Here is a 57,671-nt window from a genome sequence, read left to right on the forward strand (position 1 = left end):
ATATCCTGGCTGTTGATGGATAGCTCCTTCCTAAGGATTTTTAACAGCCTTTTGTCAACATTGTCCTCAATCTCCAGGCGGATGGCCTCGCCCCACTGGCGTTTCTTAAGCTGCTTCTGGATTTCCTCCAGAAGGTCCACCGCCTCTTCCTCGTCAATGGTCAGATCCGCATTCCTCATGATACGGAACGGGTGGGAAACCACGATATCATAGTTCAGGAACAGGGATGGCATGTTCCGCTCAATTATCTCTTCCAGAAGAATGACCACGCGCTGTTCCACGCCATCTTCCACCACTTCCCTTGGAAGTTCCACTATCCTTGGAATGACGGACGGCACCTGCACCATGGCAAACTCCAGCTCGTCATCTGTCCCGTCCGTTTTTTTCTTTCTCAGAAGCGCGGCAATGTTCAGCGTCTTATTTCGGATTAAGGGAAATGGCCTGGAAGAGTCAAATGCCATGGGCGTCAGCACGGGATAAACATTTTTCTTAAAATATTCATCTGCAAATGCAGCTTCCTTTTCCGTCAGGTCCTCATGTTCTATGATGACCCTGAGCCCGTTTGCCTTAAGGGCGGGCAGGAGGGACCGGTTATAGGTGGAATACTGCATTTCTACCAGCTGATGTGTCTTCTCACTTATTTTATCCAGCTGCTCCTGGGGCGTCAGTCCTGCAATGTCGGGCTTGGTGTATTTTGCATGCACCATGTCCTTTAAGGAGGCAACGCGCACCATGTAAAATTCATCCAGGTTTGAGGCCGTGATGCTTAAGAATTTGAGGCGTTCAAAAAGAGGAAGGCTTTTGTCCCTTGCCTCGCTCAGCACCCGGTAGTTAAATTCAAGCCAGCTCAGTTCACGGTTAACATAATTATTAGGGTCAGCCGCAAAATCCACGGTAGGTTCTGCAGGCTTTTCATTTACAGTCTTCACAGTCTTTGCTTTTTCAATCCTCAGCGCCTCCGTCTTTGGATTCTCCACCTTAAGCTTTACGGCCTTTGTGCCTTCTGCCTTTGAAGCTTCTGCCTTAACCTTCTCTGCCTTTAAAACTTCTGCCTTTGCCTTAGAGGTTTCGGCCTTGGCCTTCACAGCCTGCTTGGACACCTCTTTGGCTGTCTCTTTTACAGTCTGTTTTGCAGACTGCTGCTTTCCAACCGGATCTGCCATGATTACACCCTCCTCTTCTGCTTTAACACAGGTCTTACACCAAATATCTCTTCAAAGAAATCCGCCTTCTGCTCAAAGGAGGCTGTCTCCAATGCCATGTTGCCCTGATATCCTGTTGTGATGATCAGCTCATTGTCCCTGACCGCCATACGACAGTCCGCCAGTTTTCCGCGGTGGCTTCTGTCCATGGAATTGGCCAGGCGCAGGATGGCGGTCAGCTTTGCGATAAGGATGGTGATTGCGTTGCGGCTGTAACCCGGCATATCCTCCTGGTGGATCTGGGTCTCCAGCTGGACCTTGTCATAGTCGAAGTCCCTTATGTTGTACCGGACCACATTGGCAATGATTTCCCTCTCCAGATGGCTGAGACCAATGATTTCCGTGGACATGATGATGTTGTAGGAGCATTCGTTGGAGTTCTTGATGCTGATGAATTTGCCGCAGGCGTGAAGAAGCACGGATATCTGCAAAAGCAGTCTTTCCCTGGCTCCAAGCCCATGATATTTCTTCATGCTGTCAAAAATTCCCAGGGCATATTGTTCCAGCACCTGGTTGTGGCTGGTGTGGCACTTATAACGCTTGGCCATGTTCCTGGACGCGGCCAGGATATCGTTCTCAAAGTTATGGCTGAACCTGACCAGCTTGTTGGCCTGGGCATATTCAGCAGCAATGCCGTCGCACAGGCGGATTCCCGGCACCCAGAACATATCTGCCCCGGTCAGTTCCAGGATGCGTTTATACACCACCACGCTTGGAAGGAGCAGGGAGGCATATTCGCTGTTCACACCGAATTTCTCCTCAATCTGATCCGTGGTCATCTGGCACAGCCGCTCATAAAACCGGTTCATGGCAGCCGCGTCAATCCGGTCCCCGTACGCCTTCAGGTCCATGCGGTTGATGATATAGAGGATGTTCTCCCCGATTCCGATAAGGTTGTTGATTTCCCGGTCCTTCAGATACATCTTGCGGAAGGTGAAAAGCTCATTGTCCACAATCTCCTCAATGTGCTCCCGGTGCTCTGCCACGGTTGCCGGGATGTTGGCCAGAAGGCCGCGCACACGCAGGGTGCCAAGAGGAAGGTTCTGAGTGGTCACCAGAGAATCCTTGTCAAACAGGGACAGCTGGGCGCTGCCGAAACCAACGTCCACAATGGCAGTCCCTTTTTGTATGATTTTATTAAACTCACCGGCCTTGGCAGCAATGGCCTTATAGCTGATAAAACGCTGCTCTGAGTTGCTGATGATGCGCACGGTAAGCCCTGTCCTCACCCGGATCTGGTCCAGGATGATCTGGTTGTTGCGGGCTTCCCTCATGGCGCTGGTGGCATAGGCCCTGTAGTCCTTGACCCTGTATGCCTTCATGATCTGGGCAAACTCCCCCAGGACCTGACACATCTCCTCCACAAGGCCATAGCTGATTTTGCCCCCGCTGTACGTATCCTTGCCAAGGGCAATTACGTGGCGGATATGATCCACACGCCGGATTCCCGTTTTATATGACATCTCATAGATGCCCATTTCCAGCTCGAATGAGCCCACGTCAATTGCCGCAAATGTCCGAATAGCCACCTTTATCACTCCTTTTGACCGCTATTATAAACGTGTCGTCAAACTTTTACATGTATACCATGTAAAACCCCTGTAAAATCCATGTAAAACCCGCCATGGCCTGCTATCTCCGCCCGAGAAGATGGGTGATGAACTGGGCCGCGGTACGGCCTGACAGGCCGCCGTGGCTCAGTTCCCACTTATTGGCCTCTGCATAAAGCTCCTGTTCCGGCATATCAAGATGATAGCGGTCTGCCAATGCCTTTACGATTGTCTCAAATTCCCTCTTGTCCGGGGACCCAAAGTATATGGTCACGCCAAAACGGGATGCCAGGGACAGTTTCTCCTGCACCGTATCATTGTTGTGAAGCTCGTCGTCCAGCTCCCTCTTGTCGCTGAACTTTTCACGTATCAGATGGCGTCGGTTGGATGTGGCGTAAATCAGCACATTGTCCGGGCGCTTGCCAAGCCCGCCTTCCAGGATTGCCTTCAGATACTTGTACTCCAGCTCATAGTCTTCAAAGGAAAGGTCGTCCATATAAATGATGAACTTGTAATTCCTGTCCTTAATCTGTTCCAGCACATCGGAAAGCGCCTTAAACTGATGCTTATATACCTCAATGATACGCAGTCCCCTGCTGTAATATTCATTGAGCACCGCCTTGACGCTTGAGGACTTGCCGGTTCCCGCGTCGCCGAACAGCAGCACGTTGTTGGCCTCCCTGCCTTCCACAAATGCTTCCGTGTTCTCAATCAGCTTCTGTTTCTGCAGCTGGTACCCCACGATATTATCAAAATACACGTGCTCCACATTGATGATCGGGTCAATGACAACAACCTGTCCCCCATCCTTTTCCACTATCCTGAACGCCTTATTAAGGCCGAATTTCCCTACTCCGAACTCCCGGTAGAATTCTTCCACATGGTCCTGGAATTCCTCCACATCCGCGGATTCCTTAAGATTGACCGCCAGGCTCACGATGCGGTCCCTGATCCTCTTATTGAACACGCGGCTGCCCTTTTGACCGGACTCATAGCTGGCCAGCTGGTCCCATACCCCGGCAGGCGCAAGGTCGTGGATGTCATAATCAAACAATGCCTTGAAAATCTTAAAATCCTCCCTGGCCAGACGGTCCAGGGAACCGCCTGCGGCTCCCGTGATTTCACAGGAAGTTGTGTAGGCATTTTCATTATTTGCCAGACAGAAGGCCAGGAAACAGTGCCAGAGATTCCCCTCAAACCCATAGTTCACAGCCAGTTCAACCAGCTGTCCTGCGCAGTGGAATGCATCCGGCCGGCTGCCGCTGTCCGCATATCCCATAAGGCAGGCCATGTCCTGAAACAGCTCCTGATATTCCAGATTCCTGTATATGATTAATTCATTTATGTCCATATCCGTCACACCTCCCTAATAATTGCCAAGGATCCGCATGCTTACGGCTTCCTCTGAAATCCCCTTTAATGCATTCTGTATGGCCGCATCTCCCAGGGAACCCTCCACATCCACAAAAAACCTGTACTCCCAGCTTCGTCCCACAATGGGGCGGGATTCAATCATCAGCATGTTCACATTGTTATAAATCAGGTTCCCCAGCATGTTATACAGGGAGCCGCTTTTATGTAAACCTTCAAAGCAGATGCTCACCTTACCTGCGTCCTTTCTGTAAACAGGGGATTTAGACAGGATGATGAACCGGGTGGTGTTGTCCTTATCGTGATTGATGCCCCGCTCAAGGACCTGGAGCCCGTAAAGCCTTCCCGCTGTCTCACTGGCCACCGCTGCCTGGGCAATGTCCTGGTCCTCCAATATCTTCTTGGCAGCGCCTGCCGTGTTCTCCACGCTGAACTGGGTCCACTGCCTGTTGGCATTCAGGTACCTGGAACACTGCATCAGCGCCTGGGGATGGGAATACACCCTTTTGATGTCTGAAAGGACCGCCCCCTTAAGTCCCAGAAGGGCGTGGTTGACAGAGACCTGGGTCTCGGCAACAATATACAGGTTGTGCATGACCAGATTATCATAGTTGCCGCTGACAGCCCCTGCGGAGGAATTCTCAATGGGTAGGACTGCGTAATCCGCCCGGCCTTCTTCCACTTCCACCATGGCATCCTCAAAGCTGGGCACATGATATACATCCGCGTCATCCCCAAAGTACTGAAGGGCAGCCGCATGGCTGTAGGCCCCCTCCACGCCCTGGTACACAATCCTGGAATGATCCCGCTTCAGTTCCTGCACCATGGTGAACCCGGTATCCAGGCACTGCCCATGCCCTGCCAGGATACCATACTGCAGCCTGCGGCTGATGGTCATAATCTGTGAAAACAGTTCGTAAACGCCCTGCCTGTTAAAGTCCCCATGGGCCATACCGGTCACGGTCCCTAATTTTTCCTTCTCCCTTGCCGCGTCATACACGGCCTTGCCTGTTCCAATCTTATACTCCGCCACGTCCCCGCACAGCTTCATCCTTCTCTCAAATAATTCTACCAGCTGTGAATCAATCCCATCCAGCTGTCCCCTGATTTCCTGTAAATCCAGATTCTCCATGGTATCTAATACACTCCTGTTCCAAAGCGCGCTTCCTGCGCCCTAATGTTCCTTATTCCTGTCCTTCAGACATATCCTTAAGCATGCCTGATATCACATCCCTTGTATATGCTCCCGGAAATTTCCTTGCCTCCGGAGGAAGCTCCTTTATATCAATGGGTTCCCCGTACCGGATGACCACATGGCTGGGCTTTATGAACGGAAGATGGTCCTCGAATATCCGGGCAGTCCCGGTTATGGCTACAGGGATTACCGGACAGCCGCTTTTCTGGGCAATCTTAAGGCTGCCCTCATGGAACGGGAGAAGTTCTGTCATATCCTTATTCTCATTGCGCGTGCCTTCCGGGAATATCCAGATGGATATGCCGGATTTTACCTTCTCAATGCCTTCCAGTATGGTCTTTAAGCCTTCTTTGATATTCACCCTGTCAAGGAACAGGCAGTTCACCCTGTGCATCCAGTCCCTGAGAAGGGGTATCTTAAGCATCTCCTTTTTGGCAACAAACCCGGTCAGTCCGGGTACGGTCACATATCCCACAAGGATATCAAAATAACTTCTGTGATTTCCCACATACAGGACCGCCCGGTCCGCCGGTATGTTCTCCAGGCCCTGCACCTCATATGTAACCCCCGCCAGCCTGAGTATGAACCTGAATACTCCCTGTACAATATGCAGGCTCTTAATCTGTGCGCCTTCCGGGTCTTTCTTATCCCGCGCTCCCAGGATGCCCAATAGCGGCATGCTGAAAATCAGGAACAGCACCACGGTCAGTGCCACCATAATTATCCGTATCATTCCCTGTCTCCTTTAATCCCTGTATATATTTTGGCGTCCGGGTGCAAAACCCGGACTATTTCATTTTATTATATAAAAAGAGCGGATTAAATACAATACCTTCCATCCAGGTTTGATATTTAATAACCGCTCGTCTGTCCGGCACCCCGGTGCCCTGTACTGGTCAAATATTCAAATAACAGCCCGGTCCCAAACCACAGGGGCGCGAACTTAAGGCGGATGACGCCGCCCACATTGTCCGGCCATGCCGAGTAATCCCACGGGCAGATCCCAAGGCTTGTAAGCCAGGTTCCTGCCACATATTCCGCAATGAATATCAGCACCATGTAGATAAGCCCGTGCCGTATCATCCGCCCTATACGGGACATCCTGTCCCCATCCCTGTCCTCAAAGCCCGGCAGGCCCGTAAGCCAGCTGTCTATGAAGCGGCTGATTGGAAACAGCAGGGCGCCCATCCCATAGATGGGGAACATGAGCAGGGAAGTCTGGCCCATCAGGGTCCAGTCCCCTGCCATGATGGAGTCCACGGATGTGAACATTACCTCCAGACACCACCCTGCAATGCCGCACCGGCAGAAATTCATCAGCAGTTCCGTCATTCTGTTGTCCCGGTTTTCCTTCCGGCTTTTTGTGTGATTGGTTCCTTCTGTCTGCACTCTCATAGCCATTAGTATGAAAACCGGTCTGTGCTTTTATTCGCCCGGAACCATTTTTCCAGAACTTTCCCAATGCCTGGCTTCCCATTCCTGGCGGCTTTTGTCACAGAAGCGGGGAGAGCAGGCGGCTGGACTGTTCCTTGATGCGCATCCACATGCCTCTTTCCCTGTAATCCTCCCTTGTAATCTCCCGGCAATGGGGAAGGTCGCCCATGAACGCCTCCTCCAGTTCGCCTGTGACTTCCTCATCGTAAATCGTGGCATTGACCTCAAAGTTCAGTTCAAAGCTCCGTATATCCATGTTGGCCGTTCCATAACAGCTGACCCTGCCGTCCACCATGATTCCCTTGGAGTGAAGGAACCCATTTTCATATATATACACCCTGGCCCCATAGTCCAGAAGCTCTCCCGCATAGGAACAGGTGGCCCAGTACACAAAGGGGTGGTCCGGCTTGCACGGTATCATGAGACGTACATCCACGCCTGAGAGCGCCGCAATCTTTAGCGCTGAAAGAATTGCGTCGTCCGGGATGAAGTAAGGGGTCTGGATATAGATATGGTGCTTGGCCTTGTGGAACAGCTCCAGGTAATTATTCCTTATATGCGGCTCATTGGTGTCCGGGCCGCTGGTTATGATCTGCATGGACACCAGTTCATTGACCCGTTCCGGATCAGGCCACACAGGCGTCCATTCACCCCTTAGGCGGCGGGTGATGTACTCTGCCTCATCCCCAAAATACCTTGCCTCCTTAAAGAGGTTCTCACCGGTGGCATAATTCCAGTCCAGGGCAAACCGGATCTGCAGGCTGATGGCAGCCTCCCCGTCAATGCGCAGATGGGTATCCCGCCAGTAACCGAATTTGGGATCCTTGGAAATGTACTCCCGCCCAATATTAAAGCCTCCCACAAAACCGGTATGGCCGTCAATCACAACGATTTTCCTATGGTTCCTATAGTTCACACGCAGGTTAAGCCATCCCAGGAAGGGAGGGAAGAACACCCCCACCTTAATCCCTGCTTTTTCCATCTTTTCCCAAAGTTTTTTCGGCATGAACCTGCCGCCCATACCATCGCAGAGAATCCGGACCTCCACGCCCTCCTTTACCTTCTCCAGCAGGATCGGCACGATGGAATCAAACAGCTCGTCATTTTTAATGATATAGTACTGGATGTGGATGAACCGTCTGGCCTGGCGCATCTCATTCCTCAGGGATTCGAACTTCTCCTGCCCGTCCGTGAATATCTGCACCTTGTTGTTCACCGTCAGCACGGAACCCGAGGTTTCCAGGTTATAGAGGATCAGGCTTTTAAAATCCCTGGTCATGGGGTCCATCATCTCCTCAGGCATGTCATCCGAGCGTATGATCTCCTCCTGGCTCTTAATGGGTACATTAAGCCTGTCGCTGATTTCCTTTACCTTGAACATCCTGCTTTTCTTTAAGTCCTGCCCGAACAGAAGGTAGAAGATGATACCGAACACAGGGATAAAGTACAGGGCCAGAAGCCAGGTCCACACGCTTCTGGGATCCCGCCGCTGAAAAAATATGATAATGATTGAAAATACAAGGTTGATGTACAAAAGATGCTCCAGCAGCCATCCCCATATCATCAGCGCCGTGTTCAAGATTACTTCCATAGGATACCCTCTCTTACCGCTTCTGTCTTACTGATTTGACCAATCAAAATCCTTGCTCACATCCTCAAGCGTGACGTTTCCGTCTTTATCGTATGTTACCAGCACTGCCTTCTCACTGTACTCCGTATCATATATGATGTTATTCAGACGCCCTTCGCTGGCATCTGCCCTAACAGACCTGATGACTGCGCCTTTCTGGCCTCCGGTAATATAATCCTTAAGCGGGCTGTTGGGACTGTCCAGCGCCACGCCCATAAGGTTATGTATGGTTTTGCCGTTCAGCGTTCCTTTTTCATGCTCATCGGTCAGATAACGCTGTACCGCATCCGCGGCCAGCTTTGCTTCTGCATGGGCGGTGGTGTAGTGGGCGGCCTTAATATAACCTGTCATGTGGGGCACGGCAAAAGCCAGCAGTATGGCCAGGATTGCAACCACCACGATCAGTTCCACCATGGTGAAGCCCCGGCATCCCAAACGCGTTTTCTTATGCTTCATTTTCATGTTTCCTTCCCGTTCATCCTCCAGCCAATCATGGTTAATTGTACCACAGATACGGATCATTTTCCAGTTCCCGACACAATCTCGCCATCCCCGGTGCTGCCCGGATAAACAGCCTTATAGGTCCTGCCGTTTATCTCGCCTTCCCAGAACGCGGAATCGGTTCCGTCCGGATTCCTGGTATAGTTATACTCCTGTTTCTCATTTTCCTTCATGGCGCCCGCATCAATCATGTCCTGCTGTGCCTTTCCCAGGGTGTAGTTGGACCTGGCATTGGATATGGCTACCTGACTGGCTGATTTGTCCTGAAGCCCGCGGTAGGATGGCACCGCAAGCGCAACCAGGATGCCGAGTATGGCAATGACACAGATCAGCTCTATGAGGGTAAATCCATCCCTGCTGCGGTTCTTTCCCTTTTGGTCTGCTTTTTTCATTCTTATGTTCCCTCTTTTCTTTTGTAGTATATAAGTATTATTCCGCGGAATAAAGTATTTTTTCAGCCTCTTCCATACTGGTTTCCCCGTGGATTGCCATCTGCACCACATTCTCCTTCAGGGACCGGAATCCCCTTTTCTTCTGGTACGTCCTGATTTCCTTTGGCAGCACATTATCAGTTATCATGAACTTCACCTCCTCATCCACCTCCATCAGTTCATAAACCGCTTTCCTCCGGCTGTATCCGGTCCCATTACAGCACGGACAGCCAGAGGCCTTCCACAGTTTATCCACCTTTCCGGCTCCCAGACCCTCCAGCAGGCCGCGCTCCCTCTCATCCGGTTCATATTCCCGGCAGCACATGGGACACAGCACCTTCACCAGCCTCTGTGCCACGATCCCGGATAATGCCGCTGCCACCATATAGGGAGCCACGCCCATGTTGCGCAGCCTGTTTATGGTGGAGGCGCAGTCATTGGTATGAAGGGTGGAAAACACCAGATGTCCGGTTATGGCGGCCCTTACGCCGATGGATACGGTTTCTTCGTCCCTCATCTCGCCAACCATGATCACATCCGGGTCCTGCCTCAGGATGGAGCGCAGGGCAGTGGCAAAGGTAAGGCCTGACTTAGGATTGACCTGTACCTGGGTCATTCCCTCAAGCACCTTCTCCACCGGGTCTTCCACAGTAACCACATTAATCTTCTTTTTAATGATACGGCTGAGCACCGCGTACAGGGTTGTGGTCTTGCCGCTGCCGGTGGGTCCTGTCACCAGCACGATTCCATGGGGAACCTTGAGGATCCGCTCAAATATCTCGCGCTGTGCCTCGGTCATCCCAAGACGGCTCACATCCATCAGTGAGTTATCCCTGTCATTGCCTAACAGCCTCAAAACCACCTTTTCCCCGAAAACAGAGGGCAGGGTGGAAATCCTCAGGTCCGTGGACACATCCGCCCGTTCATAATGGTACTTACCGTCCTGAGGCAGCCTCTTTTCTGCAATATCCATGCCTGCCATCAGCTTCAGCCTGGTTATCATGGGACGGTGGTATTCCATCTCTAAAGTAGTATGGACAATCAGGTCCCCATTGATTCTCATCCGGATTACAAGTTCATGATTTCCCGGCTCCACATGGATATCGCTGGCATTTCTGTTATAGGCTTCCTCAATGATGGCGTTGACCATGCGCACCACGGGCGCGCCTTCCACCCTTTCCTTCAGGACCAGCTCCATCTGGCGGTTACGGTTATCCGTGATGCCTGCCCCGGATGTGCCAAACGCGCGGTTCATGAATCCATGATTACTGCCTGAGGTATTTTCATACGTCCTGTCAATGGCCCGTCCCACTGCCGCGGATGACCCAAGGACCACCTTGACCTCCATGCCGGTAAGGGTTGCGGTCTCGTCAATGACATCCATGTCAATGGGATAGGAGGCAGCTACCACCAGCCTGCTTTCTTCAAAATCAATGGGAATGATCCGGTTATGCCCTGCAAATCCAGGGGAAACCATGTCCGCTGCCTTCAGGTCAATTTTATAGGAATCCAGGTCCGTCACCTGCAGATGGTCCCGGACCGCAGCGCATTCCATAACAGCTTCCTCGGTCACATAACCCAGGTCCACAAGGATCTGCTCTGCTGTTTTCCCGGGTTCCTGTTCCTTAAAGTACATGGCCCGCTCCAACTGGCTCCTGGTCAGGTATCCGTGTTCTACCAGCAATTCTTCTATGTTCATTTTGTATGGCACTGGTTGTCTCCTTCTCTCTGAAATGGTATACTGACTGAAATGAACTGCAATCCGGATCCATATGATATCCGGGATAATCTACATGATCGGGGTGATTGTAATGGATTTCTTCTACCCAGCCTTATATGGAATATGCGGCATTATAATCGGAAGTTTCCTGAATGTCTGCATCCTGCGGATACCCGAAGGCCAAAGCTTTGTCACAGGGCGTTCGCACTGCCCTGCCTGTAAAAGACAGCTTTACCCGTTCGACATGGTGCCCGTCCTGTCTTTCCTGTTCCTGGGAGGGAAATGCCGGTTCTGCGGGAAACCCATATCCATCCAGTATCCTTTGGTGGAGGCAGGCACCGCCCTGCTGTTCTTCCTGTGCTGTCTGGCTAAGGGTCCGGGAGCCGCCGCTGTCATCATGTGTCTCTTTGGCTCACTGCTGACCGTGGGCGCCTGGATTGATGCCCGGCATATGTACATCCCGGATGGGATCAGCCTTTCCATCCTTATCCTGGCGGCAGCTTCCCTGATGATCCTTCCCCTGCCTGATATCCTGAGCCGTATGGCCGGCGCAGCCATGTGCGGCGGTTTCCTGGCAGTGCTGCGTATGCTCACCAAGGGCGGGATTGGCCTGGGTGATGTAAAGCTCATGGCCTCCAGCGGTCTGCTTCTGGGCGTTAAAGCAGGAATGGCAGCCCTCCTTGCAGCCTACGTCCTGGCCGGACTCTGGTGCCTCATCCCGCTGATAAGGGGACGGGTAAACGGCAGGACCAGGATTCCAATGGTCCCGTTCTTTGCCATATCCCTGATTGCCTTCGGACTATGGTACAGGGAAATCATGACCTGGTACATGGGTCTGTTCCTTCCATAAGGTATGGTTTTAATCCTCATAATACCGATAGACCCCATTACCGCTTAGATAGATTTCCACATTCCCATTGGACCGCCTGGATCTGCTGGATATGTCCCGCCCAATGGTCATGACCGCGCCGTCGCTGTTGTCAAACACGATATCTGCTCCCAGGGAAAATGCATACCCGTTGCAGACCACTTCCGTATGTACACTGGCTTTCTCGTCCAGGGGTTTTGCCGCTAATGAGATTTCCACTTCCAGGCTGCCGTCCGCCAGGGACCGGGAACCCTTCATCACATATTCCTTGTCTCCCAGGGCATGGTAAAGATACCGTTCCCACCGGTCTTCCGGCTCCAGATCCCCGGCATGACCATCTTCACCGTATACAGATCCGTCTTCTTCCCCATCGCCGTACACCTGCGTGTCCCCTTCCATGGCCTCTTCGGGGATATCGCCTTCCCCGCCTCCATCCTCCTGGCTGTCCATCATTTCATCATATTCCTCACGGACCATGCGGCAGTCCTCCTCAAAGCACTGCCAGATGCTGTTGATTGCCTGGGAATTCCCGCTGGACACTGCCTCGCAGAAGGTGCTGTGTATGGTCTTGGCCGTTATCTGCGCCTCCATATACGTTCTTTCTGTCAGGACAGATTTCATCTGATATCTGGAAATCGCCATATAACCGCAGGAAAACACAGACAGCAGGGTAATGGACAGAATCACATATATCAGGCTGCTGCCCTGCTCACCGCGTTTTCCAGGACGGCTGCTCCTATTGCCGCCCATGCCGTCTCCCCCTCTTCCACCTGATATTCATACATGGAGTGTATGACTGCTTCCTGTTCATAAACCGTTTCCTCATCCTTCATGATACGGATCAGCACTTTTGCCTTCCTGGCTTGTGTTCCGTCAAAATCAAGTTCCAAAGTCATCCCGTCAAATGTATCCACATCCAGGTCATCCGCAGAAATATGGGCCCAGCCGGAGACCGGCGGCAGCTTTTCATAGGTAATCCCGCCCACATCACAGGATGGATTGGGCGTTCCCGGCTCCCGCACATAATATGCCAGTGTTTCCGGATAGCCGGGCTCCACATGATACATATAACCGTATCTCAGCAATCCCTCCAGTTTTGTATACGCCTGACCGCACATGCCCTCTGCCTTGGCCAGTCTGTCAAATCCATAATAAAGCTTGACCTGCGGATGCAGGAAGCCTGCTGCAAATACACCAATCACCGCCGTGATTGAAAGGGCCGCCACCAACTCTAAAAGCGTAAATCCCTGACACCCATCCCTTACATTTCTTCCATTCAATTTTCCTACCGCCTTTTACCTGTGCCTGTAAAATGTCATGGAGCCGCCAATATCCTCCGGTGCCGTGCTTACCCTGAATTCATCAAAGGATTCTACCGCTGTATAGTCTCCGTCGCCTGATTCATTTTCCATGTAAAACTCCACCACCAGGGTATTGCCTGTTGCCTCTCCCGCCCCTGCCCCGGACATGGAACTAAGCTCATAATTCATCCGGCCCATCCTGTGCTCCTTTGCCAGAAGTGCCGCATTGGCACCGGACATCATCAGGAAACCGGATACAGTTACTGCCAGAAGGGCTGTGGCCGTGATTACCTCAATCATTGAAAAGCCCTCCTGCCCTTTCGCCCTATTTTGTCTTTTCATAATAATACCTGACCTCCACAATCCCGCTTAAACCTCCGGCGCCAGCCATACCGCTGTCTCCGGCCGCGCCGCTGCCTCCGGTCATACCGCTGCCTCCGGCTATCCCGCTGTCTCCGGCCATGCCGCTGCCTCCGGCCGCACCGCTGCCGTTCCTCCCGTCCGATGCCGCCAGATCAATATAGCTGATTACAAGGCTTTTATCATTCCGGTATATGGCGTCTGCAAATTCCATCATATTCCCCACATCCGCGCACTTTACTTCCAATGTGACCGTAGATACCATATATTTTCTTCTCAAACCGGACCCATCCCCTGTATCTGACATACTGTCCGTCCTCTGCGCATCTGCCGTATAATCCACGATACCGGACCCAGAGGAGCCTGCCGCACCGTTCATGTCCGCTGTGTTCCCCATACCGGAGGAAGCTTCCACGGCATTCCCATCCGCTTTAGCGCCTGCTCCGGATACATGGCCCGCGTCCTCCATATCCCTGTGTCCCACCCTTGAGCCCACCGGTACAGGCGTCCCGATGTCCAGGCGCACAATCCCCACGCCGGCACGTCCCGCCAGTTCCTGAATGTTCCGGTCCATAAACACATCGTCAATATCCCGGTAGAAAAATTCCCCACCCTCTTCTTCCTTCAGCTCCTCAAGCCGCTCCCTTAAATCCGGGTAATGCTTCAGGTACAGCTCTGCCTTTGACTGTTCCTCCTTAACCGTCCTCAGATGTTCCCTGGCTTCCGCCAGACGGCCTTGTCCGGGAAGGATAAAACACTTCAATGCCAGCGCCCATATGCTGACCAACATTAAAAGCCCCAAGAGGAAGCGTTCCCTTTTACTTCTCTTCATCCTGCGCCTCCTCTTTGAGGACTGCGCGGATTGATGCGTGGATGCGCACCGCGTCATTGTCCTCTTCCTGCTCCCAGTTGCTGTGGCTCACAGAACGGAACACGCCCGAATCCCTGATACGTTCCACAAGAGACGGGACCTGTCCAGGATTGCCCTGGGATATGGTCATCTCCATGATTGCCGCTTCCTTTTCATAGACAAGGGACTCCACATCCATATCCGCTTCCATGGCTGCTGCAAACGCCTCAAAGTCAGTCCTGTCCAGAAAGCCGGACGAAGCGCTCTTTAAGGATTCCTCCTCAGCCATCTGTGCAGCCATTTCCGAAACTTCACGTTCCAGTTTACAGGACGCCTCATATTGTTCCCTGAAGCCTGCATCTGACATGACTGCCCGGATCCGGTCCAGCTCCCCTGTCACCTGGGCGCGCTTTAATCCCACATATCCGGATAGCCCTGCCGCCAATACAAGGTTGGCCAGCAGGAACAGCAGGCTTTTTCCTGATACCACCCCGTATATCCCTGAAAGCAGCCCTCTATCCTCACCGTCCGGCCCTGGGGAAAGCTTTAATGGCCCCTTACCTGACAGGCTTCCGGCTGCAGCCGCTGCCAATGCGCCGGGCGTCACCCTCACATCCTTTCCGGATACGTCCATCACCACGCTTTCACACGGCATGTCCAGACGCTCCTTCAGACATGCCGCTGCACCATCCATATGGGAAAAGCAGTTTCCCACCAGTACGGCGTACTCCGGCCTGAACACCCTCTTGTCATCTTCCAGTTGTTGGCGTATACGGGCCGCCTGTTCCGCGATTTCATCATACAGGACCTCTTTGGCACCCCGCTCACAGAAATATCCGGCTTTCAGCGGACTGCTTATCCATGACAGGCAGTGTCCTCCGGCAACCGCATACAGCCCAAGTCCTTCCTTTTCCACATCAATGATAAGGCTGGAACGGCGCCTGCACATCATCCGGCTGGCCACAGCCGCGCAGTCCGGCACCAGAAGGGTTCCGCCATATATCATACCTGCCCGCTCCATGGCTTTGACATACGGTTCAAGCTCTTTCCTTTCCATATAATATACCGTGGCCCCAACATGGGGTTCACCGGAAACCTTCTGTATATCCACTGCCGTCAGACAGTCCGTGCCGCATCTGCCGCCGGCCATCAGTTCATTATATGCCATGCGCCGGAGCGCCCGCTTTCCGGCCTTTGGGAGTCTGAAGCCCAGGAAGGAAACCCCGCGCCCCATAACCAGCACGATCCGCTTTCCTTCCAGACCGTATTGGGCCGCCCATCCTGCAAATATCCCCTCAGGACCCCTGCCGGAAGAATCGCTTTGCGCCTCCTGTACAACAATCGTTCCGCGGCCTCCACCGCGGCCCGGCGCCTTATATGTACCGCAGATATATGTTATCACGTGTTCTTCCACACATATGTAATGTTTCATCCTGGTTCTCCATTCCGCCGTCCCCAACGGCATTTGTTTACTCTTAAAGCATGGACGAGTACATATGAAAAACAGGTATCATGACCGCCATGACAATGGAACCCACAATCAATGCCATCAAAAGGATCATGGCAGGCTCCAGAAGGGCAACCATCTGGCCCAGGGCCCTGCCTGCTTCCCTTTGGTAATAACCGCCTGCATCCCCAAGCACCTTGTCAAGGGCGCCTGATTCCTCGCCGGCCACCACCATGGAAATAAGCACCGGATGGAATATATCCAGACCGGCTAAGACCTGTGAAAGCATCTCACCTCTTTTCAGACCATCCGCAGCCTGTTCCAGACATTGTTCCACATAGGAATTGCCCATGACCCGTCCCGTGGCATGAATTGCTTCCAGTATCCCTACGCCGCTCCCGTAAAGCACTGCAAAGGTAGATGCAAAACGCGATGTTTCAACTGTTTTTAATAATGTTCCGATTATTGGGATACATAGGACAGCCCGGTCAGCTTTTAACCGGACCCGAGGAATCATAAGAACTCCCATGGACAGGGCAAATAAAACCAATAGCAGCAACAGACACAGCATCCCGTGATTTCTCAAGCCAAGGCTTGCGCTCATAAGTACACGTGTCAGCAGGGGAAGTTCCTGTTCTTTCATCATGGATGCAAACTGGGGCAGGACCGTTGTCAGCATGAAAACCGATGACACGATGGTAACGCCCAACAAAATGACCGGATAAGTCATGGCTGCGCGTACCTTTCCATTCATTTCCTCTTCACGGTCATAATACTCAGCCATGGTGCCCAGCATTACGTCCAATTTTCCGCTGGACTCCCCAGTCTGTATCATATAGACCAAAAGGTTGGGGAATACACCCGGCATCCCCTCCATGGCTTCAAACAAAGTACACCCTTTATGTATGCTCTCCCTCAGCCTCATCAGATTATCCCTGAGCGGGCCATCCTGTGCGGATTCGTAGCTGACTGCCAGGGCACGGGACAGCGGAACGCCCGCCGCCAGCATGGCTGACAGCTGTCTGCACAGCGGAGGAAGAAGCTTATGTTTTATCTTGGCCGGACGCAGGGCCATGCCTGAATCCAGGCCGCGGCATTCAAAGCAGTATAGGCCTTTATCGCGCAGTACCTTAAGAAGGACACGTTCATCCGCCGCCTCCATGACGCCTTTATAAACATTTCCTTCCATGTCCTTTGCCTTATATTTGTAACGTGGCATGGAAAACCTCCCTTATTCATATATCAATGAAGCAAAACCGGCTTCATCTGAACCCATCAGACAAAGCCGGCTTCTTACCCGATATATAGTTGATTAACGGAAACAATTCTGAGCCGGCTCATAGCGGTAACCAATGCCTGACAACACAGATATGATATTCGATTGATCCGTATCCAGCGCCTGGCACATCTCCTCCAGAGAGTTATAATTGTCACGGAGCTGTGTATTTACATAACTTAATAAAATAATCGGATCTTTGGGAAGGGTATTCACATTTCTTACCTGCCTTTTTAATCTATTAAATTCCCTGTAACTAAACTGTAATTTTTCTCAGCCGAAACGATTATATCACCTGCAAGTAACGTTTTCAACATTAATTTAGGGTATTTTCTCGTTTTTTCACTGGAGAACCAAAATTTTCCGAAATATATTTCAGTATTAGAAGTTTTCTGACTATATCATGTGTCCCATCCAGTCAGAATCCATGGTAGCAGTGCTGATACTATAGGTTCTTGCATGGAGCACATGACCAGAGTTCCCTCCACCCCCTCCCGCAGGCCGGCCGGGGACATGGACCGATGCAGAAGGACCGCCCCGGCCATACGGCTGTGCGGTCCTTTTCCTGATGATACGATTAATGATACTATCTATATTTGAAACGGGGCCGTGAAGGCCGCTGTCCGTGAATCACTCCACATATGCAATCAGCCTGCTCCCATCTTCAGCAACATCGATTACAATGGTATTGCCTTCCCTTACGCCGTCGCCCAGTATAAGCTTGGCCGCAAGGGTCTCCACATGTTTCTGAAGATACCGTTTAAGAGGACGGGCCCCGTACACAGGATCATATCCCCTCTCCGTGATAAATGACTTGGCGCTGTCAGTCAGTTCAATGGAAAGCTCCCTGTCGGAAAGGCGCTTATTCAGATCAGCCACACAGAGGTCCACAATCCGGCTGATATTGTCTTTGGTCAGCGGCTTAAAGAGGATTACCTCATCCAGCCTGTTAAGGAACTCCGGACGGAAATGTACCCGCAGGTCATTCATCACCGCTGTCTCTGCCTCTGGTCGGATCTGTCCGCTGCTGTCAATTCCTTCCAACAGGTACTGGGATCCGATATTGGAGGTAAGGATAAGGATTGTATTCTTAAAGTCCACGGTCCTGCCCTGGGAATCCGTAATACGTCCGTCATCCAGGACCTGGAGCAGAACGTTGAATACATCCGGGTGGGCCTTCTCCACCTCATCAAACAGCACCACGCTGTATGGCTTGCGCCGCACTGCCTCTGTCAGCTGTCCGCCCTCGTCGTATCCCACATATCCAGGAGGCGCACCGATCAGACGCGCCACGGAGTGCTTCTCCATGTACTCACTCATATCGATACGCACCATGTTGGACTCATCATCAAACAATGCCTCTGCCAGGGCCTTTGCCAGCTCCGTCTTACCTACGCCGGTAGGTCCTAAGAACAGGAATGAGCCGATTGGCTTTGATGGATCCTTGATTCCTGCCTTGGAGCGGATGATGGATTCCGTCACCTTTTCCACGCCTTCATCCTGCCCCACCACGCGCTCATGAAGCACCTCATCCATGTGCAGGGTCTTGCTTCTCTCACTCTCCGTCAGTTTGGAGACCGGGACACCGGTCCATCTGGACACAATCTTGGCAATCTCGTCCTCGGTCACGCTTTCATGCACAAGGCTCAGGTCCTCATTCCTAACCCGCTCCTCCTCTGCTTCCAGTTCTTTCTGAAGCTGGGGCAGTCTGCCGTACTGCAGTTCCGCTGCCTTGTTAAGGTCATAGCGCTGCTTGGCGTCCTGGATATCCCGGTTAACCGCCTCAATCTCTTCCCTCAGGCTGCTGAGACGGTCCACGCTGGCCTTCTCATTCTCCCACTGGGCCTTCCTTGCCGCAAAATCATCGTGCAGTTCAGCCAGTTCCTTCTGCAGATCGGCCAGGCGGTCCTGGCTTAAACGGTCCGTTTCTTTCTTAAGGGCCGCTTCCTCTATCTCCATCTGCATGATCCTCCTGGACATCTCATCCAGTTCAGCAGGCATGGTATCCAGCTCTGTCTTAATCATGGCACAGGCCTCATCCACAAGGTCAATGGCCTTATCCGGAAGGAAACGGTCGGATATATACCGGTCCGACAGGGTGGCCGCGCTGACCAGCGCTGAATCTGTTATCTTAACACCATGGAATACCTCATAGCGCTCCTTAAGCCCCCTTAGGATGGAAATGGTATCCTCCACCGTAGGTTCATCCACCAGCACCGGCTGGAACCGGCGTTCCAGGGCAGCATCCTTTTCAATATACTGCCTGTATTCATTGAGGGTGGTGGCGCCGATGCAGTGAAGCTCGCCCCTGGCCAGCATGGGCTTTAACATATTGCCCGCATCCATGGAACCCTCGGTCTTGCCTGCCCCTACAATGGTATGGAGTTCGTCAATAAACAGGATGATCTGTCCGTCACTCTTCTTTACTTCCTCCAGCACCGCCTTCAGACGCTCCTCAAACTCACCCCTGTACTTGGCGCCGGCCACCAGGGCCCCCATATCAAGGGCAAACAGCTTCTTATCCTTTAAACCGTCCGGCACATCGCCGCCCACAATACGCTGGGCCAGGCCCTCCACCACAGCGGTCTTGCCCACGCCGGGTTCACCGATTAAAACCGGGTTGTTCTTAGTCTTGCGGGACAGGATACGCACCACGTTCCGAATCTCGCTGTCGCGGCCAATCACAGGATCAAGCTTCTGGTCCCTGGCCCGTTCCACCAGGTCATACCCATACTTCTGAAGGGTATCATACGTTGCCTCCGGGTTATCCGAAACCACCCTCTGGTTGCCCCTTACGGTTGACAGGGCCTGTAAAAATGTCTCCCTGGTTATATTGTAGAGCTTCATCAGCCCCTTGATTTCCTTATTCGGGTGTTTCAGCAAAGCCAGGAACAGATGCTCCACGGACACATATTCATCGCCCATGGCCTTTGCCTCGTCCTCGCCATTGATCAGTACCTTATTCAGGTCATTGCTGATATACAGCTGGCCGCCTCCGCTCACTTTCGTAAGACGTTCCACTGCCTGCTTGGCCTCATTGGTAAACATGTCACCCTGAATCCCCATCTTGGTAACCAGCTTCAGAATCAGGCTGTCATCCAGGGTCAGGAGACTGTAGAGCAGATGCTGTTGGTCAATCTGCTGGTTCCCATATTCATATGCCAGCTTCTCACAGTTCTGCACTGCTTCCATTGATTTTTGTGTAAATTTATTAATATTCATCGCCCATTCCCCTTTCTTCGTATCCCCCGTCCTTCAATCCAACAGGTAAGCGGACATCACTTCCTGTCATCTGAGCGGATGGATATCGGAATTGTGCTGCGGTTTTCTTTGTTCTAGTCGTACTATAACATATGTTATTAGCACTGTCAAGGGGTGAGTGCTAATTTTTTTAAAGAAAAAATGCTGTCCTGGTGAAAACTCCCAGGGCAGCATTTGCATTCATCATAAAACCTTTTTCACTTACTTCAGGCCAGTAGCCGTAATGGACTTGTCAGTCAAGGTTCCTTCGTAGGCAACCGTGGCCGTATCGCCGACCTTCAGCTTGTCAAACATACCGTCCGTGCCCACAAAGGTAAACAGGGTATTATCCGGATCTTCCGTTTCCAATACCACATAATTTGTCTTAACCTCTGCCACCTTACCTGTAAGGGTGTTCACCTTTGCTTCCGGCGTATCCATGGCATCCTCTGTCACGATTTTGGTTGCAACCGGCTTATCTTCCTCATCCTCTAAATCTCCGTAGAAAGTCACATCTGCCTCTGCGCCGGCTTTGATGCCGTCTTTGGTCACCTTCTGGGCAATGATGGTGCTGAACGTATATGTACCATCTTCTGTCTTTAATGTCAGGGTCTTGTCGTCTGCCTTCTCAATGGTGCCGCTGATTGTCTCGTCAATCTCTGCGGCAGCCTCTGCAGCTGCTTCTGCAGCAGCGGAGGTGATGATGTCCACTGATTTTGCCTTTGTAACGTCTTCGGACAGCTGGCCGCTGAAAACCACTTCAACCTCGTCACCGGTTCCGATGGCATCTGCTCCCTCTACCTCAGCCGCTGACACGTCAAACTTAACTTCCTTGCCTTCATCATCCGCAATGGTTATGACCTTATCATTCACTTCGCTGACAAAACCATAGTAGTAATCTTCCTCTTCATCCTCAGCGGATGCATCGGTTTCTGCTGTTGTCTCAACCGCCGTGGTAGCTGCGGTGGTATCTGCTGTTGTCTCACTTGTCTTTGATGAACACGCCGTCATACCAAGGGCCATAGCCAGGACAGCGATTGCTAAATAGTGTTTTTTCATAATGAATCTCCTCTTTTCTGTTGCTGACACATGATGCGTTACCTTTCATGCACGGCAGCCTGACGCCCCCGCCGTGCACACGATACATATTACTACGAAAAACACTATTTTACTATGTCTTTTTCTTTAATTTTTCCTAAAATATTAGAGAATTCCCATTCTGCCAATGGATTCTGACACTAATTCCTTAAACAGGGGCGCCACCCTGTCTGAGGTTTCCTGAACCTCTTCGTGGGAAAGCGGGGTCTTAGTCATGCCGCATGCCAGGTTGGTAATACAGGAAATCCCGCATACCCGCATGCCCATATGGTTGGCCGCCACAGCCTCGCAGGCAGTGCTCATGCCCACGGCATCACCGCCCAGGATCCTGCACATCTTTACCTCCTGGGGCGTCTCATAGGCAGGTCCTGTCAGCTGTACATAGACTCCCTCCTGAAGCCGGATATCCAGCTCCCTGGCAGCTGTCCTGATTACATCGCACAGCGTGTTATCATATATCTGGCTCATATCCGCAAATCTTGGCCCCAGTTCATCCAGGTTCTGCCCAATCAGCGGAGAAGGCACAAAGCAGGCAATCTGGTCCCTGATCAGCATAAAATCCCCTGCCGCATAATCATGATTAACCCCGCCCGCAGCGTTGGTCAGGAACAGGATTTCCGCCCCCATCAGCTTCATAAGCCTGACCGGAAGTACCACATCCGTCATGGGATACCCCTCATAATAATGCACACGCCCCTGCATCATGACCACCGGCACACCATTGATATGTGCAAATACAAACCTCCCCTTATGGCCGGCTACCGTTGATACCGGAAAACCTTCTATATCATGATAATCAATCACGCCTTCCACCTCGGCCTGGTCCGCATAATCTCCCAGGCCGGACCCCAGAATAAGGGCTGCCTTGGGCCGGAAAGGAAGCCTGTCCTTTACACTGGCATAGCAGTTCATTAATTTTTCATATACCGGATTTGTCATATCTGTTCTCCTTTTCATTTATTCACCCTCTAAAGTATAACACAGACCTGCCCCGGGCCTCAACCGCTTATGTTGTCCGGAAGATATTTCTGTTCCTGCCCCCTCTTTTTCTGTCGGAGCCAGGATACTGCCAGGGCCAGGATTCCTGCACAGATCCCCACAAGCCCTGCTCCCACCGTAATGATGAAACCGCTGCGCACCCAGTACCACAGCAGGCCCTCCTCCCCGGCCGGTGAAGGATCCCGGACCGGCGTCCCTGTCCCGGTCCCCGGCGTCTCTTCATCCACCCAGACCCGGGAAGGCGATACCGGCCGGTAGGCAATCTCCATTTCATATGAGACCGGCTCCATATATTCCACCTCCCCCTCATATGTAATCTCATAATCACGGACCAGCTTCTGCCCTTTTGCCATGGCCCTGCGGCACAGCTGCCCCTCTTCATCCTCAAACGCCTCACCCTCCCATACCATGGAATGGATACGGTATTGCTGCGGCGAAAGACCCATGACCTCCAGCAGGCCTTTCTGGGACTCCACTGCCGATGCCAGCACATCCTCACCGCTTATGACAAGGGAGCCGGTCTGGTATTCATCCGCGCCATAGGAATGGAACAGGACCGGCGCCTGAAAGCCATCCCGCCATGCTTCCCTTACAATCCGGCTGTCCCGTATATACAATTCCCCCTCTGCCGGTATTCCCGACACTTCTTCTGTCACGGTAATGGATTCCGGAAGTCCCTCCGCGCCTTCCACATCTGAATAAACCACCTGTTTTTCCAAAACCCAGCTCACCATATGGCCCGGAACTTCCTTCACCTCATAATGGTCCAGCACATATTCGCGGCCGTTCCTGTCCCAATAGGACCCGGACGGAACCTCCAGGCCAGTCTGGGTTCCTGCTACCTGGCCAACCGCTGTCCCGGCTCCTGTATCCTCCGCCTGGCCAACCGCTTTCCCGGCTCCCGCCAGTTCCGGCCCGGCGTCCAATTTTCTTGTGATATAAAGCATCTCCTCTTCCAAAACCGGGCTGCTGCCCGGCATCTGCTGCCCGGCGTATGCAGCGTCCATCTGCCCGTCCATCTGCAGCATCAATGCCAACGTAACCAGCAATACCGCTAACAGCCGTACTGCCTTTAAATCCTGCCTTCCAACTCTTCTTTTCCCTGTCATGACCATCCCTCCTGCTGGTATCATATTTACCTGTCAGGATAACAGACTGCAAATCCTATGAAATTGCCAATGTACGGCGTCCTTATTCTGTTACTGTTAATGGGAAACCACGGGTTTCAGAAAGAATCCCCGCTTCCGTGCAGCTGCACGGACAGATGTCGGAATGAAATCATCTGTGGTCATATTATACATAATATCCAGGGAATAATCAAGGGTAAAATAAGGGCCGGGGCATCTGATCCACCGCCAGCCCCGGCCCTTTGGAGGATGCGGCCCGTCAGGACGGCATCCGTTAAACATTTACTTTTGAAAAATATTCCTTTGTAGCCTTCCTGACCTGGGGCGCCAGCACCACCATGGCAATCAGGTTGGGAATGGTAAGCAGGCCCAGGGCAATATCCTGGATGACCCATACCAGTTCGATTTCCGCCAATGCCCCAACGATACAGAAGCACGGGAATACGTATTTAAACTTTTCCGCCACCTTGCTTCCGAATATATAATTCAGTCCCACAAAGCCAAAGTACCACTGGCTCATAAGGGTGGTGGAAGAGAAAAGCAGAAGGCAGAGGGCCACCACATACCGCAGCGGTTCCCACACGCTTGCAAATGCATTGATTGCCAGCACATTACCCGGCGCCCCGGAATCCAGTACCCCGGTCACGCCCAGAATAAGTCCTGTAATGGTGCAGATGACAAATGTATCCAGAAATACTTCTGCCACGCCTGTTATGCCCTGTTCAACCGGGTGGTCCACCTGTGCGGCTGAGTGGATTACAGGAGCCGAGCCTTCCCCTGCTTCATTGGAATAGAGTCCCCGGGCAACCCCCTTCTGCATTGCAATCAGCATGGAACCCATGGCGCCTCCGGCCATGGCCCTCAGGCCAAATGCCCCGGCAAAAATGTCTGCAAACACCCCCGGCACCTTGGTAATATTGGCAAGGATGATAATAAGGCCCCCGGCCACATAAATCAGGGCCATGGAGGGAACCAGGGTCTGGGCCACATGGGCCAGACGCTTAAGTCCGCCCAGGGTAATGACAAAAATAAGAAGGACAAGCACTATACCGGTGGTCATGTAAGGAACCCCAAAGTTTTCCTTCATCACCCCGCTTATGGTATTGGACTGGATGAAGTTGCCTCCTATGATCTGGGTTACCATGAAAAAGGCGCAGAGCGTGGCCAGCCAGGGGATGTGCAGCCCCTTCTTTATGTAATACATGGGACCGCCCACGTAATTGCCTTCTTCATTCTTCTCCCGGTACAGCATGCCCAGGATGATTTCCCCGTACTTGGTTGCCATGCCCACAAAGGCAGCAACCCACATCCAGAAGATGGCTCCCATGCCTCCGGCCAGCACGGCCGTGGATACGCCCACGATATTGCCGCTTCCCACACAGGATGCCACCGCGGTACACAGGGCCTGAAAGGAAGAAATGGTTCCAGACTCTTTGGATTCTTTATTCTTGGAACGGATCGGCTCCCACACGGTCTTCCTGATAATGTATCCAAAACGCCGTATCTGGATTCCTCCAGTAATGACTGTATACAAAATACCGACACCCAGAAGCACGAACAGCAGCCAGTTGCCCCAGAGCCAGTCATCAAAGGCCGTAAGAATTGCCTGAAATTCTTTCATTCTTCCTTTCCTCCTTTACGTACGGTCTACCACTCCAGATAAATGGGATTTGTCCACGCAGTACGTCCATACCGGTCCACTGCCTCCACGCGCACATAGGTTTCATGGCCCTTCAGCTGGTATTTTGCATGACTGAGCGTATCCTTAAACCGTTCGCCCAGCACCGTGGTCCCGTCATTGATGATATTCCCACATACAAAGTTTACATGGTTCACGGCAGATGTGTCAATCCATACCTTCCCATCCCTTACTCCCCAGTCATGGATTTCCGGCCCGGAAGAGGAATAGTAGTTGCCGTCTATAAAATTCTGTACAATGCTGTCATGACTCAGATCCGGTGCCTGGACACAGATCCAGCCGCCGCATGAATCTTCAAAAAGACCTTCATTATGATTGTCATCACTGGCAAAGGCATTCATCCGTCTGCCCATGCGCAGCATCCTGTCCCAATAGGTCACGTCATACCCTGTGTTGGATTCCTGGACCGTATTAAAGTTAAAGATTTCCAGGGCGCTGATGCCTTCCGTATATATGAACTCCTCCTCCGTCACCCTGCTCCAGATAGGGTGGTTATACGTTGTCACACAGCCGTGGTCCCTGAGCATATCCGCCACTTCCTGGGCAGCCTCTGGCCCGGTCCACTCCCCAAAGAACTTCATGGGCGGAATATACTGCATATGTTTGTATGTCCCAAGAGGCGCCGCATCCTGCATGGCCTGTGTCCCAAGTATGCCGTGAAGATGGTGTATCTTATAACGCTCATTGGTCCCCTTTGCCCGGTACAGCACCACGCTGCCCTCCACGGCAGGCACTATGATAAATGTCTCCGTGTTAAACTGCTCCCTGTAATCCGTGAATATGTCATGTTCTGAAAAGCAGAGGAAATGATATCCGTTTTCCTTATACAGCTTTACGGACTGTTCCGGGGTAAGCATGCCGTCCGATATGGTGGTATGGCTGTGGATATTTCCCTTATACCAGCTGCCGCAGTTCTTAAAACCATTATATTCTTTCATCCTATCATACCATCCTTCCGATTCTTACTGTGCACTATCCGCTGCATGGCACTTCTTGATGCGGTGGATTAAGAATGTAGATACGCCCACGCCCACAACGGCCCATGCAATCATGACCCCAAATACAATCCTGAATCCAGTCATACCCGGGTATTTGTCAAGAAAGCTTCCGTACATCACATAGGCAAATGCGTTGGGCAGATAAATCACAAGAGATGCAAGGCTCATGGCAGCGCCGGTGATTTCCTTGGGGACCCTGACTTCATCCATTGGCGCAAAGAACACGGCGCGCATGGTAAATACAATGGCGCCAAAGCCAAGGGTACAGGCTGCTCCCAGGATCCAGCTTCCGTTCTGCCCCAGCGTCTCATGAGGTACCATGAGGAATGCCGCCATTGCAATGATACATACCACGAAGCCGGCCCTGATGTGCTTGGCTGATGATCTGTGTACTTTATCAGACATGAAGCCGCCGATTGGGCCGCCAACCATCTTAAGGCCATACTGGTTGATGATCCCATACATTCCCACTGCGGTTGCAGGCAGGAAATAAATCTGGTTTAAGAATGGTATGAAGTAGGTAAGTCCGCAATATATACAGTATACCGTAAATCCGTTTAATGAAACAGCCCATATATCCACACTCTTAACAGCCTGCATCATGCCGCCGAATGCCGCCTGCGCCTTGTTGACTTCCTTGCCGGTCTCATCCACACGCTTTTCATCATTGGGGACAAATATCAGGCAGAGCACTCCGGCTGCAGCGGTGACAGCGGATAAAAACAGGAGGCCGCCCCTTAATGCGCCCGCGCCCTCTCCCATTGCCTTAAAGATGGCAAGGGCCGTGGATGCAATGATTACATCTACAATGCCGCGTCCCATTTCCAGAAAACCGAACATACGGCCCTGGGTCTTCTCATCGCCCAGCAGACGGATGGCCTTTAATAACACGGGCCAGTATGTAACCTCCCCCAGGATGGCCATGACGCCAAATGCTGCCAGGAATCCCCAGTATCCCGGGAAGGTGGACAGATATACGCCCACTGCCCCAAGTCCGATCAGGGAACCGCCTATCATATACTTCTTGCTGAACATATCGCAGATGTAGATACCGGCAATCAGGCCAATGGTCTGTACAATTCCGTACGCGCTCAGGGCGCCGCCTATCTGGGTATTGGAAAGACCCATGAACTGCTGCATAGGTACATAGAACATGTCTTTCATGGATGAAAGCTTAAATGCAATTCCTCCTGAAAGTGTGAGGATACAGAATACCAGCCAGCGGTTTGGGGCCGCCTTTACAATCTTTGCCCTTGTCTCATTACTCATGTCATTAAATCTCCTTTCGTCATATATACCTGATACTGCGCAGCATGGACATTTCCGCCCTAAGCGCCAATGGTATACCCGTTCCCGGCGGGCCATGTAATTTTGCTACAGACTTAGTATATCTGCTTTTTATTGGGTTTTCAAGCATTTTCGCAATAATATCAAATTTTTTCGCAATTATAACAAATTATTTGTTGGGTTTTTGTGCATTTAGCATCTATAAAATTGGGTTTCCCTCCGTTATAATGAATATATCCGCAACGATTCGCAAGTTTTTACAACACTTTTTTCTGGCCGGCCCAAGGTCCGGACTGGGTTTTTATTGGGAATCATTGCATATTCCCTTTTCTAAATTGGGAAATTGGGGTATAATATAAAAACTGTACATCAACACAAAACATGGCATCAGAAGGATGACATCGGAAGGGAGGGCAATCATTCATGCTGGCAAAGCAGCGCTATAACAAGATTCTGGAACTTTTGGATAAAGATGGGATTGTACATACAGCCGAACTGGTAAAACTAATGGGGGTATCATCTGAGACAGTACGCAAAGACCTTGAATACCTGGACAACCAGGGACGTCTGTCCAGGGTGCACGGGGGAGCCGTGCCGGTTGATAATGGGACCACGCCGGATATGCCCGGGGGATACATTTCCCTGCAGATACGTAATTCCCAGCACCTGGAGCAGAAATCAGCCATCACGGCAAAGGCGGCATCCATGGTGGCGGAGGGACAGATTATTGCATTGGATTATGGAAGCACCAGCCAGATGATGGCGCTGACCCTTAAGGAACGTTTCAACAGACTGACCGTGGTTACCAATTCCATTCAGAATGCCCTAATCCTGGCCGAGAACCCGGGGATTACCATCATCCTTACGGGCGGGGTCCTGAACCGGGATGAATACACCCTGGTCAATGATTTTTCCGCCACACTGGAGAGTATACACATAGATATCATGTTTATGACTGTCACGGGCATTGACCCGGTGGTGGGCTGTACGGACCAGCGGCTCAGTGAGATACGGATCCAGAACCAGCTACATCAGTCTGCCAGCCGGACCATTGTCCTGGCGGATTCCTCTAAGTTCGGCAAAGCCAGCCTGATTAAGATATGCCCCTTTGAGGAGATTGACACCATCATAACCGACGGGGGAATCACCCCGCTGATGGAAGAGAAAATCCGCAAGACCGGTACAAGGCTTATTATTTCATGAAAAAAGTCATAAAGAAAGGCGAGAAACCATGAACGTTTTTGATATCCTCGGGCCTGTGATGATTGGCCCGTCCAGCTCCCACACAGCAGGGGCCGCCAGAATCGGCCGTATCACGCTGGCACTTTTAGGAGCCCCCGCCGTAAAGGCAGACATTTTCCTTCACGGATCATTTGCCAAGACATATAAAGGGCACGGAACCGATAAGGCGCTGATTGCAGGCATCATGGGCATGTCCACGGATGACAGCCGCATACGCCGGGCGCCTGAGCTTGCAAGGGAACAGGGGCTTGCGGTCACCATAACCACCGGCGACATTGACGGCGCCCATCCCAACACCGCCAGGGTGGCCCTGACGGACGCCGATGGCAACCGGGTATCCCTTCTGGGCAGCAGCATAGGAGGCGGCAACATCCTGGTAACAGAGGTCAACGGTATGGAGGTATCCATTACGGGCCAGCATACCACCCTGATCGTGCTCCACCGTGATGCGCCGGGCACCATTGCAGCCGTGACAGAGGTCATGGCTGAAGCAGGGGTCAATATCTGTAATTTCCGCCTTTCCAGACAGCAAAAGGGCGGGGATGCCGTGATGACCATTGAAATCGACGGCAGCTTTGGACCGGAACTGAACCAGAAAATCAAGGTACTGCCCAATGTTTTCTCCAGTACCATGCTGCAGCCCATTTAACAACAAGGAGGAATCTTACGATGGAACTAGATTTTAATTACTCTTCCGTGGCCGGTATCGTGGCTGCCGCGGAGCAGGCCGGACTTCCCATCTCCCGGCTTGTGTTGAACCAGCAGGCGCTGCAGATGGAGCAGAGTGAGGAATCTATATACGAACACATGAAAAGCAATTACAGGGTCATGGCTGAATGCATTGAACCAGGATGTAAGAAAGACCTGCGCAGTACCAGCGGACTCACAGGCGGCAGCGCCTACAAGATGCGCCGGATTGCGGAAAGCGGCACAAGCCTTACCGGCTCCTTCCTTTCAGGCGCGCTGTACCGCGCACTGGCTGTTTCAGAACTGAATGCCTCCATGGGCCGTATCGTGGCTGCTCCCACTGCCGGAAGCTGCGGTATCCTTCCCGCCGCCCTCCTGACCATGCAGGAGGAAAAGAATATTCCTGAAAGGGATTGTGTCATGTCCCTGTTTACAGCCTCTGCCGTGGGCATGGTCATTGCCAATAACGCATCCCTGGCAGGCGCCCAGGGCGGATGTCAGGCCGAGTGCGGCTCTGCGGCAGCCATGGCGGCCGCTGCCATTGTGGAGCTGGCCGGAGGCACTCCCCGCATGGCGGGACATGCCATCGCCATTGCCATCAAAAACATTCTTGGACTTGTATGCGACCCGGTGGCCGGCTTAGTGGAAATACCATGTATCAAGCGCAATGCCTCCGGAGTGGCAGGAGCCTTTGTGGCAGCCGAACTGGCGCTGGCCGGCATCGAAAGCGCCATCCCTGCGGATGAGGTCATCTGGACCATGAAAAAGGTTGGGGACGCCATGTCCTCGTCCCTTAAGGAGACAGCAGAAGGCGGGCTTGCCGCCACTCCAACCGGAAGGCGTCTCCACGAGCAGGTCTTTGGAACTGCCAGGGAACCCGGAAGCGGGTGCAGCGGATGCGGTGGGTGTGCATCCTAGGGCGTGTCTGAAAATTCATTAAGGGCCGCTGCCGTACAGTCTGTGGATTCATTCCTGACTGTATGGCAGCGGCCCTTAATCATGCCCATATAGGCTTCATCCTATATATGCCCCATGTTATATATCATGGCTGTTGTACCGTGAGACTGGATATTACCCTCTACCTGAACTGGCTGTACTTGTGTCCCGGGGCAGCCCCTCCCCTGTAGGCAGCCAGCTCACTGACCGTTACAAGCTGGTAGCCCCTAGCTGTCAGTTCAGGAATCAGCACCACTGCCGCGTCGGCCGAGGTGCTGTATATATCATGCATCAGGATAATGTCCCCATCCCTTACCTGACTCAGGACCGTGTCAATGGTCCTCTGGGCGTTCCGATGCTGCCAGTCCCTTGTATCAATGGACCACATGATGGCTGACATCCCCATGTTGCCCACCACGGACAGGGACCTGGTGTCAATGTATCCGCCCGGAGGACGCATCAGCACCGGCGAGACACCGCATATGGCTTCAATCTTCTGGTTGGTGGAACCTATCTGGCTGATGATCCCATCCGCACTCAGCTTAGAGATGTATTTGTGGTCATGGGTATGGTTCGCCACTTCACAGCCCTGGGCCACCATACGTTTGATTATGCCTGCATTGGCATTCACATTGGAGCCCACCATGAAGAAAGTGGCCCTTCCCCCATTGGCCTGCAGGCTGTCCAGGATCCTGCCGGTAACCGATGTCTTAGGCCCGTCATCAAAGGTAAGTGCAATCATGGGCCTTGAGGGGTCGATGGAAGCAGATACCGCAGGAGCCTGTACCGGTTCCGCAGGAAGGCCTGCGCCTTTGGCCGTGATGGAGGCGCGGATACCGTCTACCCTGAGTCCAGCCCCCTCCACACCCGAGGCGCTGCCGTTGGCAGCCCAGTCCGTCCATGACCCGTTCTGGAGCACCCGGTAATATAAGTCATAATTAGCTGCCGCGCTTCCGGTCAGTTCCATGCGGATGGATTCAAGAGGCATGACTCCTTCTGCACCGCCCGCCTCTGCTCCGTCTTCGGACCAGGGCAGCCAGCCGGAACCGCTCAGGTTAACCTGATACCGGATTCCCACCTGCGCACCCTCGGGTATCTGAATCAGATTGGCCCTTATGGAAGTTACCCAGGCCCCTGCCCCAGCCGCACAGGGATGGTTGTCCGCAGTAACCGCGCTCCAGCCCTGCTGTACCACAAAAGCACTGTAATTGACCTGCAGGGGGGGGTCCGGCTGGACAGGAGGCGCAGCCTGTTCCTGGCCCTCCGCCTGCCCTGCCTGGGCTTGGCCCTCTGCCTGCCCTTCCGCCTGCCCTGCCTGGCTCTGGCCCTCCGCCTGCCCTGCCTGGCCCTGGCCTTCCGCCTGCCCTGCCTGGCCCTCCGCCTGCCCTGCCGCGCCGGGACCTGTCTGTTCCGACCTGGCTGCCCCGATGCCCGTGGTGCCGGCAGCCGCGGTCAGCCCCTGTGTGCTGAAAATAATTCCGGCTGTCAGTATGGCAGCCGTTAATCTACAAAACCTTCCAACTCTTTTCATGGATAATCTCCTTACCTATTCAAATTACCGGGAATCTGTCATTCCTGCACGTATACATCCTCGCCGAATACATTCCTGCAAAGCATGATATATTCCTGATAATATACGTGACTCTCCAGTTCCTTCAATGCATGTGCAATTCCCCAGTAATACCACGCATGCTTTCTCTTATCCTTCTCATTAAAGCGCTGCCATATGTGATCCCCCATGACCAGGTAATCTCTGGCCGTGCTCCGCATATTGCTGAGCTTGTCCCCCAAAGCCAGTATCTTAATCTCCCTGGAGGCAGTCATGAGATGACGGACCGTATACCCCTTCCTCTCCTGCCAGGTCTTTCTCTTATCTTCGCTTTCATCCATCACCAGCCAGGCCACCCTGGGACCAAAAGCCTGCTCCAGCTCTTCCCGCGTAACCCCGGCATCCTCCATAACGTCATGCAGCAACGCAGCTGCAATCATCTCTTCATCATCCGTAAATGCGGATACAATCACTGCTGCTTCCATGGGATGTGTAATGTAGGGAATGTCCGTCCCCTTCCTGAATACCCCCCTGTGTGCCCTTTCGGCAAATACAGCTGCTTCTCCTATCATGGGTTCTGCTCCTTTTGTGACGGCGTATTTTATTTTATGGATCCTGTGTCCTGAACCGGCAGGACTACACCTATCATACCATAACCAGCTGTTCTTTTGAAGAGTGTTGTGCAATCTTTGGCATTTTCCAACTTCACCTTGTAAGAAAAGGTATTTTCTGATATGCTATAAAAGTATTTTTGGTGCTTATACTTTAAGGAGGATTTTTTATGAATCGTCATTCATCATATTCCGCCCCCCGCAGCGAGCGTCCATCCGGCTCCTACGGCGGTCAGAGGGGCCGCAGCAACAAGCGCAACACCTATAATAAACGTTCCTGGAAGGACAACCGGACCCTGTTCAACCTGGTATGCTTCATCCTTCCCTTTATCATCCTGAACCTGATCATCCTTTTCCTGGCTGTCTCAACGCCAAAGATTGAATATACGGTATCTGATACCCAGGACTATAAGACGGTGGAACTGAGTGTCAAAATCCGTTCCCTGCTTCCTATAAAGGAAATGACGGTAAGCCTTGAGACACAACCCCTGGAGATGGTTAAGGAAAAAGGGGTATATAAGGCCACCCTGGAAAATAACGGGACCCTGGAAATATATGTAACCGGCTGGAACGGAATGTCCAACCGTATATACGACCATGTTGCCACCCTGGACGATGCGCCGCCCACCATCAATGAAGAGGATTATGTGATGGAAGGAGGCCGGCTCACCATCAATGTAGGCGACAGCCAGTCCGGCGTCAACTTTGATACCGCCTATGCAACAGATGAAAATGACCAGACGGTAAAGCCTGTGAACGTCACCAAGAACACCGGCAGCACCGGGACCACAGGTACAAGCGGAACCATTACCTTCCCCATGGATACCGCCTCCCTGACCGTCTACATAGAAGACTACGCAGGCAATACATTCAAGGCCTCCTTCACCAGCCACACCGAAGGCATTGATACCAGCAGCCGTGACAATGATTTTTCATCAGATGATTCCGGCAGCAGTTCCTCCGGCAGCGCCTCCAAGTCAGGCAGTACAACCAAGGAAACCACCAAGGCTGCTAAGGAGACCACCAAGGCCGCCAAGGAAACCACCAAGGCCGCCAAGGAAACCACCAAGGCTGCTAAGGAGACCACCAAGGCTGCCAAGGAGACCACTAAGGCTGCCAAGGAAACCACTAAGGCTGCCAAGGAAACCACCAAGGCTGCCAAGGAAACCACCAAGGCGCCGGAAACCACCAAGGCGCCGGAAACCACCAAAGCGCCGGAAACCACTGCGGCCAATACCTTGTCACCATCACCCACCCAGGCCACCAATGCACCTGCCGGACCGGGAGGGGATACCGCACCGACACAGTCCCCAAGCCCGTCGCCCACCCAGGGTTCGCAGCCGGCATCGCCCACCAGCGGGGCCAGTGATATTGTTGTGGTGCCTGTGGGTTAGGGCCTGTTTGGAAAACCATTCCCGCCATCCGTATACCCTATGACATATCATATATGAATCATGATCAGGCCATGACTTCCGTATAAGGGATACATGGCCTGAAACTGTCCTGTCACCGTATCATCTGCCGTACCAAAGGGAAAGGAGACATAATGGATACCATTATAAGGATACCTGCTAAAAACCGATCATCCTCTGTGCAGCCCTACAACTAAGTATTTGTGCAGAGGAGAATATAAAATGAAGCGATTAAACAGACCACTGGTTACCCAGGAAACAATAAAGGCCATGGAAGACATGTCCTTCTTCACACACGCCATGATATTTGATGACCTTCTAATCATTGCCCAAAGGGAGACCAGCTGTTTTGTACTATGGACCACTGACGGACTAATCATAATCGATGCAATCTGGCCGGCAAGACCGGCATTTGATGCAATTGTCAATGCCATCAGCGATGCGGGATGGGGCGGATGCCCGGTGAAAAAGCTGCTGCTTACCCATGGACACGTTGACCACACGGGCTGCGGCAGATGGCTGGCAGAAAGGTACCGCCTTAAAACCTACCTGTCGGAAACAGACGATGTCTTCTGGCAGGAGCATCCGGCCAAACCAGACCGGCCGGAAACCTGGAAGGATTACAGGATTGATTGCTATATAAAGGACAAGGATACCATCACCCTGGGGGACAAGACCATATATGTCTGCGGCACACCAGGACATACCCCGGGATGCCTGAGCTATCTGTTTCCTGTAACGGAAAACGGACAGACCCACATGGCGGCTTTATGGGGAGGCGCCACCCCGCCCCGGACAAGGGAGGGGGTAGTACAGTATCTGGAATCCCTGGATTATTTTATGGAGGCAGCAAAGGAAAGGAATGCGGACGTGGCATTAAGTAACCACACTTCCATTGACAATGGGCTGGAACGCATTGCATATGCAGCAAAAAGGATGTCCTATATGCCTAATATCTATATCATCGGACAGGACGGATTCCGGCAATACTGTCAGGTGTTCAGGACCCTGAGCAGCGAAATGCTGCAGCGCATCCGCAAAACCCAGTAACTCCGCAAAACCCAGCAACTCTGCAAAACCCAGCAACTCCGCAAAACCCAGCAACTCCGCAAAACCCAGCAACTCCGCAAACCACATGGGGCCATCCTGCCCAGTGCGCGCAAAAAGCCATGTCTCCCATTTGAAATCATTCAATGGCCAGACATGGCTTTTCCCGCTTCCATGATTGCGTTTATGATATCTACATAATCCGAACAGTACTTTTCATACATGGGGGCAACCGCTTCCTGAAACCTTGCCTTTTCCCTGGGCGTCAGCTCTGTTACAACACAGCCTGCATTCCTCACGAAGTTCTCAGAAATCTTCTCCCTGGCCGCCCACAGCTGTCTCTCATACTTTGCCGATTCCAGCGCGCACTCCTTGATGATGCTTCTGTACTCCGGGGAAAGCTTATCCCATGTGGGCTGGGCCGCAAGCTGCAGCTCCGGTACGCGCGTGTGTTCATCCAGGGTATAATATTTAGCCACCTCGTAATGCCTGGTGGATTCATAGGAAGGCCAGTTATTCTCAGCCCCGTCTATCTTGCCGGTCTGAAGCCCGGAATATACTTCCCCATACGCAGCAGGCACAGGCGTGGCTCCCAGGGCCTCAATGGTGTCCTTCATCAGTTCAGATTCCTGGACCCGGATATTCAGCCCCTTCATATCCTCCAGGCATTCAATGGGCTTTGCCGTACTGTAAAAGTTCCTGGCCCCCGCATCATACCAGGACAGGGCCACCAGGTGGGAACCGCCAAAGGAATTCATGAAATCATCCCCGATACTCCCCTCCAGGACCTTCCACATATGTTCCCTGCCTGTATACAGATAGGGCATCTGAAGCACATTGAGCTTGGGCACGAATTCAGCCAGCGGTGAAAGGGATACCCTGGCAAAATCAACGCCCCCAAACTGGAGCTGTTCAATTACCGTCTTTTCATCCCCAAGCACGCCGCCTGCATTGACCTGAATCTCAATCTTGCCTCCGGTCCGCTCATACACCAGTTCCGCAAACTTGTACGCGCCCTGGGTGGTGGGATAATCCTCGGCCTGGTTTTCCGCATAGGTCAGGACAAATTCCGGCACATTGGCCTGGGCCTTCTCCCGTTCCGCCCTGCTGCGGCAGGCAGTGGCAGCACAACACATCAATAATACCAGCCCGCACAATACCGCTGCCCATATCTTCTTTTTCACGCCGCACATTTCTCCTTCTCCCAATCTATTTTCAAACAATCTGAGGTGTGTCTGAAAAACAATCAGCACGTCTTTCTGCCTGTCTCTTATCATACCATATTTTATATCATAATTCCAGGGGAAGGATTATCCGTGTGCAGGTCTGGAACCGTGTCTTACCGTAATGCTAATACGAGGAGGTATCCGCCAGACATCCTTTTACTGCCGGCGCCAATGCCTCTGCCAGTTTTTTATGCTCCGCCGCCGTCATATGAAGCTTATCTTCATCGCTGGCCTGGGCCACGGATGCGGCATCAAAGAAGCAGCAGCCTTTTTCACTGCATATCTGTCTGTACTCCCTGGCAAACGCGTGGGACATTTCCACTGCCTCTGTGGTAAAGCAGCCATAAATACCGTCCTCAATCCCCTCCTTAATGAATACAGGCGAGACTACCAGAATCTGGGGCCTTGGATAGACGGGTTCAAAGGGAAATGAAAGGATAACGTCAATGACCTGCCCCATCGCCTTTCCCAAATCCCAGGCCGTGGCCTGGAACCGGTGTTTTAAATCATTGGTTCCAAGGGAAAGGATGATTAAATCCAGCGGATTATGGCTGGCAATGCAGGGGACCAGCATTTTAAGCCCGTTCCTTCCATAGGAAAGTTCATCGTCAAAGACCGTGGTCCTTCCTCCGCATCCTTCTTCTATTATATTGTACTCCGGCCCCAGCAGCTGCCTGAGCACGCCCGTCCACCGCACATCCCGGGGATGGCGGCCCCCATTCACAGGATCTGTACCGAATGTATTGCTGTCGCCATAACATAATATATTCTTCATCATAATAACCCCAACAGCCGCGGCAGGCCCAGTGAAAGCGCGGGAATGAATGTCAGCAGCAGAAGCATGATTACCATGGACAGGTAAAAGGGCATGAATCCCTTTACCACTTTTTCCACCGGCGTTTTGGCAATGGAGCAGCCGATGAACAGCGATGTGCCTACCGGCGGCGTACACAGCCCGATTCCATATGCAAGCACCAGCACAACCCCGAAATGATACGGATTAAATCCTAAAACCCCGGTTGCAATGGGATACAGGATCGGCGTGGTAAGAAGAATCAGGATTCCCATGTCCATGAAACAGCCCAGTATCAGCATCATGACCAGTAAAAGCAGGGTCAGCAGTATCTTATCAGAGGTCAGGGAAAGCAGCCAGGTGGTAAGGTTCTGCGGAACCTTCAGATAAGACATCACATAACTGAATGCGCCTGAGGCGGATATGATTGCCATTGCCATGGTCATGGTGGGAAGGCACTTCTTAAGCCCCTCAACGTACTTTTTCACGGTCATGTTCCTGTATGCAACCACGGTGATGACCAGGGCATAGACTGCGGCCACTGCCGCTGCCTCGGTGGCCGAACAGACGCCAAAGGAAGTTCCTGCGATTACGATTACGATTGCGCCAAGACCCAGGACCGCCTCCGTGACGATTTTTACATTCTCTTTCAGGGAATGCTTCTCGCCCAGGGGATACTTCTTCTGCATGGCGATGGCGTAGGCCGGAATCATCAATCCCAGTGTCAGAAGGATTCCCGGAACATAACCGCAGATTAGCAGGGTGCTGATGGAAATGCCGCTGGCTGATGCAAGGGCATAGAACAGCATGTTCTGGCTGGGAGGGATGATGACGCCCTCAACAGAGGATGTAACGGTAACAGCAACGCTGTAATCCACATCATACCCCTCATCTATCATGGCCGGGATCAGCATGGCCCCGATGGAGGATACGTCTGCCGCCGATGAGCCGGATATGCCGCCAAACAGCATGCTTACCAGTATGTTAACGATTGCCGTGCCTCCCCTGACCCTTCCCACAATGATGTTGCAGAAAGCCATCAGCTTTTTTGTTATCTCGCCGTCGGTCATTACCTGGGCCATCATGATAAAAAAGGGGACGGCGATAAAGGTAAAACTGATCAGGCTCACGGACATTTTCTGGAACAGGTTAAAATATGGGATTCCCAGATAGGTTGCCGTTATCATGGCTGAAATAGCCAGGGAAAAGGCAATGGGAATACGGATAATCATAAGTATGGCCAGTGCCGCGAATAACATGACCGTTCCGATTGCAACTTCACTCATCCTGCCGTTTCCTCCTTCTTATATGGAATCAGGGTTTCTATCAGGTTCACGATGCTGTAGACAGTCATGAGGACGCCGCTAAACACCATGGGGAAATACTGGAGTCCCTGGGACCAGTGTGTTGCAGGAAGGCGTTTCTGCAGGTTAATCTTAAATATCTTCCATCCGTAATAGGTCATGAACATACAGAATACCATCAGCAGCACATGCCTGAAAACAGTCAATGCCTTCCTGGCCAAAGGCGGAAGCTTGTTAAAGACGCCTTCTATGGCAATATGGTCATCCCTGTAAATGCCAATGGAAATACACATGAACCCAAACCATATCAGACAGGTCAGAATCACTTCCTCCGACCATACAATGGGGCTGTTGAACGCATAACGCATGACAACCGCCACAAAACAGATGGACAGCATCACAACCAACAGCGCGCAGCAGACATACTGTTCCACTGCCACGACATAGCCAAGGCCCTTCTTTATCTTACCCATAGGGTCGTTTCCTCCTCAATGATTGATAAAATACGGGGCAGACATAATGCTGCCCCATGTTATGGTTTTCCTGTTATTACTGTGCCGCACGGACCATATCCACAACCTCTTTGTACTGCGGATACTCGTCATATACAGAGGCCACTGCATCCTGGAACTCTTTTACATCAACCTCAATGATCTCACATCCGGCTTCTTCACACTTGGCCCTGGATTCCTCCTGGAAATCCTGCATGGCCTGACGCTGCCACTTGGCTGCTTCCTTCGAAGCCTTGATAACGCCTTCCTTCTGCGGATCTGACATCTTATCCCATGCAGCCTGGCTGCAGATCAGCAGCGCCGGAGGAGCCATATGTCCGTCCAGGCTGTAATACTTTGCCACTTCGTAATGTCCGGAGGTAAAATAGCTTACAAAGTCATTTTCAGCCCCGTCCACAATACCGGTCTGAAGTCCCTGGAATACCTCGCCGTATTCCATAGGGGTTGCCTCTGCGCCCAGGGCCTGAACCATGGAAATCGCCACTTCCGTGGGCTGCACGCGGAACTTCATGCCCTTTAAATCCGCCACGGACCGTATGGGCTTGTTAACCGTATAAAAGCATCTGGAACCAGCCTCATAATAGTCAAGTCCCACCATGTTATAATCGCTTAAGGCTGACAATACTGCCTGGCCGGCTTCACCGTCCAGGGCCTTGTATTTCTGTTCCGTGCTGGAGAACAGATAAGGCATTGCAAATACGCCGAATATATCAATGACAGGAGCCATTGTATTTGTATTCACACGTGAGAAATCCAGCGTCCCCATCTGTACCTGGTCAATGGAGGATGCCTCATCACACAATGCGGCGTTGGGATACACGTCAATATTAACGGTTCCGCCTGTATATTCCTTGGCAAGCTCGGCAAACATCTTCATGCCTTCCGTAACCGGGTTGCCGTCAGGCTGGTTCTCCGCCAGTTTAAAATGCAGTTCCTCCCCCATGTCCGCCTGTCCGGCTGCCTCTGAACCTTCCTCTTTTTCACCGGCAGCATCTTCTTTTTCAGCGGATGTTTCAGGTGCGGCGGCCTGGGCCGTGGTGGCAGCTGTCTCTGCGGGTTTGGCTGCGCCTCCCCCACATGCTGTCATGGACATCACCATTGCACATGATAATAGTACGGATATCGCTTTCTTCATCTACCTTTTCCTCCTCATTAGATAAATTCTTCATAAAATTTAATATTGTTCTGTAAAATTATGGATATGGGTACGCTGATTGCTTCTCCTTTGGGAGGTATCCCTTTAATCAGATATTCAAATAAGGTCTTATATCCCTGATACCCCTTCTGATACGGCCCTTTATAGACAATTGCTTTGAGGATACCATCACTCAGCATCTGGGCGCTTTCCGGGAACAGGTCGCTTCCCACCAGGAAAAGTTCATTAATCCTTCCTGAATCCATTGCCGCCTCACACAGGGGAATGGTGTTCCTGGCCCTTACGGAGTACGCGCCGATAATGCTTTTATCCTCCCTGAGGCATGCCAGCATCTGCTGCCTGTTGGCCTCTGCCCGGTATAAGTCCTGGATGCATCTTACCGTGATGTCCGCATTATTCTTCCTGAAATATTCCTCAAAACCAGCTGCGTTCATCTTATGAGACAAGGAACCTTCGTCACCTGCCGCAACAAGGATGGTGCCTTTCTGTCCTTTCAGGACCATGTTCATAAGCTCCGCTGCCAGCTGTCCGGTAAAGGTGTCATTGGGCGCCACGCAGCAGAGCCGTCCGCAGTCTTTAAAGTCATTGTCAATAAGGACCACGGCCACTCCCTTTGCCGTGAACTGGCTTAACAGGCATTCCATCCTGGAACTATTGATATTGGGCGCGGTCAGAAGCCCGTCCAGCTGGCCGCCCCATTCCTCATACAGGTTCTTTAAGATCTCCACCTGTTCCCTATCACCGGAGTCCCCGTCAACACTGAATGTGTAGTTCATCACATTCATGTTATATCCTTCTTCTTCTGCCTCGTATACCTTACAGCCCTTCCATATGTAACGGAAGTAATACTTTCCGCCTTCCTCCGGCTCCGGGAGCACCACTGCCAGATTCACCTGACGCCGCTTCAGCGCTGAGGCCACATAGTTGGCAGTATATCCCATCTCATTGGCAACATTCAGGATTTCCTGCTTCACTGCCTTGCTGACCCCTTCTTTGTTGTTCAGGGCCCGATGGACGGATACCAGGGAATACCCGCTGGCCTGGGCTATGTCCTTTAAGGTTATCTTTTTTACTTCCATCGGCATGATTCCACATCCCTTCCCACTCTCTCCCCAGCAATTGGTCACATGTTGTGAAATTAACTAAGTTAAATTGTTTTCGAAAACGTTTCCGTTATCCATATTATAGTCCAACGCAATAAGTGATGTCAATACGAAAAAAATTTTCGCTATTTTTATCCGGCATATATTCGATTTTATTGTATATTTTACCCAAAACCTATTGACTTTTAATTGCTTTTCTTCTATTCTGGAATCAATTCGACTAAAGGAGCGAAACACATATGGAGCATTTTATATTTACAAACGCCCGGATTGTACTTCCTGATACCATACTTGATGACCACTATCTATCTGTGAAAAACGGAGTAATTGAATCCATCGGCAAGGGAACGCCTGACCGGGAGCAGCTTAACTCCTGCACCACGGTGGACTGCGGCGGCCAGTATCTGTCGCCGGGATTTATCGATATCCACTGTCATGGCGGAGGCGGGGCCGACTTTATGGACGGGCACATGGAAGATATCCTCACCGCTGCCAGGGCACATCTTATCCACGGGACCACCGGAATCTGTCCCACCACACTGACCTGTTCCGATGAGGAGCTGTTTACATTTTTTGAATCCTTCAGGCAGGCCAGGGAAGTAACAGAGCAGATGCCCCACCTTTTAGGCATCCATCTGGAAGGACCTTACTTTTCCCCGGCCCAGGCCGGCGCCCAGCCCCCAAAGTATCTGGTGCATCCCAGGCCGGAGCATTATCATGAAATCCTCAGGCGGGGCCAGGGCAATATCGTAAGGTGGTCTGCTGCACCCGAACTTCCAGGCGCGCTGGAACTTGGGGATGAGCTTGCGGGAAAGGGGATTAAGGTTTCCATGGGGCACAGCGATGCCGGATTTGAGGATATTGTAAACGCGATGGAACACGGCTATAGCCAGATCACGCATTTTTACTCCGCCATGTCCACCATCACCAGGAAACGGGGACGGCGCGTACTGGGGCTGATTGAATGCGGTTACCTGTTTGACCGTCTGAAGGTTGAGATCATCGCCGATGGAATCCATCTTCCCCCTGAGTTATTAAAGTTAATCCTTAAATGCAAGAACCATGATGATATCTGCCTTGTGACAGACAGCATGCGGGGAGCAGGCATGCCGGACGGCCCCTCCCTGCTGGGTTCTAAGAAGAACGGCGTGCCCGTCATCATTGAGGACGGGATTGCCAATATGCCTGACTTCTCAAGCTTTGCAGGCAGCGTGGCCACCACGGACCGGCTGGTCCGCGTGATGGTGCAGAAGGCTGGCCTTCCTGTCTGGGAGGCGGTTAAGATGGCTTCCCTGAACCCGGCCTCCTTCCTGGGAATCCAGGAAACATACGGAAGCATCCAACCGGGGAAATCAGCGGACCTGCTTATTTTTGATGACGATATCCGTATATCTTCTGTTTACGTATCCGGTATCAGACAATAAAAACACATAATATTTTTATAAAGGAGAAATTAATTATGAGCATAATGATCCACGTATCTTCTACCCCCAGCCAGCTGGGGGCACAGGCAGCCAATGCAATTGCCGTTCTTTTAAATGAGGCCGTCAGCCGCCAGGGACATGCCCGTCTGGTGCTGTCCACCGGAGCCTCCCAGTTTGAGACCCTGGACGCCCTCATCGGCCTTGACGTTCCCTGGAGCCAGGTAGAGATGTTCCATCTGGACGAGTACGTGTCCCTTCCCGAAAGCCATCCTGCCAGCTTCCGCAAATACTTAAAAGAGCGCTTTGTCAGCAAGGTTCCCCTGAAAGCAGCTTATTTTGTTGACGGCGAGGGAGATGTGGCAGGAAATATTGCCGCCCTGTCCCGTGAACTTAAAAAGGAGCCGGTGGATGTGGGCGTCATTGGAATCGGCGAAAACGGCCACATTGCATTTAATGACCCGCCTGCTGATTTTGATACGGAAGAAGCCTATAAAATCGTTGATTTGGATGAGAGATGCAAGAAACAGCAGGTGGGCGAGGGATGGTTTGCAGATGTTGACTCAGTCCCCAAGCAGGCCATAACCATGTGCGTGAAACAAATCCTGTCATGCCGCCATATCATCTCGGCCGTCCCCCACAATGTGAAGGCCGAAGCCATCCTGCACACGGTCACAAAACCGGTGACCCCTGATGTGCCTGCAACCATCTTAAAGATGCATCCGGACTGGAGACTGTTCCTGGACAGCCAGTCAGCCGCGCGCCTGCTTTCCCTGTGATAAGCAGGGCCCGGGTCCCACGAGCCAATAAAAAGCACGAGCCAATAACAAGGAGGACTTATGGAAACCATAAGATATTTTACAAAAGATGCCTTACAATGCTTTGTCTATGAAGACCGCGGAAGGATGGGAAAAGCGGCTGCCAGGGATATCATTGCCATGATTCATGTGATGCTCTCCCAGAAACCTGTGATTAACATGATGTTCGGGGCAGCGCCGTCCCAGAATGAAGTCCTGGCCGGGCTGCGGGAAGCGGATGATGTGGACTGGACGCGGATTAACTGTTTCCACATGGATGAATACATTGGGTTATCACCGGATGCGCCCCAGGGGTTCGGAAACTTTTTGCGGGAGCATCTCTTCGGGCACAAGCCATTTGCCCAGGTAAATTATATTTCCCCTGAAACAACGGAGCCTGAGAAGGAAGCGGCCCGCTATGAAGCCCTGCTAAAAGAGCATCCCATCGATATCTGCGTCCTGGGCGTGGGGGAAAATGGACATGTGGCATTTAACGACCCGCCTGTGGCTGATTTTAAGGACACGCGGCTGGTAAAACCAGTAAAGCTGGATCCTGTCTGCCGCCAGCAGCAGGTCAATGACGGCTGCTTTGCATCCATGGACCAGGTTCCGGAATATGCCATGACGGTCACGGTTCCCGGGCTGATGGCGGCCAGGGCTTTGTTCTGCGTGGTTCCGGCGCCCACCAAGGCCCAGGCCATAGCCCGCCTTATAAACGGCCAAATATCGGAATCCTGCCCTGCCAGCATCCTCAGGCTTCAAAAATCAGCCAGGCTGTACCTGGACCCTGACTCTGCCGGCCAATTGGAATCATGAACATGTCCCAATCACAGCAAAGCTTCTGTGCATAAGACCGCGCCCATGCCGGGCGCGCAAAAAAATCTCCGCCCATACCCACATGGACGGAGATTTATGATTTTAATCATATGGAAACACCGCTGTTTATTTCGCCATGCCACCCAGTACGGTGGGCAGCCACATGCTGACAGCCGGGACAAAGGTAATCAGCAGCAGTGTAATGATCATGCACAGATAGAACGGAAGCGTCGCCTTGACCACACGCTCCATGGGCACCTTGGCAACGGCAGAGCCAATGAAAAGCACTGCGCCTACAGGAGGTGTCAGAAGGCCGATACCGCAGTTAAGGACAACCATGATACCGAACTGGATTGGATCCAGGCCAATGGAGGTTGCGATTGGAAGCAGGATTGGCGTTGCAATCAGGATGATGGGCGCCATATCCATGATGCATCCAAGAACCAGCAGGATCAGGTTCAGCAGCAGGGCCAGAAGGATTGGATTATTGGTCATGCCTGTAATGGTGCTGGCTGCCAGGTCCGGCACATGCAGCTGGGTCAGGCAGAATCCGAAGATACTGGATGTTGCAATCAATATCATAACAATGGACAAGGTGTCCACGCAGTCCCCAAGCACCCTCCAGACGCCCTTCCAGTCAAGTCCCCTGTAGATGAACACGCTGACAATCAGGCTGTAGATAACCGCCACGGCCGCGGACTCAGTGGCAGTGAACACGCCCCCAACCACGCCGAACACAACAATCAGCACAGCTGCCAGGGCCCAGAAGGAAATACCCAGCTGTTTAATCAGGTTCATGATGTTGAACTTCTCGCCCTTAGGGTAATTGCGCTTAACAGAGATTATATAGGAACCGATCATCAGTGTGACAGCCAGAAGCGCACCTGGTATATATCCTGCCAGGAAAAGGCTTCCCACGGAAATGCCTCCTGCCGTGGTTGCATAGATAACCATGTTATGGCTGGGAGGAACCAAAAGTCCCTCACAGGAAGATGTAATGGTTACAGCGGTTGAGAAATCATCATCATATCCCTGGTCCACCATCATCGGTATCAGGATGGAGCCAAGGGAAGCCGTGTCCGCGGAAGCGGAACCGGAAATACCTCCGAAGAAATAGGAAGCAACGATATTAACCATTGCCATGCCTCCGCGCATCCAGCCAACACACGCATTGGCCAGGGCAATGAGCTTTTCGGAGATACCGCCTGAACCCATCAGGCATCCCATGGTGATGAAGAAAGGGACTGCCATCAGGCTGAAGGAACTGATGCCTTTTACCATCTGCTGGCAGATGGTGGTCAGGTTATGCCCCTGGTACAGAAGGCAGAACACAGAAGAAAGCGCTACCGCATAGGCGATGGGGAAACGCAGGAATACCATCAGGAAGAAACTTCCCAGCAAAACCAGGATTGCCATGCTATTTGCATCCATTACTCCATCCCCTCCTTTACAAAGAATCCTTTAATATGATTATATATGGCTTCTATCTCAAAAACAAACATTGCCGCGCCCGCCAGAGGAACCGGGAAGTACATCCAGAATCTGGAAACCTTCGGCATGCTTACATAAGTACCCTTGGAACCAATCCCGGTGGCATATTTCCAGCCAACCGTAATCATGATGATTGCAAGGGCAAACACTGCCAGGTCGGCGAGAATATCCAGGCTTTTCACCAGATTGGACGGCAGATAGCGGTCAAATGCAGTCATGCGGATATGGGCGCCCCTTCTGATTGCAAGGGCAGCAGAAAGCACCGCCATATAGGACATACAGGTCAGTACCACTTCCTCACTCCACGCCGGATCAGGAATGAACGGTATGTATCTTCCTGCCACTGCCATGCTTGTGATAAGGATATCCACCACCAGAAGTACCTTGCAGAGAAACAGGACACACTTATATGTCACGTCATATGCGGGTTTGATTTTATCAATCTTTTCAAACATTGCTGGCATATCAATTCCCCTTTCACTAATACAGGCACAGAGTGAATTTCCTTTCCCTGTGCCTGTTCTGATTGCCGTTTATTAATTGTTCATGTCAAGAATCTTCTGATACAGTTCAGCCTGATCCTTTGTGGAAGACTCGATGATATCCTTACAAGCATCCTGCCATGGTTTGATATCAGGAACTTCAACTACATTAATTCCATCAGCCTTCAGCTCATCCAGCACCTTGTTCTCGGCTTCCTCAGAGATAGTCCTGTTGAATTCAGAAGCAACTTTGCCGGCTTCCATGAGGATGTTCTGCTGCTCTTCTGTCAGCTTATCCCAAGCCTCGTCTGTGATGATGACCTGGATGGCGCCCAGTGTGTGGCCGTCCAGGATCAGGTTCGGGGCAACTTCCGGGAATGCGTTGGATTTATAGTTGGCAATCGGCTGCTCAGCGCCGTCAACAACACCGGTCTGAAGCGCGGAGTACAGTTCGTTGAAGGAAACAACGGTTGGGCTTGCGCCAAGTCCGTTTACCATACCGTTCATGATTGGGTCGTTGGACACACGTAATTTCATGCCCTTCAGGTCATCTAAACCTTTTACTTCCTTAACAGTAAAGAAATGACGGAAACCTTCCTCACCGTAGAACAGGCCTCTTACCCCAAGTCCGTTGTCGTGCGGTTCCATCAGGAATTCAGGAGCCAGTTCGCTGTCAGCAAACTTCCAGAAGTGGTCACGGTTTGCAAATGTGTAAGGAATGGAGAGAAGTACGGACTTCTCAGCGCCATAACTGGTCAGTGCAAATGCGGAAATACGGGAAATATCAATGGTTCCGCCGCCGCCCAGCATGGTATCCAGGACATCGTTCTCAGAACCAAGTACACCGCTGGCCTGCAGGTCAATCTTAATCTTTCCGCCGGACATTTCCTCAACCGTCTCTTTGAACTTGGTGTCGGTCTGTCCAACGATTGTGTCTAAGGGGTTAACCTCTGCCATTACCAGGGTAATCTCCGGCTCACTGGCTGTGTCGGCTGCCGCCTCGGTCTTGGCTTCCTCTTTGCTCTCACCTGCTGCATCCGCTGCCGGGGCCTCGGTTGCTGCAGGAGCAGCTGTTGTTGTAGGTGCGTCCGGTGTCTTCAGGCCGCAGCCTGCCAGGGAACCAGCTACCATTACTGCGCACAGTGCTGCACTCATCCATCTTTTTTTCATGTAACATATCCTCCTCTTTATACTTTTTTTATGCTTTCGCATATTTTGTTTACGTTTTCTTTACGCTAATTAAATTATAGGAGGAAAATCTTAATCTGAACATAGTAAATTTTTGTGAATCATAGTACGATTTTAACCTGTCTTAACATTTTCTTTATGCACATATCACACAATCCGTCTTAATGCCGCCTTTATCCCTTCTGGAATATGCACAAGCGGTACTCTGTAGGGCTCTGCCCTGTTATCCGCTTAAATACCTTTGCGAAATAATTGGAATCCGAATACCCAACCGCCCTGCCGATGTCCTTGACATTCACCGTGGGCATGGCCAGCATCCTCTTGGCTTCCACCACCCGGTACTCTGTCAGGTAGGATGTGAAATTCTTATTAAAACACTGCTTAAACAGCTTGCAGAAATAAGCCTCCGAATAGTTCATATGCCGCGCCAGGTCCTGCATGGATATGTCGTACATGTAATTGGTCTCTATATAATGGCTTATGATTTCCGTCACCTTGGACAGACGGACCTGGCCTCCGTCCTCCATGTCATCCCCCACCGGAAGGCCTGTTTCCGGCAGTTCATTCTTCTGGCCCGGGCCGGCCGGTTGGCTTGCCTGATGTCCGGCTGCCGGACGGCTGGCCTGGTAACCGGATGCCGGACGGTTGGCCTGGTAACCGGATGCCGGACGGTTGGCCTGGTAACCGGCTTCCTGTCGGTTGGCCTGGAACTCGGCTGCCAGGCGCATGGCTTCCTCCACCACCAGCATCAGCTCCTGCTCATCATAAGGTTTCAGCAGATAATCCAGGGCACGCACCGTTATGGCCTTTTTGGCATAGGAAAACTCATCAAAGGCAGTCAGGAAAATAATGCAGCATTCCTTATCCTTTTCCCGGATTTTCTGTGCGGCCTCAATCCCGTTAATGCCAGGCATTTCAATGTCCAGGATTGCAATCTGGATTTTCTCTTCCTCATAGACCCTAAGCGCCTGCCGTCCATTTTCAGCCTGGAAAATCACGCACTGGTCCCCCACGTTCTTCTGCAGGGTTTTGTAAAGGACCTTTCTCTCAATCACCTCATCGTCAGCTATCAATAAACGCAGCATGTAATCCCCCCTATGTTGTTTCCTGATTCCTGTTATCCATTTCCACGTGTTCATCCTGCGGTACGGTTACCTGCACCACCGTGCCATTCCCCTGGCTGCTGTATATCCGGAAGTCGCCGTTTTTGTACATGGCATGTATCCGGCGGCAGATGTTGCCCAGCCCAATCCCAACCCGGGCAGTCCCGCCCGCTTTCAGGGCGCCGCGGAGTTTAAGAAGACTTTCCTGGCTCATCCCCACCCCGGTATCCGCAACAGATATGATGACCTTATTCCCCTCTTTCCAGATCTTCAGAAGGATTTTTCCGCCCTGCTCCTTCTTTGAAAGGCCGTGGATGATTGCATTTTCCACAATCGGCTGAAGGGTGAATGCGGGTATGATGGTTTCCTCCTCATCCACTTCCAGCCGGCAGTCATATGCAATCCGGCTGCCAAAACGCATCTGCTGGATATACATATAATCTTCCACCACCTTAAGCTCCTGGGCCAGGGGCACAATCTGCTCGGATGTCTTAAGGTTATACCGGAACAGGCTGCTCATACTGGATATCATCCTCTCAGTGGTATCCGCCTCCTCCAGTTTGGCCATGCACGCAATCATGTTCAGGGTATTGAACAGGAAATGCGGGTTAATCTGGCTTTTCAGCAGTTCCAGCCTGGCAGCATCCAGACGTTTCTCCATTTCAATCCGTCCAAGTTCCTCTTTATGAAGACGTTCGGCTATCTCATTTTTCTCCTTCAGCGTGTTAATATGCCCTTCGGTGGCATGTTTCATCTTATTGAATGCCTGGACCAGCTCGCCCATCTCATCCTTATTCTCAACCGTCACGTCATTGCCGCTGAAATCATTCCTGGCAATCTTCCTGGAACAGTGGGCCAGCCGCACCATTGGGTTAATCAGGGTGTTGGACAGAAGCTTGGTCAGACAGATGACGGTTATGATCATCACAATGGAGTATGCCATGATCATGGATGGAATATAATACAGGACCGGAACTTTCTGCTGATAACTGCTCTTTCCCTCTTTCAGGGTGGCCTGCATCAGCCTTCTGGCATAAGTCTGGAGATACCCCTGCATGCCATACACTTTATAAAGCTTGTCCACAAAGCCCCTGTCCTCCGGGTTCATGTGAAGCACCTCATCCCGGAACACGCGGTAGCCTTCATATCCATTTTTAATATTCCATGTCCTGGCATAGCGTTCCTGGTTAATGTCCGTATATTGAAAAGGCAGCGCTTTTATGCTCTCCTCAGTCTTAAAGCAGGCCAGCCTGTACTCCTTGGCCCGTTCCCAGGAGCGGTCCCTTATGTACTCCTCAAAAGCAGAGGCCTCCTGTTCCAGCGCCTCCTGCAAATCGTAACAAAGGGAATTATCGTTCAATATTACATTAAAGCTGTCCAGGGAAAAATTCATGATTAAGATATTAAAGGCAATGGAAAGCCCCATAACCAGGATGACAATAATGGAAAATGTCCCCAGCTTCTTCTTGAGGGAGATTGTAAGCCATAGGTTTTTTATGTATCTGAACATCCTTTCCCCTCCCTATCCATTGAATCACGGCAATGTGATGTGTACAGTCATTGTACTGCCAGGGCGTGCAGATGGCGGAATGGATGCTCAAACACACCCCAGTCTGCTTTCCCTGTCCTTCTTATTGTCTGCCTGGATATTATACCATAAACACGGAAAGAGCGCAAAGCCTGCGGGCCTGCGCTCTCCTTGTATTCTATGGTTTTTCTGCTCTTTTATCTGTTATCTTCTGTCTTTGGGGACCCTGCTTTGGATGCCCCCAGCCGTTTCTGGCCTGTCTTTGATGTGGATATCTGTTTGGGCTCTGTCTTTTTTGTTGTTATCTGTTTTGTTCCTTCTTTTTTCGTAGATAACCTGCCAGGTTCTTTCCTAGCCGTGGACAGCTTCTTCTGGTCTGTTTTAGCGGTGGATATCTGCTTTTGGCCTGTTTTAGCAGTGGATATCTGCTTCTGGTCTGCCTTAGTTGTGGATATCTGCTTCTGCTCTTTCTTAGTTGTGGATATCTGCTTCTGGTCTGCCTTAGTTGTGGATATCTGCTTCTGATCTTTCTTAGCGGTAGATATCTGCTTCTGAACATCCTTGGCAGTTGTCAGCTTTTTTTGATCCTCTTTTTTAGTGGAAAGCCTTTTAGGTGCTGGTTTCTTCTCTGTCTTTTTCTCAGGCTCTGCTTCTGTTTCCGCCTTCTTTTCAGGCTCTGCTTCCACTTCCACCTTTTTCTCAGGCTCCGCTTCCACTTCCGCCTTCTTCTCAGGCTCTGCTTCCACTTCCGCCTTCTTCTCAGGCTCTGCTTCCACTTTTGCCTTCTTCCCCGGCCCAGCCTTGACTTCCGTCCTAACCCCAGCCTTCTTAACCGCCTTAGCCGCCTGCCCTTTTCCAGCCGCGGCCTTACCGGCCCCAGCCTTTTTAGCCTTCGGCTCAGGCGTACAGGTAAATATGCTGACACTCATGGGAGGGATATTAACTTCTATAGAATCTTCCTTCTCATCCCATTCAATCTTCTTCGATGACTTCATACGGCCATTGACCCTGCCGCTGCCGCCGAATTCCTTTGCATCCGTGTTGAAGATTTCCTTGTATTTGCCCTCGAACGGAACCCCTACACGGAATTTCTCATGCTCTATATTATCAAAATTACAGATGAACAGCAGCGTTTCCCCGGCCTTTTTGCTCCTGCGGATAAACATGACCATGCTTTCATTCTGATAGCTGCAGTTAATCCATTCAAAGCCCTCCGGGTCATAATCCATCTCATACAGGGCAGGATGTTCCAGATACAGCTTATTCAGGGTCCTCACATAGTCCTGCATGTTCTTATGGACAGGCTGTTCCAGCAGCCCCCACTCCAGGGACGCGCCTTCGTTCCACTCGCTGACCTGGGCGTACTCCTGGCCCATGAACAGCAGTTTCTTGCCCGGATGTCCCATCATGAAGGCGTAAGCCGTCCTCAGGTTCTCTGCCTTTGTCTCCAATGTGGCGCCAGGCATTTTTCCAATCATGGAACCCTTGCCATGGACCACTTCATCATGGGAAAATACCAGCACAAAGTCCTCGCTGTACGCATACAGCATGGAGAAAACCAGTTCACCGTAATTATTCTTCCTGAAATACGGGTCGCAGCGCATATAGTTGGTGAAATCATTCATCCAGCCCATGTTCCACTTGTAGTCAAAGCCCAGGCCGCCTTCCTTTGCGTTCCCTGTTACCATGGGCCATGCCGTGGACTCCTCTGCAATGATGACGGCTCCATCCCGGCGCCCTTTGAACACGGAATTCAGATGCTTCAGGAATTCCACTGCCTCCAGGTTCTCGTTTCCTCCATATATGTTAGCCACCCATTCCCCGTCGTTCTTTCCGTAGTCCAGGTACAGCATGGAGGCCACTGCATCCATACGGATTGCATCCGCATGATACTTCTCAGCCCAGAAAAGCGCATTGGCAATCAGGAAGTTGGAAACCCCGGGACGTCCGTAATTGTAAATCAGCGTTCCCCAGTGGGGGTGCGAACCCTTGCGCGGGTCCATGTGTTCATAAACGCATGTGCCGTCAAAATTAGCCATGCCGTATGCATCACGTGGGAAATGGGCCGGTACCCAGTCCAGGATAACCCCGATTCCCCTGCCATGCATATAGTCCATAAAATACATGAAGTCATCGGGCGTGCCGTATCGGCTGGTGGGCGCATAATAACCTGTAACCTGGTATCCCCAGGACTCATCCAGGGGATGCTCCATTACCGGCATCAGTTCCACATGGGTATACCCCATGTCCTGCACATAATCAGCCAGCCGGGGCGCTATCTCCCTGTAATTATAAAATTCCGAGCCCACAATATCCTCTCCGGCCTCATCCTTTGCTGTTTCCTTCCTCATCCAGGAGCCGAGATGTACCTCATAGATATTGAACGGCTTGTCCTTTGTATTGGTCCCCGCCCGCTTGTCCATCCAGGCCTTGTCGTTCCACTGGTACTGGTTGATATCCCACACAACCGAAGCATTGTTGGGACGCAGTTGTGCATAATTGCCGTAAGGGTCGGCCTTTAACATGGGCAGTCCTGCCTTTGTCTTGACCTCGTACTTATAAATCAGTCCGGTTGTCAGGCCGGGGATGAACAGTTCGAATACACTGCCGTCCCCTTCCCCAATCCGGCGCATCTGATGGCGTCTTCCATCCCAAAGGTTAAAGTCCCCCACCACGCTGACGCGCAGGGCGCAGGGCGCCCATACGGAAAAATACACGCCTGAAACACCGTTTATGGTCATTGGATGCGCACCCATCTTGTCATAGATGGAATAATGTATGCCTGCTGCAAATTTCTTAAGGTCCTCGGAGGTGAACTGCGGCGCATAGGCGTATGGGTCATGGATTTCGTCCGTCACCCCATTGTCATAGGTCACAAGCAGCGTATATGCCGCCAGGCTCTTCCTTGGAATAAGCACAGCAAAGAATCCGGCTTCATCAGCCAGCTCCATGGCATACTTCCTGCCCGTGGACGCTATCTTCACAACAATCTGGGCTGCCGTGGGGATCAGGGCCTGTATCAAAAGACCGGATTCCGTCAGATGAGGTCCCAGCATGGCGTGGGGATTGGATGCTTCTGAATACACCAGTTCCTCAATTCCCGCCCAATCCATCAAATCGTATAAATTCTGTTCCATATTATGTGCCCCCTTATCTGCTTCATTCTTATCCTGATATTCAGTGATGCGGCAAATAGATCAGAGCGTATTCGCCCTCTCAGTTATATTCTGCTTAAAATTCACCACATCATGCTCATATTCTTCATCCATAAGAGGAGATGTAATCATGAAATCCGCACTGGCCTTGTTGTTGGCAATGGGGATGTCATAAACCTGGGCAATCCTTAAAAGCGCCTTTACATCCGGGTCATGAGGCTGTGCCGTCAGCGGGTCGGAGAAGAAAATCACAAAGTCAATCTTCCCTTCCACAATTTTTGCGCCAATCTGCTGGTCGCCTCCCAGCGGCCCGCTGTTATACCCCTTCACAGGAAGATTGGTTGCATCCGTAATCATGCGCGCCGTGGTCCCTGTCCCGCACAGGAAGTGCTTAGACAGTATATCCTTGTGTTCATTACACCACTGGATCAGCTCACGCTTTTTCTGGTCGTGGGCAATCAGGGCAATGTTCTTCTGTTTGCGTATGGTCATTGGTAAATAGTCCATCTTTTATCCTCCTCTCAGTCCATTACCTTATTGGCAATGGTCCCAATCCCTTCAATGGTACACTCCACCACATCACCCGGCTTCAGGAATCTGGGCGGGTTGAATCCCATGCCCACCCCGGCCGGTGTTCCGGTGGCAATGATGGTGCCCGCCTTCAGCGTCATGCCCTGGGACAGTTCACTGACAATATGGTCAATATCAAATATAAGCAGCCGGGTGTTGCTGTCCTGGCGCAGTTCCCCGTTTACCCTGGACTGTATCTGCACATGGGGCGGATACTGCAGCTCATCCACCGTGGCAATACATGGCCCCATGGGAAGGAAACCGTCCAGGCCCTTGCCGAAATACCACTGCTTATGCTGCGTCTGCAGGGTACGGGCGCTCACATCATTGATGATGGTGTACCCGAAAATATAATCCTTTACCTGTGACGCGGGCACATGGGACGCCTCCCTGCCAATGATGACTGCCAGTTCCGCCTCATAATCCAGGTCTTTCACAATATCCTGATGGCTGGGGATGCCTTCTCCCGGCGCAGTGGCCCGGTTCACCCTCTTTGAGAAATAAATCGCAAAGGGCCTTTCCCCGTTAAATTCTTCCTTCTTATAACGGGCGGATTCCTCTGCATGGGCCATGTAGTTAACGCCCAGGCAGATCACATCCTGCTTTGGATAGGGAATCGGGGCCTTAAGGCATACCTCTTCCATGGGGGCCGCTCCCTTTATCTTATATGGGTCCTGGCCGGACGCATAGTCCAGCAGCTGTTTCTCCGAATCACTGATATTCTCAATCAGTTCCTGCATGGTTTTGTAATCCATATCCAGCGATGTCAGGGGATATATCCATCTGCCGTCTTTGCTGATTACCCCAAGTCCGGATTTGTGTTCGATTTCATATGTTACAAGTCTCATGATACCCTCCTGATTCTTCCGGCCGCGCCATGTCAGCCACAGCAGCTGCGCCGAAACCATTTCTAAGGTTTACTCTACCACATTTTCCCGGACTTTTCTACGATTTTGCCATTATTTTCAGAAATCAGGCACAATTCAGGCAATGGATTCCTTTATTATTTTATGTATCTGGATGACCAGGGTGGGCAGGAATGCAGCCGAAACAATGGTGGACAGCTGGCTCAGGCTCAGATCCGCTGCCGCAAACATGATCTGCAGCCCCGGAACAAATAATACGGCTGCCAGAAGCAGGGCCCCCAGCTGGAATGCCATGACGCTGTACAGGTTGCTCCCCAGTCCCAGCCGGATGATGGAGTGGCTGCTGCGGCAGTTAAATCCATGGAACAGGCGGGCCAGGGTCAGGGTGGAAAACGCCATGGTGCATGCCCTTCCCGGCCCTCCCTCGTGAAGGCCCGTGGTATAGGCCCACATGGTGGCTGCCGCTATAAGGCCGCCCTGGACCAGGATATCGCGTATGAAGGAGGCGGTCAGTATCCCTTCCCTGGGATTCCTGGGCGGTTCCTTTAACAGACCGTCCTCGGGCGGCTCCATGCCGATTGCAATGGCGGGAAGGGAATCCGTAATCAGGTTGATGAACAGCAGATGGACCGGCGCAAAGGGCAGCGGCAGCGCCAGCAGGGATGTATACAGTACGCATAAAATCCCCGCCATGTTGCCGGACAGCAGGAACTGGATGGCATTCTTTATATTCCGGTAAACATTCCTGCCATTGGCCACCGCCTTTATGATGGTGGCGAAATTATCATCCGCCAGGATCATGGAAGCCGCGTCCTTGGACACCTCGGTTCCTGTAATGCCCATGGCCACGCCGATATCCGCTTTTTTAAGGGCAGGGGCATCGTTGACGCCGTCCCCTGTCATGGCCACGATATGTCCCCTTCTCTGCCATGCGCTGACAATCCGTATCTTATGCTCCGGCGACACACGGGCGTACACGGAAATGTGCTCCAGCCTCCGGTCCAGGTCCTCTTCCTCCATCTGGTCCAGCTCCGCGCCCGTGGCAGCCATGTCCCCCGGCGTCAGTATGCCGATCCGTTCCGCGATTGCCATGGCCGTCACCTTGTGGTCTCCGGTAATCATCACCGGGCGGATTCCGGCCTGCCTGGCGCTGGCAACCGCGGAACGGGATTCCGGCCTGGGAGGGTCCATCATGGCCATAAGGCCAAGGAAGATAAGGTCCTCCTCCTCCGCGTTCTTCCCCGCCTCCGCATAAGGACGGCAGGCAAGGGCCAGGACCCGCAGTCCCCTGGATGACCAGAGGGTATTCTGGTTCAGGATTTTCTGTCTGTCCGAGGAGGACAGGCTGCGGGAGGGAACGCCTCCGGCCCCTGTCCTGGATCCGGTTCCGTATCCGCTTTCAGGTACGCCTGGGAATCTGTCTCCTGCCCCGGCAGCCGAACGTTTCCTGCCGTCCCTTACCTCTCCCTGCCCGGCTGCCGGGTTTGCAAGGCGGCTGCATTTTTTCAGAAGCACATCCACGGCGCCTTTGACAAAAATCAGTTCCTGGCCTTCCACCTCGTTGACCGTGGTCATCAGCTTCCTGGCCGAATCAAAGGGGATTTCCCGTTTCCTGTGGTTCATCATCCGCACCTGTTCCGGAATCATGCCGGCCTCCCTGGCCATGTGGAGCAGGGCAATCTCCATGGGGTCCCCCTCATCCTGTCCGGCGCCCGAGGAGGCATTGTTGTTGAGCACGGCTCCGTACAGGAACAGCTTTACATCCATCCTGTTCCTGCTGCGGCCCAGCCACATCACATCCTGTTCCGTGTGGTTGATATAGACCCGTTCCACATCCATCCGGTTCTGTGTCAGCGTGCCTGTTTTGTCCGAACAGATCACGGACACGCATCCAAGGCTTTCCACTGCCTTCAGGTCCTTGATGATGGCCTGTTCCTTTGCCATTTTCTGGGTGCCCATGGCCTGGACAATGGTGACAATGGAACTTAGGGCCTCAGGAATTGCCGCCACTGCCAGGGCCACTGCAAACATCAGGGCATCCAGCACCGGCTCCCTGCGGTACAGGCTCAGAAGAAATACCAGGCCGCATATGGCTATGATGGCCATGGCCAGACGGCCGGAAAAGCGGTCCAGGCTGACCTGGAGCGGTGTTTTCTTCTCCTTTGTTTCATTCATCAGGGACGCAATCTTGCCTATCTCCGTGCCCATGCCGGTGGCCGTGACAACGGCCATGGCCCTGCCCGAGGTAACCAGGGAACCGGAAAACACCATATTGGTCCTGTCCGCCAGGGCCACTGCGGATTCCCTGCCTTTTATGGCCTTGGTATGTTTTTCCACACTAAGGGACTCCCCGGTCAGGGAGCTTTCATTTACAGTGAACCCATGGACCTCCAGGAGCCGCCCGTCCGCAGCCACCAGGTCCCCTGTCTCCATCATCAGGATGTCACCGGGAACCACCATTGAGGAAGGGATGATTTCCAGCGCTCCCGCCCGGATGACCCTGGCTTCCGGAGAGGACAGCTGCTTTAAGCTGTCCAGGGATTTCTCTGCTTTCTGGTGCTGTACCGTGCCCAGCACCGCGTTAAGCAGAAGGACTGCAAATATGACCATGGCGCTTTCCGGGTCTCCTGTGAGCATGGATACGGCTGCCGCCGCAATCAGGATGATGACCAGCAGGTCCTTAAACTGGGACAGGAACACCTGCCACCACTGGAGCCTGCCGTTATCCTCCAGTACATTTTCCCCATATTTTTCAAGCCTTGCCCGGGCATCCCCCCCATCAATTCCCTGCCGTCCGGTTTCAAGGCCATTCAATACGTCTGCTCCTGACAGTTCATGCCATTCTGCCATCTGTCTCTCCCCTCTTCCCTATCACATATCTTTTTCAGGATACAAAAGTGCCGGGGTTGCCGCAAAATGTAAAATCCCAGCAAGATATGGTTTCCGGCCCATAAGCCAGAACTGACATCCTGCATTGATAATTCATTTTACGGCAGCCCCAGCACTCTATATTCCCACGCTTCCTGCTATCGTGGACATTCCTTAAGAGTACCCACTCTAAATCTATGTAGGGGAAATTATCATTATGACCT

The 57,671-nt window shown here is 52.1% G+C and carries 50 protein-coding genes (1 of these 50 only partly in view); 9 read left to right on the plus strand and 41 right to left on the minus strand.

Translation table 11 applies throughout. The features are described from left to right. The 10 genes from DWX59_RS21520 to DWX59_RS21565 all read right to left on the minus strand — a co-directional run. On the minus strand, window positions 1–1,163 hold the start of the coding sequence (locus DWX59_RS21520) for an RNA degradosome polyphosphate kinase (protein WP_117561215.1). 1,261 nt of this gene lie to the left of the window's left edge; only the first 1,163 of its 2,424 coding nucleotides appear in the window; the start codon lies at window positions 1,161–1,163; its stop codon lies beyond the left edge, outside the window. Between the two features lie 2 nt (window positions 1,164–1,165). Then, window positions 1,166–2,731, minus strand: coding sequence for a Ppx/GppA phosphatase family protein (locus DWX59_RS21525; RefSeq protein WP_117561218.1), 1,566 nt, complete (start codon window positions 2,729–2,731; stop codon window positions 1,166–1,168). Window positions 2,732–2,834: 103 nt separating this feature from the next. Continuing rightward, entirely contained in the window at window positions 2,835–4,103 is a 1,269-nt protein-coding gene (locus tag DWX59_RS21530) for an ATP-binding protein (RefSeq protein WP_117561221.1), read from the minus strand. A gap of 15 nt (window positions 4,104–4,118) precedes the next feature. Beyond that, the gene (locus tag DWX59_RS21535; protein WP_117561223.1) at window positions 4,119–5,255 is read right to left on the minus strand and encodes a bifunctional chorismate mutase/prephenate dehydratase; all 1,137 of its coding nucleotides are present in this window, start codon (window positions 5,253–5,255) and stop codon (window positions 4,119–4,121) included. 52 nt (window positions 5,256–5,307) lie between these two features. After that, complete coding sequence (locus DWX59_RS21540) at window positions 5,308–6,051, minus strand: lysophospholipid acyltransferase family protein (protein ID WP_117561225.1); 744 nt, start codon at window positions 6,049–6,051, stop codon at window positions 5,308–5,310. A 119-nt stretch (window positions 6,052–6,170) separates the two neighbouring features. Then, window positions 6,171–6,719, minus strand: coding sequence for a putative ABC transporter permease (locus DWX59_RS21545; protein ID WP_117561227.1), 549 nt, complete (start codon window positions 6,717–6,719; stop codon window positions 6,171–6,173). 91 nt (window positions 6,720–6,810) lie between these two features. Beyond that, the gene (gene cls / locus DWX59_RS21550; RefSeq protein ID WP_117561229.1) at window positions 6,811–8,343 is read right to left on the minus strand and encodes a cardiolipin synthase; all 1,533 of its coding nucleotides are present in this window, start codon (window positions 8,341–8,343) and stop codon (window positions 6,811–6,813) included. Between the two features lie 27 nt (window positions 8,344–8,370). Further along, on the minus strand, window positions 8,371–8,838 hold the full coding sequence (locus tag DWX59_RS21555) for a prepilin-type N-terminal cleavage/methylation domain-containing protein (RefSeq protein ID WP_117561386.1): 468 nt from the start codon (window positions 8,836–8,838) through the stop codon (window positions 8,371–8,373). A gap of 62 nt (window positions 8,839–8,900) precedes the next feature. Continuing rightward, window positions 8,901–9,275 carry a prepilin-type N-terminal cleavage/methylation domain-containing protein gene (locus DWX59_RS21560; protein WP_117561231.1) on the minus strand — a complete coding sequence of 125 codons (375 nt, stop codon included), beginning with the start codon at window positions 9,273–9,275 and terminating at the stop codon, window positions 8,901–8,903. Between the two features lie 37 nt (window positions 9,276–9,312). Next, complete coding sequence (locus DWX59_RS21565; protein WP_117561234.1) at window positions 9,313–11,025, minus strand: GspE/PulE family protein; 1,713 nt, start codon at window positions 11,023–11,025, stop codon at window positions 9,313–9,315. Between the two features lie 61 nt (window positions 11,026–11,086). On the opposite strand from DWX59_RS21565, the gene DWX59_RS21570 reads away from it, so the two are divergent. Next, window positions 11,087–11,884 carry a prepilin peptidase gene (locus DWX59_RS21570; RefSeq protein WP_235845132.1) on the plus strand — a complete coding sequence of 266 codons (798 nt, stop codon included), beginning with the start codon at window positions 11,087–11,089 and terminating at the stop codon, window positions 11,882–11,884. Window positions 11,885–11,893: 9 nt separating this feature from the next. On the opposite strand, the gene DWX59_RS21575 is transcribed toward DWX59_RS21570, so the two are convergent. From DWX59_RS21575 to DWX59_RS21645, 14 genes are all read right to left on the minus strand, one after another. After that, window positions 11,894–12,652: a hypothetical protein gene (locus tag DWX59_RS21575; protein ID WP_117561237.1), complete on the minus strand. Its 759-nt coding sequence runs from the start codon at window positions 12,650–12,652 to the stop codon at window positions 11,894–11,896. Further along, window positions 12,595–13,182, minus strand: coding sequence for a type II secretion system protein (locus tag DWX59_RS21580; protein WP_117561239.1), 588 nt, complete (start codon window positions 13,180–13,182; stop codon window positions 12,595–12,597). The genes DWX59_RS21575 and DWX59_RS21580 overlap by 58 nt, the downstream gene beginning before the upstream one ends. A 15-nt stretch (window positions 13,183–13,197) precedes the next feature. Continuing rightward, on the minus strand, window positions 13,198–13,545 hold the full coding sequence (locus DWX59_RS21585; protein WP_117561241.1) for a type IV pilus modification PilV family protein: 348 nt from the start codon (window positions 13,543–13,545) through the stop codon (window positions 13,198–13,200). Further along, on the minus strand, window positions 13,529–14,395 hold the full coding sequence (locus DWX59_RS21590; RefSeq protein WP_117561243.1) for a hypothetical protein: 867 nt from the start codon (window positions 14,393–14,395) through the stop codon (window positions 13,529–13,531). Before DWX59_RS21590 ends, DWX59_RS21585 begins: the two co-directional genes overlap by 17 nt. After that, the gene (locus DWX59_RS21595) at window positions 14,382–15,845 is read right to left on the minus strand and encodes a hypothetical protein (protein ID WP_117561245.1); all 1,464 of its coding nucleotides are present in this window, start codon (window positions 15,843–15,845) and stop codon (window positions 14,382–14,384) included. The genes DWX59_RS21590 and DWX59_RS21595 overlap by 14 nt, the downstream gene beginning before the upstream one ends. Before the next feature lie 43 nt (window positions 15,846–15,888). Further along, window positions 15,889–17,079, minus strand: a complete 1,191-nt coding sequence (locus tag DWX59_RS21600; protein WP_117561247.1) for a type II secretion system F family protein — start codon at window positions 17,077–17,079, stop codon at window positions 15,889–15,891. A 93-nt stretch (window positions 17,080–17,172) separates the two neighbouring features. Further along, a complete protein-coding gene (locus DWX59_RS21605; protein ID WP_082082625.1) occupies window positions 17,173–17,352 on the minus strand; it encodes a DUF4250 domain-containing protein in 180 nt (59 codons plus the stop codon). Between the two features lie 414 nt (window positions 17,353–17,766). After that, window positions 17,767–20,358 (minus strand): ATP-dependent chaperone ClpB, encoded by a 2,592-nt coding sequence (clpB, locus tag DWX59_RS21610; RefSeq protein ID WP_117561250.1) that lies wholly within the window; start codon window positions 20,356–20,358, stop codon window positions 17,767–17,769. Window positions 20,359–20,598: 240 nt separating this feature from the next. Next, entirely contained in the window at window positions 20,599–21,435 is an 837-nt protein-coding gene (locus tag DWX59_RS21615; RefSeq protein WP_117561253.1) for an ATP synthase subunit K family protein, read from the minus strand. Window positions 21,436–21,579: 144 nt separating this feature from the next. Next, on the minus strand, window positions 21,580–22,413 hold the full coding sequence (locus tag DWX59_RS21620; protein WP_117561255.1) for a purine-nucleoside phosphorylase: 834 nt from the start codon (window positions 22,411–22,413) through the stop codon (window positions 21,580–21,582). A gap of 59 nt (window positions 22,414–22,472) precedes the next feature. After that, window positions 22,473–23,582: a hypothetical protein gene (locus DWX59_RS21625; RefSeq protein WP_235845133.1), complete on the minus strand. Its 1,110-nt coding sequence runs from the start codon at window positions 23,580–23,582 to the stop codon at window positions 22,473–22,475. A 292-nt stretch (window positions 23,583–23,874) separates the two neighbouring features. Then, the gene (locus tag DWX59_RS21635) at window positions 23,875–25,221 is read right to left on the minus strand and encodes an alanine/glycine:cation symporter family protein (protein WP_117561260.1); all 1,347 of its coding nucleotides are present in this window, start codon (window positions 25,219–25,221) and stop codon (window positions 23,875–23,877) included. A gap of 26 nt (window positions 25,222–25,247) precedes the next feature. Next, the gene (locus DWX59_RS21640) at window positions 25,248–26,237 is read right to left on the minus strand and encodes a PHP domain-containing protein (protein ID WP_117561262.1); all 990 of its coding nucleotides are present in this window, start codon (window positions 26,235–26,237) and stop codon (window positions 25,248–25,250) included. A gap of 24 nt (window positions 26,238–26,261) precedes the next feature. Then, the gene (locus DWX59_RS21645; protein WP_117561265.1) at window positions 26,262–27,566 is read right to left on the minus strand and encodes an MFS transporter; all 1,305 of its coding nucleotides are present in this window, start codon (window positions 27,564–27,566) and stop codon (window positions 26,262–26,264) included. 441 nt (window positions 27,567–28,007) lie between these two features. Between DWX59_RS21645 and DWX59_RS21650 the strand changes: the two genes are divergently transcribed. The 3 genes from DWX59_RS21650 to sdaAA are packed head-to-tail and all read left to right on the plus strand — an operon-like array spanning window position 28,008 to window position 30,431. Further along, window positions 28,008–28,787: a DeoR/GlpR family DNA-binding transcription regulator gene (locus DWX59_RS21650; protein WP_117561268.1), complete on the plus strand. Its 780-nt coding sequence runs from the start codon at window positions 28,008–28,010 to the stop codon at window positions 28,785–28,787. 28 nt (window positions 28,788–28,815) lie between these two features. Then, window positions 28,816–29,475 (plus strand): L-serine ammonia-lyase, iron-sulfur-dependent subunit beta, encoded by a 660-nt coding sequence (gene sdaAB, locus DWX59_RS21655; protein WP_117561270.1) that lies wholly within the window; start codon window positions 28,816–28,818, stop codon window positions 29,473–29,475. Between the two features lie 20 nt (window positions 29,476–29,495). Then, the gene (gene sdaAA, locus DWX59_RS21660; RefSeq protein ID WP_117561273.1) at window positions 29,496–30,431 is read left to right on the plus strand and encodes an L-serine ammonia-lyase, iron-sulfur-dependent, subunit alpha; all 936 of its coding nucleotides are present in this window, start codon (window positions 29,496–29,498) and stop codon (window positions 30,429–30,431) included. Between the two features lie 160 nt (window positions 30,432–30,591). Here the strand turns inward: sdaAA and DWX59_RS21665 are convergent, their stop codons facing one another. Together DWX59_RS21665 and DWX59_RS21670 are read right to left on the minus strand one after the other, a co-directional pair. Next, complete coding sequence (locus tag DWX59_RS21665) at window positions 30,592–31,980, minus strand: polysaccharide deacetylase family protein (RefSeq protein ID WP_117561276.1); 1,389 nt, start codon at window positions 31,978–31,980, stop codon at window positions 30,592–30,594. A gap of 38 nt (window positions 31,981–32,018) precedes the next feature. Continuing rightward, window positions 32,019–32,570, minus strand: coding sequence for an HD domain-containing protein (locus tag DWX59_RS21670; RefSeq protein ID WP_117561278.1), 552 nt, complete (start codon window positions 32,568–32,570; stop codon window positions 32,019–32,021). A 209-nt stretch (window positions 32,571–32,779) separates the two neighbouring features. On the opposite strand from DWX59_RS21670, the gene DWX59_RS21675 reads away from it, so the two are divergent. After that, entirely contained in the window at window positions 32,780–34,003 is a 1,224-nt protein-coding gene (locus DWX59_RS21675) for a hypothetical protein (RefSeq protein ID WP_117561280.1), read from the plus strand. Window positions 34,004–34,243: 240 nt separating this feature from the next. Further along, a complete protein-coding gene (locus DWX59_RS21680; protein WP_117561283.1) occupies window positions 34,244–35,071 on the plus strand; it encodes an MBL fold metallo-hydrolase in 828 nt (275 codons plus the stop codon). Window positions 35,072–35,211: 140 nt separating this feature from the next. On the opposite strand, the gene DWX59_RS21690 is transcribed toward DWX59_RS21680, so the two are convergent. From DWX59_RS21690 to DWX59_RS21715, 6 genes are all read right to left on the minus strand, one after another. Beyond that, entirely contained in the window at window positions 35,212–36,204 is a 993-nt protein-coding gene (locus tag DWX59_RS21690; RefSeq protein WP_117561396.1) for a TRAP transporter substrate-binding protein, read from the minus strand. 214 nt (window positions 36,205–36,418) lie between these two features. Continuing rightward, the gene (locus DWX59_RS21695) at window positions 36,419–37,072 is read right to left on the minus strand and encodes an SGNH/GDSL hydrolase family protein (RefSeq protein ID WP_117561285.1); all 654 of its coding nucleotides are present in this window, start codon (window positions 37,070–37,072) and stop codon (window positions 36,419–36,421) included. Beyond that, on the minus strand, window positions 37,069–38,373 hold the full coding sequence (locus tag DWX59_RS21700) for a TRAP transporter large permease (protein ID WP_117561288.1): 1,305 nt from the start codon (window positions 38,371–38,373) through the stop codon (window positions 37,069–37,071). Before DWX59_RS21700 ends, DWX59_RS21695 begins: the two co-directional genes overlap by 4 nt. Next, the gene (locus DWX59_RS21705) at window positions 38,370–38,864 is read right to left on the minus strand and encodes a TRAP transporter small permease (RefSeq protein WP_117561291.1); all 495 of its coding nucleotides are present in this window, start codon (window positions 38,862–38,864) and stop codon (window positions 38,370–38,372) included. The genes DWX59_RS21700 and DWX59_RS21705 overlap by 4 nt, the downstream gene beginning before the upstream one ends. A gap of 76 nt (window positions 38,865–38,940) precedes the next feature. Further along, entirely contained in the window at window positions 38,941–40,038 is a 1,098-nt protein-coding gene (locus tag DWX59_RS21710) for a TRAP transporter substrate-binding protein (protein ID WP_227115996.1), read from the minus strand. A 17-nt stretch (window positions 40,039–40,055) separates the two neighbouring features. Further along, entirely contained in the window at window positions 40,056–41,144 is a 1,089-nt protein-coding gene (locus tag DWX59_RS21715; RefSeq protein WP_117561293.1) for a substrate-binding domain-containing protein, read from the minus strand. Window positions 41,145–41,401: 257 nt separating this feature from the next. On the opposite strand from DWX59_RS21715, the gene nagA reads away from it, so the two are divergent. Genes nagA through DWX59_RS21730 form a run of 3 tightly spaced genes read left to right on the plus strand, consistent with a single transcriptional unit; the run spans window position 41,402 to window position 44,196 of the window. Continuing rightward, on the plus strand, window positions 41,402–42,586 hold the full coding sequence (gene nagA, locus DWX59_RS21720) for an N-acetylglucosamine-6-phosphate deacetylase (RefSeq protein WP_117561296.1): 1,185 nt from the start codon (window positions 41,402–41,404) through the stop codon (window positions 42,584–42,586). Window positions 42,587–42,621: 35 nt separating this feature from the next. Next, window positions 42,622–43,362: a glucosamine-6-phosphate deaminase gene (locus tag DWX59_RS21725; protein ID WP_227115995.1), complete on the plus strand. Its 741-nt coding sequence runs from the start codon at window positions 42,622–42,624 to the stop codon at window positions 43,360–43,362. Window positions 43,363–43,422: 60 nt separating this feature from the next. Next, on the plus strand, window positions 43,423–44,196 hold the full coding sequence (locus DWX59_RS21730) for a glucosamine-6-phosphate deaminase (RefSeq protein ID WP_117561298.1): 774 nt from the start codon (window positions 43,423–43,425) through the stop codon (window positions 44,194–44,196). A 126-nt stretch (window positions 44,197–44,322) separates the two neighbouring features. Here the strand turns inward: DWX59_RS21730 and DWX59_RS21735 are convergent, their stop codons facing one another. The 9 genes from DWX59_RS21735 to DWX59_RS21775 form a co-directional block, all read right to left on the minus strand. After that, window positions 44,323–45,627, minus strand: a complete 1,305-nt coding sequence (locus tag DWX59_RS21735; protein WP_117561301.1) for a TRAP transporter large permease — start codon at window positions 45,625–45,627, stop codon at window positions 44,323–44,325. Further along, window positions 45,627–46,151 (minus strand): TRAP transporter small permease, encoded by a 525-nt coding sequence (locus DWX59_RS21740; RefSeq protein WP_117561304.1) that lies wholly within the window; start codon window positions 46,149–46,151, stop codon window positions 45,627–45,629. Before DWX59_RS21740 ends, DWX59_RS21735 begins: the two co-directional genes overlap by 1 nt. A 72-nt stretch (window positions 46,152–46,223) precedes the next feature. After that, window positions 46,224–47,339, minus strand: a complete 1,116-nt coding sequence (locus DWX59_RS21745) for a TRAP transporter substrate-binding protein (protein WP_117561306.1) — start codon at window positions 47,337–47,339, stop codon at window positions 46,224–46,226. Between the two features lie 191 nt (window positions 47,340–47,530). Beyond that, window positions 47,531–48,442 (minus strand): response regulator transcription factor, encoded by a 912-nt coding sequence (locus tag DWX59_RS21750; protein ID WP_117561308.1) that lies wholly within the window; start codon window positions 48,440–48,442, stop codon window positions 47,531–47,533. Between the two features lie 10 nt (window positions 48,443–48,452). Further along, window positions 48,453–49,970 (minus strand): sensor histidine kinase, encoded by a 1,518-nt coding sequence (locus DWX59_RS21755; RefSeq protein WP_117561311.1) that lies wholly within the window; start codon window positions 49,968–49,970, stop codon window positions 48,453–48,455. A gap of 215 nt (window positions 49,971–50,185) precedes the next feature. Beyond that, entirely contained in the window at window positions 50,186–53,125 is a 2,940-nt protein-coding gene (glgB, locus tag DWX59_RS21760) for a 1,4-alpha-glucan branching protein GlgB (protein ID WP_117561313.1), read from the minus strand. A 60-nt stretch (window positions 53,126–53,185) separates the two neighbouring features. Next, a complete protein-coding gene (locus tag DWX59_RS21765) occupies window positions 53,186–53,650 on the minus strand; it encodes a methylglyoxal synthase (RefSeq protein ID WP_117561315.1) in 465 nt (154 codons plus the stop codon). A 14-nt stretch (window positions 53,651–53,664) separates the two neighbouring features. Continuing rightward, window positions 53,665–54,561 (minus strand): fumarylacetoacetate hydrolase family protein, encoded by an 897-nt coding sequence (locus DWX59_RS21770; protein ID WP_117561317.1) that lies wholly within the window; start codon window positions 54,559–54,561, stop codon window positions 53,665–53,667. A gap of 135 nt (window positions 54,562–54,696) precedes the next feature. Beyond that, the gene (locus DWX59_RS21775) at window positions 54,697–57,429 is read right to left on the minus strand and encodes a cation-translocating P-type ATPase (RefSeq protein WP_117561319.1); all 2,733 of its coding nucleotides are present in this window, start codon (window positions 57,427–57,429) and stop codon (window positions 54,697–54,699) included. Window positions 57,430–57,671: the final 242 nt, after the last annotated feature.

Source organism: Enterocloster aldenensis (genome assembly GCF_003434055.1).
Taxonomy (GTDB): Bacteria; Bacillota; Clostridia; order Lachnospirales; family Lachnospiraceae; genus Enterocloster; species Enterocloster aldenensis.

Bases quoted from the DNA above. Each gene is read 5' to 3' on its own strand.
- DWX59_RS21590 (WP_117561243.1), bottom strand. From the start codon at position 14,395: ATGAAGAGAAGTAAAAGGGAACGCTTCCTCTTGGGGCTTTTAATGTTG.
- DWX59_RS21730 (WP_117561298.1), top strand. From the start codon at position 43,423: ATGGAAACCATAAGATATTTTACAAAAGATGCCTTACAATGCTTTGTC.
- DWX59_RS21555 (WP_117561386.1), bottom strand. From the start codon at position 8,838: ATGAAGCATAAGAAAACGCGTTTGGGATGCCGGGGCTTCACCATGGTG.
- DWX59_RS21680 (WP_117561283.1), top strand. From the start codon at position 34,244: ATGAAGCGATTAAACAGACCACTGGTTACCCAGGAAACAATAAAGGCC.
- DWX59_RS21755 (WP_117561311.1), bottom strand. From the start codon at position 49,970: ATGTTCAGATACATAAAAAACCTATGGCTTACAATCTCCCTCAAGAAG.
- DWX59_RS21740 (WP_117561304.1), bottom strand. From the start codon at position 46,151: ATGCCAGCAATGTTTGAAAAGATTGATAAAATCAAACCCGCATATGAC.
- DWX59_RS21670 (WP_117561278.1), bottom strand. From the start codon at position 32,570: ATGATAGGAGAAGCAGCTGTATTTGCCGAAAGGGCACACAGGGGGGTA.
- DWX59_RS21635 (WP_117561260.1), bottom strand. From the start codon at position 25,221: ATGAAAGAATTTCAGGCAATTCTTACGGCCTTTGATGACTGGCTCTGG.
- DWX59_RS21595 (WP_117561245.1), bottom strand. From the start codon at position 15,845: ATGAAACATTACATATGTGTGGAAGAACACGTGATAACATATATCTGC.
- DWX59_RS21745 (WP_117561306.1), bottom strand. From the start codon at position 47,339: ATGAAAAAAAGATGGATGAGTGCAGCACTGTGCGCAGTAATGGTAGCT.
- nagA (WP_117561296.1), top strand. From the start codon at position 41,402: ATGGAGCATTTTATATTTACAAACGCCCGGATTGTACTTCCTGATACC.
- DWX59_RS21700 (WP_117561288.1), bottom strand. From the start codon at position 38,373: ATGAGTGAAGTTGCAATCGGAACGGTCATGTTATTCGCGGCACTGGCC.
- sdaAA (WP_117561273.1), top strand. From the start codon at position 29,496: ATGGAACTAGATTTTAATTACTCTTCCGTGGCCGGTATCGTGGCTGCC.
- DWX59_RS21650 (WP_117561268.1), top strand. From the start codon at position 28,008: ATGCTGGCAAAGCAGCGCTATAACAAGATTCTGGAACTTTTGGATAAA.
- DWX59_RS21765 (WP_117561315.1), bottom strand. From the start codon at position 53,650: ATGGACTATTTACCAATGACCATACGCAAACAGAAGAACATTGCCCTG.
- DWX59_RS21615 (WP_117561253.1), bottom strand. From the start codon at position 21,435: ATGAAAAAACACTATTTAGCAATCGCTGTCCTGGCTATGGCCCTTGGT.
- DWX59_RS21625 (WP_235845133.1), bottom strand. From the start codon at position 23,582: ATGACAGGGAAAAGAAGAGTTGGAAGGCAGGATTTAAAGGCAGTACGG.
- glgB (WP_117561313.1), bottom strand. From the start codon at position 53,125: ATGGAACAGAATTTATACGATTTGATGGATTGGGCGGGAATTGAGGAA.
- DWX59_RS21775 (WP_117561319.1), bottom strand. From the start codon at position 57,429: ATGGCAGAATGGCATGAACTGTCAGGAGCAGACGTATTGAATGGCCTT.
- clpB (WP_117561250.1), bottom strand. From the start codon at position 20,358: ATGAATATTAATAAATTTACACAAAAATCAATGGAAGCAGTGCAGAAC.
- DWX59_RS21640 (WP_117561262.1), bottom strand. From the start codon at position 26,237: ATGAAAGAATATAATGGTTTTAAGAACTGCGGCAGCTGGTATAAGGGA.
- DWX59_RS21710 (WP_227115996.1), bottom strand. From the start codon at position 40,038: ATGAAGAAAGCGATATCCGTACTATTATCATGTGCAATGGTGATGTCC.
- DWX59_RS21585 (WP_117561241.1), bottom strand. From the start codon at position 13,545: ATGAAAAGACAAAATAGGGCGAAAGGGCAGGAGGGCTTTTCAATGATT.
- DWX59_RS21695 (WP_117561285.1), bottom strand. From the start codon at position 37,072: ATGATGAAGAATATATTATGTTATGGCGACAGCAATACATTCGGTACA.
- cls (WP_117561229.1), bottom strand. From the start codon at position 8,343: ATGGAAGTAATCTTGAACACGGCGCTGATGATATGGGGATGGCTGCTG.
- DWX59_RS21705 (WP_117561291.1), bottom strand. From the start codon at position 38,864: ATGGGTAAGATAAAGAAGGGCCTTGGCTATGTCGTGGCAGTGGAACAG.
- sdaAB (WP_117561270.1), top strand. From the start codon at position 28,816: ATGAACGTTTTTGATATCCTCGGGCCTGTGATGATTGGCCCGTCCAGC.
- DWX59_RS21690 (WP_117561396.1), bottom strand. From the start codon at position 36,204: ATGTGTTGTGCTGCCACTGCCTGCCGCAGCAGGGCGGAACGGGAGAAG.
- DWX59_RS21570 (WP_235845132.1), top strand. From the start codon at position 11,087: ATGATATCCGGGATAATCTACATGATCGGGGTGATTGTAATGGATTTC.
- DWX59_RS21665 (WP_117561276.1), bottom strand. From the start codon at position 31,980: ATGAAAAGAGTTGGAAGGTTTTGTAGATTAACGGCTGCCATACTGACA.
- DWX59_RS21770 (WP_117561317.1), bottom strand. From the start codon at position 54,561: ATGAGACTTGTAACATATGAAATCGAACACAAATCCGGACTTGGGGTA.
- DWX59_RS21735 (WP_117561301.1), bottom strand. From the start codon at position 45,627: ATGGATGCAAATAGCATGGCAATCCTGGTTTTGCTGGGAAGTTTCTTC.
- DWX59_RS21715 (WP_117561293.1), bottom strand. From the start codon at position 41,144: ATGCCGATGGAAGTAAAAAAGATAACCTTAAAGGACATAGCCCAGGCC.
- DWX59_RS21725 (WP_227115995.1), top strand. From the start codon at position 42,622: ATGAGCATAATGATCCACGTATCTTCTACCCCCAGCCAGCTGGGGGCA.
- DWX59_RS21750 (WP_117561308.1), bottom strand. From the start codon at position 48,442: ATGCTGCGTTTATTGATAGCTGACGATGAGGTGATTGAGAGAAAGGTC.
- DWX59_RS21600 (WP_117561247.1), bottom strand. From the start codon at position 17,079: ATGCCACGTTACAAATATAAGGCAAAGGACATGGAAGGAAATGTTTAT.
- DWX59_RS21645 (WP_117561265.1), bottom strand. From the start codon at position 27,566: ATGAGTAATGAGACAAGGGCAAAGATTGTAAAGGCGGCCCCAAACCGC.
- DWX59_RS21675 (WP_117561280.1), top strand. From the start codon at position 32,780: ATGAATCGTCATTCATCATATTCCGCCCCCCGCAGCGAGCGTCCATCC.
- DWX59_RS21535 (WP_117561223.1), bottom strand. From the start codon at position 5,255: ATGGAGAATCTGGATTTACAGGAAATCAGGGGACAGCTGGATGGGATT.
- DWX59_RS21620 (WP_117561255.1), bottom strand. From the start codon at position 22,413: ATGACAAATCCGGTATATGAAAAATTAATGAACTGCTATGCCAGTGTA.
- DWX59_RS21560 (WP_117561231.1), bottom strand. From the start codon at position 9,275: ATGAAAAAAGCAGACCAAAAGGGAAAGAACCGCAGCAGGGATGGATTT.
- DWX59_RS21545 (WP_117561227.1), bottom strand. From the start codon at position 6,719: ATGGCTATGAGAGTGCAGACAGAAGGAACCAATCACACAAAAAGCCGG.
- DWX59_RS21575 (WP_117561237.1), bottom strand. From the start codon at position 12,652: ATGGGCGGCAATAGGAGCAGCCGTCCTGGAAAACGCGGTGAGCAGGGC.
- DWX59_RS21530 (WP_117561221.1), bottom strand. From the start codon at position 4,103: ATGGACATAAATGAATTAATCATATACAGGAATCTGGAATATCAGGAG.
- DWX59_RS21540 (WP_117561225.1), bottom strand. From the start codon at position 6,051: ATGATACGGATAATTATGGTGGCACTGACCGTGGTGCTGTTCCTGATT.